A 50,965-nucleotide genomic window follows, 5' to 3' on the forward strand; every position below is an offset into this window, starting at 1 on the left:
CGCGCGACCGGCTCACGGGCCGGTCGCACGGCCGATCGTCCGGAAGGAGGGACGTCGATGAGCACGAAGGACTTCGTCGAGAAGGACTATTACAAGGTCCTCGGCGTCCCCAAGGACGCCACCGACGCCGAGATCAAGAAGGCGTACCGGAAGCTCGCCCGCGAGTTCCACCCGGACGCCAACAAGGGCGACGACAAGGCGGAGGAACGCTTCAAGGAGATCTCCGAGGCGAACGACATCCTCGGTGACGCCAAGAAGCGCAAGGAGTACGACGAGGCGCGCGCCCTCTTCGGCAACGGCGGGTTCCGGCCCGGGCCGGGAGGCGCCGGGGGCAACTTCAACTTCGACCTGAGCGACCTCTTCGGAGGGGCCCAGGGCGGTGGCCCGGGCGGCGGGACCGGCGGGGCCGGCGGCTTCGGCGGCGGCGGTGGTGGTCTGGGCGACGTCTTCGGCGGTCTGTTCAACCGGGGCGGCGCGGGTACGCGGACGCAGCCGCGGCGCGGCCAGGACATCGAGTCCGAGGTGACGCTCAGCTTCACCGAGGCGGTCGAGGGGGCCACGGTCCCGCTGCGGATGTCCAGCCAGGCGCCCTGCAAGGCGTGCTCCGGCACCGGTGACAAGAACGGCACCCCCAGGGTCTGCCCGACCTGTCTCGGCACCGGCCAGGTGTCGCGCGGCTCCGGCGGCGGCTTCTCGCTCACCGACCCCTGCGTCGACTGCAAGGGCCGGGGCCTCATCGCGCAGGACCCCTGCGACGTCTGCAAGGGCAGCGGCCGGGCGAAGTCGGCCCGGACCATGCAGGTCCGGATCCCGGCGGGCGTCTCGGACGGCCAGCGGATCCGGTTGCGCGGCAAGGGCGGTCCCGGTGAGCGCGGCGGACCGGCCGGCGACCTGTACGTCGTGGTCCACGCCGACGCGCACCCGGTCTTCGGCCGCAAGGGCGACAACCTCACGGTCACCGTGCCCGTCGACTTCACGGAGGCGGCGCTCGGCGGCGAGGTGAAGGTGCCCACGCTGGGCGGCCCGCCGGTCACCCTGAAACTTCCGGCCGGCACCCCCAACGGGCGCACGATGCGCGCCCGCGGCAAGGGCGCGGTCCGCAAGGACGGTACCCGGGGCGACCTGCTGGTCACCGTCGAGGTGACGGTGCCCAAGAATCTCGGCACCGAGGCCAGGGAAGCACTGGAGGCATACCGGAAGGCGACCGCGGGCAGCGATCCGCGGGCGGACCTCTTCCAGGCGGCGAAGGGAGCTTGAGGTGGACGGCCGACGACGTAATCCGTACGAACTGACCGATGAGACACCGGTGTACGTGATCTCGATCGCGGCCCAGCTCTCGGGCCTCCATCCGCAGACACTGCGCCAGTACGACCGCCTGGGGCTGGTCTCGCCCGACCGCACGGCCGGGCGCGGCAGGCGCTATTCGGCCCGCGACATCGAGCTGCTGCGCACGGTTCAGCAGCTGTCGCAGGACGACGGCATCAACCTCGCCGGCATCAAGCGCATCATCGAGCTGGAGAACCAGGTCGCCGCGCTCCAGCAGCGTGTCGCCGAGCTCACGGCGGCGGTGGACGGCGCGGCGGCGGCGATGCAGCAGCGCGAGGCCCAGGTGCACGCCTCGTACCGGCGCGATCTGGTGCCGTACCAGGACGTGCAGCAGACCAGCGCGTTGGTGGTCTGGCGGCCCAAGCGGCCCAAGGACTGAGCCGCGCGCCCAAGGACTGAGCCGCGCGTGCCCAAGGACTGAACGGAGCCGGAGTTTTCCGGGGGATGCCCCGGAAATCCGGCCAGAGCGCCGGGGAGACGACCGACGGGTCGGCTCCCCGGCGCTCTGCCGTGTGCGCCGCGCCGTGTGCGCCGCGCCGTGTGCGCCGCGTGTCCGGTGCCTTGTGAGGTGACCGGACTCCGACGTCCGGACGGCGGACGAAACCCTCCTCCGCCCGATCGCGTCCTGTCGTATGGGGCCACGGACGGGCAAGGTCGGCACCGTCCCGCGCGGTCTCGTCGCACCACACCGCACCACACGTCACGAGCCGGGGGCCGAGCCGCCCGGCGGCACAGTCGGGAGTCAGCACGCATGTCCATGGTCGGTCTCTTCTGGATCACCGCAGCGTCGGCGCACATAGGCGCCCCGCCCAATGAGACCGGTCCCGGTGTGCTGCTCACCGAGGAGGGCCTGACCGGGCTCGGGGAGGACCAGCGCGGCACCTGGGCGTGGCGTGACATCCGGCGCGCGACGGTGGTAGGCGCGCCCGTACGGTCCTCGCCGGGCCGGGTGGCCGGGATCCTGCTGGAATCCGTGACGACCGTCGCCTTCGGCGGGTTCGACGACGGCCCGGCGATGTTCATACGCCTCGACACCCCCGACGGGGAAGTGGAATGGGCCATGTACGCGCCCGCCGCCTCCTACGGCACAGCCGAGTTCCGGCTGTCGCAGGACCTGCTGGACGCGTATGCGGACGGCCGTGCCACCCCCGCCGCCCTGCTCGCCTGGGGCCGTGAGTGGCAGGGCGGAACCCCCGCACGGGCGAAGCGGGAGAAGCTCCTGGCGGAGTGGGGCGGGGCGCGGCGCACGGCGTGAGCCCATCGCGGTGGCTGGTGGCTCGTGGCCGCGTCGGACGCACCGGAGGGGCCGGGCCCGGCGGTCCGGGCGGCGGTGCCGGTGGTGGGGGCGGGCCCGGCAACCGGGTCGGAGCCGCTTCCCGGGACGAACGGCCGCTCCGCGATGGCCTGTTGCGGGCGCGTGCGCGAGAGGATCTGGCGGGCCGGGAGCCGGTCGTACCGGGCACGGGGACGACCCGCGGGGCGGTGCTCCGGTGTTTCGCGATTGCGACCGTGTCAGTCCGGCACCTGTTCCAGAATCCCTGAACGTGCGATCAGGTAGCCGAGTTGGGCGCGGCTGTTGCTGCCGAGGACGGCGGACAACTTGGCGACGTGCGCACGGCAGGTGCGGACGTTCATGCCGAGACGGCGGGCGATGGAGTCGTCGACATGTCCCTCCACGAGGAGTTGGGCGATGGACAGCTGAACTCCGCTGATCCCCTCGGGAGTCGGGTCGTACTTGACCTCTTCGAGGAGCGGCGCCGCCCGGGTCCACAGCTGCTCGAACACCTTGACGAGATACTTGACGAGCCCGGGATGGCGCAGTTCCAGGGCGACTTGGCGGTCGTCCTGGGCGGGGATGAACGCCACGGTGCGGTCGAAGACGATGAGCCGCTCGATGAGTTCTTCGAGCGTGCGGATCTCCACGTTGTCGTCGGCCATCCGCTCGGCGTAGGCCAGGGTGCCTGGGCTGTGCCGTACGGTGTGCTGGTAGAGGGTGCGGATGCTGACACCGCGATCCACTACGGAAAGGCCACGTTCCAAGGCTTCGCTGAGGCGATCCTCGCTGCGTCCGCCGCCCGGCTGGACGGTGAGGACTTCCGATCGGCACTCCGCCGTGGCGAGGTCCAGCGCCGCGTTGATCCGGTTGACCCCTTCCAGCACGGTGATGGCGTGAGTGGTCGGCGGATCCTGGGCGCTGATGTCCATGAACGGCTCGAAGGACTCGGTGAGCAGGACCGAATGCCGTCGGCGCTCCTGGATCTCGCGCTCGATGGGATGCAGGTGTTTCGCCAGGGCGGCGGACGGCGGCACGGGGCGCAGCCAGTCGGCGTCATCGGGGTCGGGGTGCAGCAGGGCGAAGTCCATGAGGCAGGGAGCCGGTTCCACTTCGCTCCTTGCGATACGTCCCGACCGCAAAGCGCTGGCGTACAGCCGTGCTCCTGGCTCGCAGAGTTCGGTGATCCCATGAGGATGTGTCGGCTTTGTATTGCTTGTGACCATATTCTCCACCCCCCAGGTTCCTGAACATGCAGGAACATGATGCATCGACCCGGTGGTGTTCGTGTGCCCAGGTGAGACATCGTCTTAGGTGCGGGGGAGAAGAATCCACAAGTGAGGACGAAGCCGACTATGTATAAGCGAATGCTTCGCTCGGCGCTTGCCGTCTCGTTCGCCGCGGCCCTGGGACTCGGGGCGGTGAGCGGCAGCGACATCGCATGGAGCAGCGAGGCGGCATCCTCGCCGGGTGACATTGCGTGGTCCACCCAGGCGTCGGGTGACATCGCCTGGTCCGTCCGGGCCGCGGCCCCCGGTGACATCGCATGGGTCACCCCGGCTACCGCCCAGGACGACATCGCATGGGGTGTCCAGGCGGCGCCCGCGCCCGGTGACATCGCCTGGTCCACGCCGAACCACCTGGGCGCATGACCATCCCGCCGGACGACCGGACCTTCCGGCGGGAAATGGCCACGGCCTACCGATCAGGCTGGCATTTCATCGATCTCGTCACAGCCGTCCCCCGCCGTGGCGACTCGCTGATGGTCACTCTGTTCGGCGACCCCATCGTTGTCGCGCGCGAAGAAGACGACGAAGTGCGTGCGTACCGCTGCCTGCGCAAGCCGCGCGGAGCACCGCAGCCCGTCCGCTGCGCGATCCGGTACGACATGATCTTCGTGAATCTGGACCGGCGGGACCACCAGCTGTTCCAACCAGAGACCATTTCTGCCACCCCCCGCAGTGCCTGAGCGATCCCCCGTCGTTACACGTCGCTCAGTCACTCCCCCACACAACGGCGCCATCGTGACCTGAACACGATGGCGCCGTTGTGCTTTCCCGTCCTGTGTCGCGCCCTGCCGTGCCGTGCTCCGGCGGGGCGCGTGTCCTGCCGTGGCGCGCCGCGTCCTGCCGGGGCTTTTGCCCCGCGGGGGGTCATGCCCTGCCGGGGGTCATGCCTTGCCGAGCGCCCGGTCCAGGGTGATCTCGATGACGACACGGTTCGGGTTGGGTGCCGGCGTGCGCCCGTAGCGCTCCTCGTAGCGGCGTACGGCGTCGGCGACCGCCTCCTCGTCGGTACGCACCCGCGCGCGCCCCTCCAGCGTCGCCCAGCGGCGCCGGTCGACCTGGCAGACCGCCACGCGGGCGCCGTCCGGGCCCGCCGCCAGGACGTTGGTCACCTTCCGGGTGCTCTTGTCACTGATGACGCGGGCGAGCCCGGCCCCCGGGTCGTACGTCACGCCCACCGGCACCACGTGCGGCGAGCCGTCGGGGCGAGGGGTGGTCAGGGTGCACAGGTGGTGCTCGCGCCAGAACGCGAGGTACTCGGGGCTCGGATTCGTCGGGTCGACTGCCATGCGCACAGCGTAGGCAGGGGCCTCCTGGCCTGCGGCGGCGGTGGTCCCGTCCGGCCGGTTCAATCGGAACGGGGCGCGGTGAGAACGGCACGCGGCACGGCGCTGCCCGGCGCGGTCCGGCCCGCCGCGGCATGAGCCGGCGCGACGCGGACAGGTCGGCGGTGCACGGCGCGGACGGCGCGGCGGTGAGTGTGTGCGGAAAATCGGGTTGAGTGGAATAGACTCAAGTTAGTAGACGTTGACTTAGTCAGTGTTGTGGAGAGAGCAGCCACCGCAAGGAGGAGACGACGCACGTGGACGCCGAGCTGACCAACAAGAGCCGGGACGCCCTCAACGCGGCCACCAGCAGGGCCGTGAAGGACGGTCACCCCGACCTGACCCCCGGGCACCTGCTGCTCGCGCTGCTCGCGGGCGAGGACAACGAGAACATCATCGATCTGCTGGCAGCCGTCGAGGCCGACCAGATCGTGGTGCGTTCCGAGACGGAACGGCTCCTGGGCGCGCAGCCCAGCGTCACCGGCTCGACCGTCGCCCCGCCGCAGCCCAACCGCGAGCTGCTGGCCGTCATCGCCGACGCCGCACAGCGCGCGAAGGACCTCGGTGACGACTACATCTCCACCGAGCACCTGCTGATCGGCATCGCCGCGAAGGGCGGCCGGGCCGGTGAGATCCTCTCCGGGCAGGGCGCCAGTGCGAAGAGACTGCTGGACGCGTTCGAGAAGAGCAGGGGAGGGCGCCGGGTGACCACACCCGACCCGGAGGGTCAGTACAAGGCTCTGGAGAAGTTCGGCACGGACTTCACGGCCGCCGCGCGCGAGGGCAAGCTCGACCCGGTGATCGGGCGCGACCAGGAGATCCGGCGCGTCGTCCAGGTCCTGTCCCGCCGCACCAAGAACAACCCGGTGCTCATCGGCGAGCCCGGCGTCGGCAAGACGGCCGTCGTGGAGGGGCTCGCGCAGCGCATCGTCAAGGGCGACGTCCCCGAGTCCCTGCGCAACAAGCGGCTCGTCTCGCTGGACCTCGGTGCGATGGTCGCGGGTGCGAAGTACCGCGGCGAGTTCGAGGAGCGGCTGAAGACCGTCCTCTCCGAGATCAAGGAGAGCGACGGGCAGATCATCACGTTCATCGACGAGCTGCACACCGTCGTCGGCGCGGGCGCGGGCGGCGACTCCGCCATGGACGCGGGCAACATGCTGAAGCCGATGCTGGCGCGCGGTGAGCTGCGCATGGTCGGCGCCACGACGCTCGACGAGTACCGCGAGCGGATCGAGAAGGACCCGGCCCTGGAGCGGCGCTTCCAGCAGGTGCTGGTGGCGGAGCCCAGCGTCGAGGACACCATCGCGATCCTGCGCGGCCTCAAGAGCCGGTACGAGGCCCATCACAAGGTCTCCATCGCGGACTCCGCGCTGGTGGCCGCCGCGACCCTGTCCGACCGCTACATCACCTCCCGCTTCCTCCCCGACAAGGCCATCGACCTGGTCGACGAGGCGGCGTCCCGGCTCCGCATGGAGATCGACTCCTCGCCGGTCGAGATCGACGAGCTCCAGCGCGCCGTCGACCGCCTGCACATGGAGGAGCTGGCGCTCAGGAACGAGTCCGACGCCGCCTCCAAGGAGCGTCTGGAGAAGCTCCGCCGCGACCTCGCGGACAAGGAGGAGGAGCTGCGCGGCCTCAACGCCCGCTGGGAGAAGGAGAAGCAGGGCCTCAACCGCGTCGGTGAGCTGAAGGAGCGCCTGGACGAACTGCACGGCCAGGCCGAACGCGCCCAGCGCGACGGTGACTTCGACACCGCTTCCAAGCTGCTGTACGGGGAGATCCCGGGCCTGGAAAGGGAGCTGGCGGAGGCGACCGAGGCCGAGCAGGAGGCCGCCAAGGACACGATGGTGAAGGAGGAGGTCGGCCCGGACGACATCGCGGACGTCGTCGGTTCCTGGACCGGCATCCCCGCCGGACGCCTGCTGGAGGGGGAGACGCAGAAGCTGCTGCGCATGGAGGACGAAATCGGCAAGCGCCTCATCGGCCAGACCGAGGCCGTGCGGGCGGTGTCGGACGCGGTACGGCGTACCCGTGCCGGGATCGCGGACCCCGACCGGCCCACCGGATCGTTCCTCTTCCTCGGCCCGACCGGGGTCGGCAAGACGGAGCTGGCGAAGGCGCTCGCCGACTTCCTGTTCGACGACGAGCGGGCGATGGTCCGCATCGACATGAGCGAATACAGCGAGAAGCACAGCGTCGCGAGGCTCGTCGGCGCCCCGCCCGGATACGTCGGCTACGAGGAGGGCGGCCAGCTCACGGAGGCGGTCCGCCGCCGCCCGTACAGCGTCATCCTGCTGGACGAGGTGGAGAAGGCACACCCCGAGGTCTTCGACATCCTGCTCCAGGTCCTCGACGACGGCCGGCTCACCGACGGACAGGGCCGGACGGTGGACTTCCGCAACACCATCCTGATCCTGACCTCGAACCTCGGCAGCCAGTTCCTGGTCGACCCGCTGACCAAGCCCGAGGTGAAGAAGGAGCAGGTCCTGGAGGTCGTACGGGCCTCGTTCAAGCCGGAGTTCCTGAACCGGCTGGACGACCTGGTGGTGTTCTCCGCGCTGACCGGCGACGAGCTCTCGCACATCGCGAAGCTCCAGATCGACCGGCTCGCCAGGCGCCTGGCCGACCGCCGGCTCACCCTCGACGTCACGCCGGAGGCCCTGGCCTGGCTGGCCGAGGAGGGCAACGACCCGGCGTACGGCGCCCGGCCGCTGCGCCGCCTCATCCAGACGGCGATCGGGGACCGGCTCGCCAAGGAGATCCTCGCGGGCGAGGTCAGGGACGGGGAAACGGTCCGGGTGGACCGGGCCGGGGACGGTCTGCACGTCGGTGCCGCCTCGTAGCTCTCCGGGGGCGTGCAACCCGCCCGGCGCCGGGACGTCGTCGCCCCGGCGCCGGGCAGCCATCACCTGGGGGGGAGCATTCTGCTCCCTCTGCTCCTTCCGCGGGCCCCGGCTCCTTACGCGGGGCCCGGCGGGACCGGCCCGCACGGGCCGCGTGTCAGCTCGTGGCGGATCGGCCCCGCCGGGGCTTGCCATCCCCCGCCCGCCATGGGAGAGGATGTCGGCAACCGCACGAAGGGAAAAACACGGTGAGCATCGATCCGTCCTCGATTCCTAATTTCGGGGGCCAGCCCGAACCGCAGGCCGCAGGACCGGAGGGCCCCGTCGTCCCTGACCAGGACCTCGTCAAGCAACTCCTGGACCAGATGGAACTGAAGTACGTCGTGGACGACGAGGGCGACCTCGCCGCGCCGTGGGAAGAGTTCCGTACCTACTTCATGTTCCGCGGCGAGGCCGAGCAGCAGGTCTTCTCGGTCCGTACGTTCTACGACCGCCCGCACGCCGCGGACCAGCGCCCGGTCCTCCTCGACGCGATCGACGACTGGAACCGCCGCACCCTGTGGCCGAAGGTCTACACGCACACCCACGAGGCCGAGGAGGGTTCCGACGACACCGGTACCTCGATCCGGCTGATCGGTGAGGCGCAGATGCTCATCGGTACGGGCGTCAGCCTGGAGCACTTCGTCTCGTCGACGGTCAGCTGGGTGCGCGCCTCGATCGAGTTCGACAAGTGGCTCCAGGAGCGTCTCGGCCTGGTCCCGTCCGAGGAGAAGCCGGAAGGCGCCGACGGCACGGAGCAGGCCGCACCGGACGCCTGACCGGTACGAGCGGGCAAGCGGGCGGGGACGGGCCGGAAAGGCCCGCCCCCGCCCGCGCCGCGTCCGTCCGGCTCGCCGGCAGGACGGCCGGCCGTTCCCGAGACGCCGGCCGCTCTCAGGACGGCCGCCCTCGGGTCGGCCGCTCGTTTTTCAGGACGCCTCAGGACACCAGTCGCTTGAGGCGGTCCACCGCCTCGTGCAGGACCTCCGTCCGCTTGCAGAAGGCGAACCTCACGAACGGCGCGCCTTGCTCGCGGTGGTCGTAGAAGACCGCGTTCGGGATGGCGACGATGCCACACCGCTCGGGCAGCGCCCGGCAGAAGGCGAAGCCGTCGCTCTCGCCGAGGGGGCGGATGTCGGTGGTGACGAAGTACGTGCCGGCCGGTCGGTAGACCTCGAAACCGGCCTCGGCGAGCCCGCCGCTCAGCAGGTCCCGTTTGGCCCGCAGGCCGGCGCGCAGCTCGTCGTGGTAGCTGTCGGGCAGGCGCAGCGCCTCGGCGACCGCGTACTGGAGCGGGCCCGCGGACACATAGGTCAGGAACTGCTTCGACGAGCGGACGGCGGCCACCAGCTCGGGGCTCGCGGTGACCCAGCCGACCTTCCAGCCGGTGAACGAGTACGTCTTGCCGGCCGATCCGATGGTGACGGTGCGCTCGCGCATCCCGGGGAAGGTGGCGAGCGGGAGGTGCTCGCCCTCGAAGACCAGGTGCTCGTAGACCTCGTCGGTGACGACGAGGAGGTCCCGTTCGCAGGCCAGCGCGGCGATCGCGCCGAGCTCCTCGCGGGTGAGGACGGTGCCGGTGGGGTTGTGCGGGGTGTTGAGCAGGATCAGCCGGGTGCGGGGGGTGACGGCGGCGCGCAGCTCGTCGAGGTCGAGGCGGTAGGTGCCGGTGGCCGCGTCGGGGTGGAGGGTGACGGGGACGCGGACACCGCCCGCCATGGCGATGCACGCGGCGTAGGAGTCGTAGTACGGCTCCAGGGCGATGACCTCGTCGCCGGGCTCCAGCAGCGCCAGCAGGGACGCGGCGATGGCCTCGGTGGCGCCCGCGGTGACGAGGACCTCGGTGTCCGGGTCGAGATCGAGCCCGTAGCGCCGCCGCTGGTGGTCGGCGATCGCGGCGCGCAGTTCGGGGACGCCGGGGCCCGGCGGGTACTGGTTGCCGTGCCCGGCGCGCAGGGCACGTACTGCGGCCTCCCTGATCTCTTCCGGGCCGTCGGTGTCGGGGAAGCCCTGGCCGAGATTGATGGAGCCGGTCCGTACGGCAAGCGCCGTCATCTCCGCGAAGATCGTCGTGCCGAACTCGGCGAGGCGGCGGTTGAGCAGCGGTCGTCCCTGAGTCATGGCCGCCATCCTGCGGGCAAGCTCTGGAGTTGCTCAAGTCTGATTTCGGCTTACGGGGGCGGGGCATCCCCCGTACGAGAACGGCGCCATGATGTGAGCCGAACGGCACGACGACGTGTCGGACGGACGACGGCGCGTGAAGAAGCGGGGGACCTCGCTTCGGGGGAACGGAAGGACGTGAGGTCGATGGAGATATTCGTCGCAGTGGTGATAGCGGTCGCTGTGATCGGGCTGGTCGTCTCGCTCGTGGTGAAGGCCGGTAACCGGAAGAAGACGCGGGGGAGGGGCGGGCGTCGGGGCGGTGACGGCGGTGACAGCGGTGGCGGCAGCTGGTGGGCGGGCGACAGCAGTGGTGCGTCCTGCGGAGGCGCCGGCGACTCGGGCGGTCACTCGGGCGGCCACTCCGGGGGGCATTCGTGCGGGGGCGGCCACTCCTCGTGCGGCGGGGGCGGCTGCGGTGGAGGCGGCGGCGACTGATACGGCGCGGACGGCATGCGGCAGTCGATGCAGCGCGAAGTCGCCGTAGCGCAATCGCCCGTGGTGAGTCGTCACGAAGCGCCCGAAAGCAGAAGAGTTGGTGCGAGCGCTTCGTAACAGCGCGGAGATTGTGGGTAGTTGATGTAGGGGCCGACGCGGGCGTGGCCGATCCGCGTCCGTCGCGGAGCCTCGTGCCATGGCGCCCGGCCGGTGTGCGAGGTCGGTGTACGGAAGGTGCCCGGTGGGTGAACTCCCGCCGGGCACCGTTTTGTTGGGACTTTCGCGAGTTATCCGGTGAACAGATGAACCGAGGGCCCCCCGGGCGGATGGAAACCACGGCAAGTTGGGCAAAAAAGCTGTGGATGCGGCTTACTTCGTGATTCCCTCGGTGGAGAGAACATTCAGCCCTCGGACCCGAGTTGGACCTGATCGGGCGCTTCCAAACCTCCCACGTGCATCGCGTCGGAGGCGTCCCCTGTCCATGTGTCCACGCTTTCTTGCGGAGCCGACCCATGCTCACGACCCTCCAGACTGCCTATTCCGACACCCGCGCTGCCGACCTGGCCTGGGCGTTGGGGCGCGAACCGCTCCCCGCCCTGGCCGTGCTCGACCTCGATCTCGCCGGAGCCCGACTGCAACTGCGCCTGCTCGGCGCCTCCCACCAGGTGCTCCTGGAGGAGGAACGCGGCAGCTGTTCCGAAACCGTCGCGTGTATTCCCGGCAGCAGCACGCCGTTGCCGCTCGGCGTCGCCAAGCGGCTCGGTGAGTGGGAGTACGAGTTCGCGGCGCGCGTGGAGACGCTCTCGGCGGGATTGTTCGCGGGGCGGGCGCAGGAACTCCTCGCGCTGGTGGCCGATCATCCGCACGGTCTCGCCGGGACGTTCCCCGGCAGTCCGCACGCCTTCACGGCGATGCTCGCCCAGCGGACCGGGGAACAGGTGCAGTGGCGGACCTGGCACGCGTACCCGCAGGAGGGCCGGTTGGTGGTGACGCGTACGCGCGTGGGGGTGCGGATGTCCGCGGCGGCGGCGCTCTGAGCCGGGTCGAACTCCTTCGGAGGTGGCTCCCTCGGCGCCAACCCCTTTGTGAATACGCCGCTTACACCCTTGTGGGTGACCCAAAGCCACCTTCCCGTAACGTAGCGTTCGCCACATGATCGACCAGCAGGTCTCGCTGCGAGGGGGCGCGGCACATCTTCCCGTACGGCCGAGGACCGGCCGCTGGTTCGTGCTGTCCGCCGTCTTCGTCTGTGCCGCCTGTGGCCTGGTGTACGAGCTCGAACTGGTGGCGCTCGCCTCGTACTTGATCGGTGACTCCGTCACCCAGGCGTCCGTCGTGCTGTCCGTGATGGTGTTCGCGATGGGCGTCGGCTCGCTTCTCGCGAAACGTTTACGCAGTCGGGCGGCGGTCGGTTTCGGGCTGATCGAGGCGCTGCTCGCGCTCGTCGGGGGTTCGTCGGCGGTGGTGCTGTACGCGACGTTCGCCTGGTTCGGGGAGTCGCGGTACGCCCTGGTGGGTTTCTCGCTCGCGATCGGGATCCTGATCGGTGCGGAGATCCCGTTGCTGATGACGCTGATCCAACGCGTCGACCGGCAGGACGCCGGGGGCGCCGTCGCGGACCTCTTCGCCGCCGACTACGTGGGCGCGCTGGTCGGCGGGCTCGCGTTCCCCTTCCTGCTGCTGCCGATGCTCGGGCAGCTCACCGGGGCGCTGTTCACCGGAGCGGTCAACGCGGCGGCGGGCGGGGCGCTGGTGCTGTGGGTGTTCCGGCGGGACCTCGCCCCGCGTTCCCGGTGGCTGCTGCTCGTCGTCAACGTGGCGGTGATCGCCCTCCTCGCCGTCGCCACGGTGCTGGTCGACGACTTCGAGCGGGCGGCGCGGCGCGCGGTGTACGGGGACGGGGTGCGGGTCGCCGTGCAGACCGGGCTGCAGGAGGTCGTGCTGACGGGGACGGGGCGCGGTTCGCTGGACCTGTACCTGGACGGGCGGCTGAAGGTCAGCGCTCGCGACGAGTACCGCTACCACGAGGCACTGGTGCACCCGGCGATGGACGGGCCGCGTGCCCGCGTGCTGATCCTGGGCGGGGGCGACGGGCTCGCCGCCCGGGAGGTGCTGCGCTACTCCGACGTACGCGGCGTCACCGTCGTCGAGCTCGATCCCGGTCTCACCCGGCTGGCCCGTACCGACCGCGCCCTTTCGGCGCTGAACCGGCACGCCTATCGCGACGCCCGGCTGACGGCCGTCGACGCGGACGCCTTCACCTGGCTGCGGACCGCGCGCGACCGCTACGACGTGGTGATCTCCGACCTGCCCGATCCGGGGATCTCGGCCAGTACGAAGCTCTACTCGGCGGAGTTCTACGGGCTGGTCGCCGAGGTGCTGGCGCCGGGTGGCCGGGTGGTGGTGCACGGCGGTCCCTCGGTGTCCCGGCCGCGTACGTACTGGACGGTGGAGGCGTCGATGAGGGCGGCGGGCCTGCGCACCCGCCCGTACCGGATCAGCGGCCGGGGCACCGATTTCGCGGCCGGGCCCGACCGGGCCACACACCGGGCGCAGGCCGAGCACGGCTGGGGCTTCGTCCTCGGCGGCGCGGAACGCGCTCCGGCGCTCCGGCTCGCGCCGTCGGCGCCGAGGCTGCGGTCGTTGACAGAACGCTCGCTGGAGCGCGCGGGACGAGAAGCGGAAGACGCCCGGCCGCGCGGTCTGCCGCCGTCGACGCTGGTCCACCCGCGGTACTGGGAGGACCGGTGAGCCGGGGTAGGGAATCGGTCGTGGGCGGGGAGGGAGCTGGTGGGATTACGGCGGGCAGTCGTGGCGGGCGATGGCGGGAAGTCGTGGTGCGCGTCGGCGGGCAATGGCGGGCAGGCGCGGTGGGCGCCGACGGGCAATGGCGGGGAGTCGGTGGGGGGCGTCGGCGGGGCGTGTGCCGGGAGCTCGCGACGCGGAACCGCTGACGTGACGGCCGGGGCTGAGTAGGCTCGGTTTTCATGGAGCATGAGGTGTTCGTTCCGGTTTCGGTCCCGTCCCTGCGGCGGACGCTGAGTGATCCCGTCCGTGTCGCACGCTGCGTGCCGGGGCTGCAACAGGGCGCCGAGGCGTCGGCCGACCCGCTGTCGGGCCGGTTGCGGATCCGGGTCGACGGCCGCACGATCACGTACCGGGGTGCGCTGCGGCTCACCGTCGTGGCGCAGGACGGTGCCGATGGCAGGGCGGCTTCGGAGAGCCGGGAAGGCCCGGAGAGCGCGGAGGACCGGAGCCGGGGAGGATCGCGGCGGGGCGATGTCCTGGTGACGGGCGAGGGCGTCGAGGCCCGGGGCGGTGGCTCGGCGAAACTGACACTGACGATCGGGCTGACCGAGCGGGACGGCGGTACGGCGATCCTGTTCGCGGGCACGGCGACGGGCGACGGCCGCATTCTGGACCTGGATCCGGCGGCGGCGCTCGCGACCGCAGTCCGCCTGCTGGACCGCTTCACGCAGCAGCTCGTGACGGAGGCGCTGACGGACGGCGAGTCGGCCGAGAGCCCGGAGGACAGCGGCCCGCAGGGCGGTGGCGCGCAGGACGACGGACCGCGGGACAGCGGCGCGGGCGGCCCGGCGGACGAGGCCGCGACCGCGGACGGTCCGGCGGGTGAGGTCACGGACGGCCCGGCGGACGGATCCGTGTCCGGCCACCCGGAGCACGAGGCCCTTCACGGTATCGACGACACCGACCTCGACGACGCCGAGCGGACCGTGGGAGAAGCGGTGGAGCAGGCCATCGAGGAGGGGGCCGAGGAGGCCGACACGACCGGCGCGGCCACCGCCCGGCCCGCCGCCGCTCCCGGGAGCACCGGTGATGACGACACCGACGGCGTGGACGACGGCGTCGACGACGACACGCCGCCCACGCACGAGGCCGCCCCCGACGAGGCGCCCTCCGCCGAGAAGCCGCCGGGCGCGGGTTCCGACTTCGACGCCCCCGTGCCCCCGCCGTCACTCGACCCGGAGGAGGAGATCGAGTTCACCGTCCCCGACGGCCCCCCGGCCGAGGCCGCGCACGCCCGGCGCACCATGATCGGCCGCAGTGCCGAGGAGGTCGACCACGCGCCGCCGCGCGGCAGGTACGCGCCCGTGCCGTCACCCGATTCGACCTCCGCGGGGGTCACACTCCGCTGGGTCGCCCCCGCCGCCGCGCTCGCGCTCGCGTCGGCCGTCGTGGTGGGCCGGGCGTTGCGGCGACGGAGGTAGTCGCGCCAGTAATGTCGGTCGCGTGAGTAGCAGTGAGAAGGACGTCCGGCTGTCAGTCGGCGACGCAGAGCTGACCGTGAACCCCGCCAACGGCTGCCGCATCGACAGCCTCCGGATCGGTGGCACCGAACTGCTGCGGCAGGGGGAGCGGTACGGCTCCTTTCCGATGGTGCCGTGGTGCGGACGCACCGGGTACGGGCTCTTTCACAACGGCGACGTCCCGCACCGATTGCCGCTGAACGCCCCGCCGCACGCCATCCACGGGACCGGCAGGGACACCGCCTGGCGCAGCGCCCGGGTGGGCGAGCGGGACGCCTCGTTCTACTACGACCTCGTCGACCCCTGGCCGTATCCGGGCCGGGTGACCCAGACCTTCGAGCTGTCCGAGGACTCGCTGGTGCTCGCGCTCGGCATCGAGACGTACGGGAACTCGTTCCCGGCACAGGCCGGCTGGCATCCCTGGTTTCTGCGCAACCTCGGCGGCGGGGGGAAGGACGTGCAGGTGGCCTTCGACGCGGCCTGGCAGGAGGAACGGGGCGAGGACCATCTGCCGACCGGCCGCCGCCTCCCGCCGCTGCCCGGCCCCTGGGACGACTGCTTCGGGATGCCGGACGGTGTCGACGTGACCCTCACCTGGCCGGAGCAGCTGGAGCTGACCGTGAAGAGCCGGGCCGAGTGGGTCGTGATCTACGACGAACAGGCGGAGGCGGTCTGCGTGGAACCGCAGTCCGGCCCGCCGAACGGGCTGAACACCGACCCCCGGTACGTCACCCCGATTGACCCGCTGGAGATCCGGACGACCTGGAACTGGCGCAGGCTCTGACCCATCCCGGGATGGGCCGGTACCGGCCCATCCCGGCATGGGTGCGGGTGCGTGATCGGGAAGGGGCGGGTCCGGGACCGGACCGGCCGGGCAGGGACACGCGTCTGACGGGAGCGCCGCGGCCGGGTCGGACTCGGCCCGGCATTGGCCCGGACATATGCGCGCGACCTCTTAAGCTCGTAACCATGACTGACGTACGTGCTGAGCTGCTCCAGCAGATCAAGGACAAGGCCGTGGTACACGGCAAGGTGACCCTCTCCTCGGGTCTTGAGGCCGACTGGTACATCGACCTGCGCCGCATCACGCTGGATGGCAAGGCCGCCCCGATGGTCGGGCAGGTCATGCTCGATGCCACCGCAGAGCTGGACTACGACTGCGTGGGCGGGCTGACTCTGGGGGCCGACCCGGTCGCCACATCGATGCTGCACGCCGCCGCCGCGCGCGGGCAGGAGCTCGACGCGTTCGTCGTTCGCAAGACGCAGAAGGCGCACGGGATGCAGCGCCGCATCGAGGGCACGGATGTGAAGGGCCGCCGCTGCTTGGTCGTCGAGGACACGTCGACGACGGGTGGTTCGCCGCTGACGGCCGTCGAGGCGGTGCGCGAGGCCGGTGGCGAGGTCGTCGCCGTCGCCGTGATCGTGGAGCGGGGTGCGGCTGCGGCGATCACCGAGGCCGGTCTGCCGTACATCCACGTCTACTCGGTGGCCGACCTCGGTCTGGCCTGATACGCGGTCTGACCTGCGATTTTCTTCAGGGGTGGGCGGTTTCACGTGAAACCGCCCACCCCTGGCGCATGCCTTGGACCGCCCGGCAGGGGTTCGTGTGCGTAGGCCGGGTGGAGCCGTGACGGGAGTCTGGGAAGATGGGGACGACGATGATGTCGCCCCCAGGTCAGGGAACCAGCACCTACACCCGCAAATCCCAAGGAGCGGACACATGCCCATCGCAACCCCCGAGGTCTACGCCGAGATGCTCGACCGGGCGAAGGCAGGCAAGTTCGCCTACCCGGCCATCAACGTGACATCGACCCAGACCCTGCACGCTGCACTGCGTGGCTTCGCCGAGGCGGAGAGCGACGGCATCGTCCAGATCTCCACCGGCGGCGCGGAGTTCCTGGGCGGTCAGTACAACAAGGACATGGTCAGCGGCGCAGTCGCCCTGGCCGAGTTCGCGCACATCGTCGCCGCCAAGTACGGCATCCAGGTCGCGCTGCACACCGACCACTGCCCCAAGGACAAGCTGGACGGCTACGTACGTCCGCTGCTCGACATCTCCGCCGAGCGCGTCGCCAAGGGCCAGAACCCGCTGTTCCAGTCCCACATGTGGGACGGCTCCGCCGAGACCCTCGCCGACAACCTGGCCATCGGTCAGGAACTGCTGGCCAAGGCCGCCGCCGCCAAGATCATCCTTGAGGTCGAGATCACCCCGACCGGTGGCGAGGAGGACGGCGTCTCGCACGAAATCAACGACGAGCTGTACACGACCGTCGACGACGCGCTGCGCACGGCCGAGGCGCTCGGCCTGGGCGAGAAGGGCCGCTATCTGCTGGCCGCCTCCTTCGGCAACGTGCACGGCGTCTACAAGCCCGGCAACGTCGTGCTCCGCCCCGAGCTGCTGAAGGACCTCCAGGAGGGCGTCGCCGCCAAGTACGGCAAGGTGTCCCCGTTCGACTTCGTCTTCCACGGCGGGTCCGGTTCCACCGAGCAGGAGATCACCACCGCCCTGGACAACGGCGTCGTGAAGATGAACCTCGACACCGACACCCAGTACGCCTTCACCCGCCCGATCGTGGACCACGTGTTCCGCAACTACGACGGTGTGCTGAAGGTCGACGGCGAGGTCGGCAACAAGAAGGTCTACGACCCGCGCAGCTGGGGCAAGTCCGCCGAGGCGGGCATGGCCGAGCGTGTGACGAAGGCGTGCGCCGACCTGCGATCCACCGGCACCAAGCTGAAGTAGCGCAGGCAACGGACGTACGGAAGCTACGGACGTACGGAAGCTACGGACGTACGGAAGCTACGGACGTACGGAAGCAACAGGCGTACGGATGCAGCGGACGCGCAGAAGCAGCCGAGACGCGCAGAAGCAGCGCGGACGTACGGACGACAGGCGCGCCGCACGAGGCGGCACGTGACGAGGCTGTGGGCCCGGCACCCCCTGGAAAGCACTCGGGGCGCCGGGCCCACGGCGTGACGGGCAGGGGAGAATCGTTGTGAGTGCCGGCGCACGTTATGACTTCGACACCGTCGTCGACCGTCGTGGCACCTGGTCCGTGCAGTGGGACGGGGTCGCGGACCGGTTCGGGGTGGACGGGCTGCTGCCGTTCACCATCTCCGACATGGATTTCGAGACCGCCCCCCAGGTGCTGTGCGCGCTGCGGACCCGGCTCGACCACGGCGTCTTCGGCTACACGACCTGGCAGCAGGACGATTTCCGCTCGGCGATAGCGCACTGGTACGCGACCCGGCACGGGGTCCGGATCGACACCGGACAGCTGGTGTACGGGCCGTCCGTGCTCAGCCAGCTCTCGCAGCTGCTCCAGATGTGGACGGCCGAGGGCGAGGGTGCTGTCGTCCACACCCCGGTGTACGACGGTTTCCGCAAGGCGATCACCGGGCTCGGGCGCGAGCTGCGGGGTGTTCCGGTGGGGGACACCGCCGCGCTGGAACGTGAGCTCGCCCGCACCGACAGCAAGGTCCTGGTCCTGTGCTCGCCGCACAACCCGACCGGACGGGTGTGGACGCGCGACGAACTCGGCGCCATGGCGTCGCTCGCCGCGCGCCACGGTGTCGCGGTGATCAGCGACGAGATACACGCCGATCTCGCGCACCCGGGGCATGCGCATGTGCCTTGGACGTGCGTCGCCGACGAGGGGGAGGGGGAGGGGGAAAGGCGCTGGGCGTTGCTCTCGTCCGCGTCGAAGGCATTCAACTTCCCCGCGCTGACCGGTTCGTACGGTCTGATCGGTGACCCGACCGACCGGGCGGAATTCCTGCGCCGGATGGAGACGGCGGAGGGACTCGCCTCCCCGGCCGTGCTGTCGCTCACCGCGCACATCGCCGCGTATCGGGAGGCCGCGGACTGGCTGGACCAGGTCCGTGCCTATGTCGGCGGGAACTTGGAGCTGGTGGCGGAGCGGCTGAACGAGGCGTTCCCCGGCCTGGGATGGGAGCCGCCGCAGGCCGGTTACCTGGCGTGGATCGACCTGCGGCCGGTGGGCATCGAGGGCGCCGACGGCGACGAGGCGTTGCAGCGGGTGCTGGTCGAGCGCGAGAGGGTCGCGGTGATGCCGGGGGCGGTGTACGGGGCGGAAGGCTTCGTACGGCTGAACGTCGGGTGCCCGAGGTCCAAGGCGGAGGCGGGCGTCCAGGCGCTGATCCGGGGCGTGAGGGCCGTGGCTGGAGGCGTGTCGTAGGTCGGGTCCTGTCGTAGCGCGGGGTTTCGGAGGTTCCGGGGGCCATGGGTCCGGCTCCTCGTGGCTTCTGGAGTCTTCCGGGGCGGTTCCGTCCGTCTGTGTGAAGGAGCACGGGCGGATTCGCTTGAATGCGTACAGGTGCGTTCGCTCCGATGGCTGCTGCGGCCCCGAGCGGGGATGCTGCTCATATGCCTGACGCAGAGACGGGAGCCATTCGCGTCGCCTCCCCTGCGGGGCGGTGGGTCGTCCTCACCACCGTGCTCGGCTCCAGCATGGCCCTGCTGGACTCCACCGTCATCAACGTCGCCCTGCCCCGCATCGGCAAGGACCTCGGCACCGACCTGGCCGCCCTGCAATGGACCGTCAACGCCTACATGCTGACCCTCGCCGGGTTGATCCTCCTCGGCGGTGCCCTCGGCGACCGGTTCGGGAGGCGGAGGGTCTTCGTCGTCGGAATCGTCTGGTTCGCCGCCGCCTCCGTGATGTGCGGGGTCGCGCCGAACGCCGTCGTCCTGATCACCGCTCGCGCGTTCCAGGGCATCGGCGGGGCACTCCTCACCCCCGGTTCGCTGGCGCTGATCCAGGCGAGCTTTCACCCCGACGACCGGGCCCGTGCGGTCGGGCTGTGGTCGGGGTTCGGCGGGATCGGGGCCGCCATCGGGCCGTTCGTCGGCGGCTGGCTCGTCGACGGGCCGGGATGGCGATGGGTGTTCCTCCTCAACGTGCCGCTCGCCGCGATCTGCGTTCCGGTGGCGCTGCGCCACGTACCGGAATCGCGCGACCCGCACGCCCACGGGCGCTTCGACGTCCTGGGCGCTGTGCTCGCCGCGCTCGCCCTGGCCCTGGTGACCTACGCGCTGATCGAGGCCCCCGGCCGGGGCGTGTCCGGCGTGGTGATCGGGACGGCCCTCGCCGGGGTCGCCCTCGGGGCCGTTTTCGTACGAGTGGAACGCCGACGGCGGAACCCGATGCTGCCGCCCTCCGTGTTCGCTTCCCGGCAGTTCACCGTCGTCAACGTCATCACTCTCTGCGTGTACGCGGCGCTGGGCGGTTTCTTCTTCCTCTCCGCGATCCAGCTCCAGGTCGTGGCCGGGTACTCGGCCCTCGGCGCGGGCACGGCCCTGCTGCCCATGACCCTGCTGATGCTGGTCTTCTCCGCCTCCTCGGGCGAGCTGGGGCAGCGCATCGGCCCCCGTATCCCGCTCGGCGTGGGCCCCCTGGTCGCCGCCACCGGGATGCTGCTGATGCTGCGGGTCCGGCCCGGGGCGCACTCCGTCTCCTCCTACCTCACGGACGTTCTCCCGGCCGTCGCCGTGCTCGGCGCCGGCATGGTCACCCTCGTGGCACCGCTCACCGCGACCGTCCTGGCCTCCGTGGACACCGCACGGGCCGGTCTCGCCAGCGGGATCAACAACGCTGCCGCCCGCGCCGCCGGGCTGATCGCGGTTGCCGCGCTGCCGCTGCTCGCCGGGATGGGGCCGGAGGCGTACCGGAACGCCGAGGAGTTCGCGGTGACGTTCCGGCGGGCCATGCCGATGTGCGCCGGGCTGCTTGTGCTGGGCTCGCTGATCGCCTGGGCGGCCGTACGGAACCCGCCGGTGCCGGCAGCGGAGAGGGAGGCGGAGGGGAAGGGCGAACCGGAGGGGCGGAGGGTGGGTCGGTGGAAGGACTGGACAGGGTGGCGGAAGGGCCGGGGGAGGGTGCGGCCGGAGGGGCGGGTGCGGCCCGAGTGCGCGGTGCACTGCGGCGTCGTCGCCCCGCCCCTGGAACCCGCGCGCGAGGAGTCCGCACATGACGAGTCCGCACATGACGAGTCCGCGCGCGAGGAGCCTGTGCGGCCTGTGCACGGGGAACCCGCGCGTGACGAGTCCGCGTGTGAGCAGCCGACGCGTGACGAGTCCGCTCGTGGCGAAGGAGCGGGAGGGCCGGGGGACGCGGGAGGCGCGGGAGGCGTCGGACGACACCCGACGTGAACCCCCGCAACGGGGAGTGCCCGCACGCACCGGCGTGAACCGCCTCATCGCCGTGCGCCCGGGTACCCCCGGCGCGCATGTGCCAGGCACACTTGAACGCATGTCGATCCACGAGAACCTGCTCGGGGGACCGCCCCCGACCCATCTGCCGGACGATCCCGAGCCGCGCGAACTGCTCGCGAGCGGCGCGGCCCCCGCAGATGTCGCCGCGAAGTACCCGACCTCCTCCCTGGCCTGGGCGCAGCTCGCCGACGAGGCGTTCGAGGGCGGTCGCGTCATCGAGTCGTACGCCTACGCCCGCACCGGCTACCACCGAGGCCTCGACGCATTGCGCCGGGCCGGATGGAAGGGCCACGGCCCGGTGCCGTTCGAGCACGAGCCGAACCGCGGCTTCCTGCGCGCCCTGCACGCGCTGGCACGCGCCGCCGGGGCGATCGGCGAGCAGGAGGAGTACGAGCGCTGCACGACGTTCCTGCGGGACTCCTCGCCGACCGCCGCCGAGACCCTCGGCTGAGGCACCCGGGACCGCCCGGCGGAGGGCACCAGCACGGCGCACCCGACCGGCGTACCCGCGCGGGCGATGTGTGCCGCGTACGTGCGTGAGCGTGTGCGGGTACGCGTGCGTACGCATGCCTGACGCGCCCATGCGTACCCGCACGCACGCGGCATTCCGGGCCCCGCGGACAGTGGCACCCACGTCCGCGGGGTCTGCGTGCTCTCCCGGCCTCCGTTTACGACCTGGGGAGCAACAGGGAGCGGGCTCCCGACGCCCTGCGACTCCGCCTCCCGCGTTGTCGTCGGTCACCGACGCCCCGCGTCGCCTCCCGCCTCCGCCTTGGATTCGAAGCCGCATGACGCCGCTCGCTGATCCACTCCCTATTGTTCCCCAGGTCGTTAGGATGCCGACAGGGGACCGGAGCTCCACCACCTCACGGAAGGGGCGGACCGCTACCCGGAAGCTTGTGTCGAGGAGACAGCAATGTCGACGATTCACCCCGACCCCGAAGCCACCGGTGCGGAGACCCCGCATCTCGACTTCGCGGGAACGACTCCGTACGAGGACTATGTCCAGGCGGATGTCCTGACCCACCTCCAGCACCCTCTCTCCGACGACCCGGGCGAGATGGTCTTCCTGGTCACCACCCAGGTCATGGAGTTGTGGTTCACCGTCATCGTGCACGAGTGGGAGACCGCCGCGCACGCCCTGCGCGAGGACCGGCTGACCGTCGCGCGCGATGCGCTGAAGCGGTCCGTGCGCGAACTGGAGGCGCTCAACGCCTCCTGGACGCCGCTCGCCCAGCTCACCCCCGCCCAGTTCAACTCCTACCGGGGCGCCCTCGGCGAGGGTTCCGGTTTCCAGTCGGCGATGTACCGGCGGATGGAGTTCCTGCTCGGCGACAAGTCCGCGTCCATGCTGGTGCCGCACCGGGGCGCGCCCCGCGTCCACGCCGAGCTGGAGAAGGCGCTGGCCGAACCGAGTCTGTACGACGAGACGCTCGCCCTGCTCGCCCGGCGCGGCCACGCCGTACCGCCGTCCGTGCTCGGACGTGACCTGACGCAGAAGTACGAGCCGTCGCCCGAGGTCGAGGCCGTCTGGGCGGAGATCTACGCCAACCCCGACCAGAACGACGAACTGGTCCGGCTCGGTGAGGCGCTCACCGATGTCGGCGAACTGGTGTGGCGCTGGCGCAACGACCACCTCGTCGCCACCCGGCGCGCGATGGGCTCGAAGACCGGTACCGGTGGTTCCGCCGGGGTCGCCTGGCTGGAGAAGCGGGCCACGAAGAATGTCTTCCCCGAGTTGTGGAGTGCGCGCAGCCATGTCTGAGACCTTCACCGGGCACGCTCCCGCATCCGGCGTCCGTGCCTCGGCGTCCGAGGAGCTCGGCGCGCGGGCCGCCGGGCTCGACGCCGCCGACCGGCTGGCCGGCCGACGCGAACTGTTCGCGCTCGACGACACCGTCTACCTGGACGGCAACTCGCTCGGTGCGCTGCCCGCCCACGTGCCAGGCCGGCTCCAGGAGGTGCTCACCCGTGAGTGGGGGGAGCTGCGCATCCGGTCCTGGGACGAGAGCGGCTGGTGGACCGCGCCCGAGCGGATCGGCGACCGCATCGCCCCGCTCGTCGGCGCCGCCGCCGGACAGATCGTCGTCGGCGACTCCACCAGCGTGAACGTCTTCAAGGCCCTCGTCGCCGCGACCCGGCTGGCGCCCGAGGGGCGTGACGAGATCCTCGTCGACGCGACGACGTTCCCCACGGACGGGTACATCGCGGCGTCCGCGGCCCGGATGACCGGCCACCGGCTCGTCCCGACCGCCCCCGCCGAGGTGCCGGACGCCCTCGGTCCCCGTACCGCGGCCGTCCTGCTCAACCACGTCGACTACCGCACCGGCAGGCTCCACGACCTGGCCGGGCTCACCGACGCCGTGCACGCCGCGGGGGCCGTCGCCGTCTGGGACCTGTGCCACAGCGCGGGCGCCCTGCCGGTGGGGCTCGACGCGCACGGCGTGGACCTGGCGGTCGGCTGCACGTACAAGTACCTGAACGGCGGGCCCGGTTCGCCCGCCTATCTGTACGTCGCCGAGCGCCATCAGGCGGACTTCGACTCGCCCCTGCCCGGGTGGACGTCGCACGCCGACCCGTTCGGCATGACGCCCGGGTACGTTCCGGCGGACGGCGCCGTACGGGGCCGGGTCGGCACCCCCGACATCCTCTCCATGCTCGCGCTGGAGGCGTCGCTGGACGTGTGGGACGGGGTGTCGATCGAGGCGGTACGGGCCAAGTCCCTGGCGCTGACGGACTTCTTCCTGGAGTGCGTCGCCGCGTACGCCCCCGAGGGCCGGATCACCTCCCTCACCCCGGTCGCGCACGCGGAGCGCGGCAGCCAGGTCGCGCTGCGGTGCGAGGACGCGGAGGCGGTCATGGGCGCCCTCATCGAGCGGGGCGTCGTCGGTGACCTGCGGCGTCCCGACGTGCTGCGGTTCGGATTCACCCCGCTGTACGTGGGGTTCTCGGATGTCGAGCGGGCGGCGCGGGTGCTGGGCGAAGTGCTCGACGGGCGGCAGCTCGACGGCAGGGCCTAGGGCGTGTTGCGAAAGTCCCGTCCGGCCCGCGACGCCTGGCACGGCGCCTCGCCACGTTGTCGGGACCGTCCACGTACGCCCAGTACGAGGACGACCCTCCGCCTTGCGGGCGCACGCACCGGACGACGCTCCTTCCGGGCAAACCTTGCCGGTCACGCCACTGGTGCCCGGGCCGGCCGGGCGTTGTCCTGATCCGTCGGCGGGGACGGGAACCATCGGTACTGGTACCGTCCCCGCAGGTCAGGCCAGTTGGACTGGCAGACCGTCGAGTACACGCCATCGACTCCCGGGCAGTCGGGCCCAACGGAGGAGACGGACAGGACGGGTTGGAGCATCATGTCGGATTCTGCCGCGCGTGATCGGGACGCAGCCGAGACCGAATCGGCCTTCTCTCATCCACCGGTCGCCCCCGACGCGTCCGCCGCCTACGGGAACCACCCCGACCAGCTGATCGACTTCTATGCCCCGCGGGACGGCCGGACGGGGGCGCCGGTGGTGGTCGTCCTGCACGGTGGCGCCTGGCGGGCGCCGTACGACCGCCGGCACATGTCGCCGTTCGCGGACTTCCTCGCCCGGCGCGGGTTCGCCGTGGCCAGTGTCGAGTACCGGCGCGGTGGCGAGATCCCCCAGCCGCGGGGGGACGGGCCGGTCGCGGGCCGCTGGCCCGAGACGTTCGACGACGTCGCCGCGGCGATGGACGTGCTGCCGGCCCTGCTGGCCCGGGAACTCCCGGAAGCCGACGTACGGCGGATCGTCCTCACCGGGCATTCGGCGGGCGGGCACCTCGCCCTGTGGGCCGCCGCCCGGCACGTGCTGCCCGAGGAGTCGCCATGGCGGCTGCCCGCGCCGCCCCCGTTGCGGGGCGTCGTCGCCCTCGCGCCGATCGCGGACTTCACCAGGGCCGTCGAGCTCGACGTGTGCTCGGGGGCGGTCGGTCAGTTCCTCGGCCGCGAGGAGGAGTTCGAGGAACGGTCCCGTCACGCCGACCCGGCGGTGCTGCTGCCCACCGGCATCGCGACGGTCGTGGTGCAGGGCACCACCGATCGCGATGTGCCGCAACCCGTCGCGGAGGCGTTCGTCGACGCGGCGGCGCGGGCCGGGGAGACAGTGGGGCTGACTCTGCTGCCCGAGGTCGGCCACTTCCCGCTGATCGACCCGGCGAGCGACGCGTGCGCGGTGGTGGCGGAGGAACTCGCGCAACTGGCCTGGTGATCCGCGACGGAGACGTTCCCGCGACGGAATCGTTCCCGCTAGTGCCGCGGCAGGCTACGTTTGCCCGTCAAGGAGCGGCGTGGGGTGCGTGCTCTCGGTGTGCCGGCCGGAAGTCCTTGTACTGGACGTACTTGGGCTTTCGGCTGGTGCAGCGAGAGTGCGTGCCCGACGTCGCGACGGGGCAAACGTTGCCTGATGCGGCACTAGGCACCACGCTCCGCCACGCACCACCGGCCGGTGCCGTGCTGTCGGCCGGTCCCGCATCCGTTCGCGCGCATCGCCCGGGAACGGGTTCCGTAGTCGATTTTCTCGGCGATGAACGGGCTCCGTGACGCCGCTCCGTAGTACTTGCGATGGACGGCGCAGGATCCGCATCACTGCTGACGTCCCGGGCCGTACCGGCGCCTACCGTGGAAACGTGACCGAGACCAAAACCAGAAGCCCCGAGTTCAGGCTGGCCGCCAGGGTGTTGGGCGGACTGCGGCAGGATCTCTTCAGCGACGCCTTCGCCTACCGTCCGCTGGAACGGATGCGGACGGACGGGCCGCTGACCGGCAGGCTGCCGGGCCGGATGCGTGCGCGGGCCGCCTGGACACCTCACGCCCTGGTCGGCGTGGCCGCGTTCTTCGTGGCAGTCATGGGCCTGGCCTCGGGGGATTCCTCAGGTCTGCGTTTCATGGTCGGGTGCGTCATGACCGCGCTGCTTCCCATGGCCACGGTGCTGATGACACTGGTCCGGCCGGTCGGCGCGTTCTGGGCGTCGCTGGCACTCGCCCCGTTCGCGGCGATCTTCGGCAGCGGCGGCTGGCCGTGGACGCCGAGCATGCTCCTCTCGCACCTGGTGGTGCTGGTGGTGGTTGCGGCCCGGACTCGGCCCCGTACCGCCGCCTGGATGTGGGGGATCACCGGGTTGTACGGCGCCCTGCTGCAAGGCCTCGGAGGACGGACCTCCGACGAGACCAACGGCCCCCTCGCCTTCGCCTCCGCGCTCGCACTGCTGCTGGTCGCCGTGGTGCAGATCCGTCGCGACGCGGAGCGCGAGGTCACGGTGCAGCGCACGGTGACCGCCGTCGAACGCGACCGGCGCACCCTGCTGGAGGAACGCACCACCATCGCCCGGGAACTGCACGACGTGGTCGCCCACCACATGTCGGTCGTCGCGATCCAGGCCGAGGCCGCCCCGTACCGGGTGGAGAACCCGCCGCCCGAGCTGGAGCAGGCGTTCGTCACGATCCGCGAGAACGCGGTCTCCGCCCTCACCGAACTGCGTCGGGTCCTCGGCGTCGTACGGGCCGACGACCAGCAGGTGCCGGACGCTCCCCAGCCCACCCTCGCCCAGCTCGACGGGCTCCTCGCCAATGTGCGTGAGGCGGGGCTGGAGACGGAAAAGACGGTCACCGGCGCGATACGTGAACTCCCGCAGGGCGTCGAGCTCTCGGCGTACCGGATCATTCAGGAGGCACTCAGCAACACGCTGCGGCACGCACCGGGCGCGGCCGCCAAGGTGGAGATCGGTTACGTGCTCGGCGGGCTGGGGCTGCGTGTCGTGAACGGACCGGCGACCGCTCCGGTGAAGCCCTCGCCGGGCGCCGGCCACGGGATCACGGGGATGCGGGAGCGGGTCACGATGCTGAATGGCACGATGACGGCCGGGGAAACCGAGGAGGGCGGCTACGAGATTGCCGCGTTCATCCCCGTGGCACTCGACCCCGAACCGAGCACGGCGCGCGACATGAACGAGACGACCTTGGTGATGCCGGCGACGCAGGGGGCGGCGGCTACCGAGGCGACCCGGGAGACGCGGGCGAAGCGAACGACGGAGGAGAACGAGGTACACCGGGTGAAAGGTGTGAACAACGTGGACGCGGCACATCGGGATGAACAGGGCGAGCAGGGCGAGCAGGGCGAGCAGGGTGAGCGGGCGGAACCGGCGGGTCGGGTGGGTCGGGTGGAACGGGCGGAACAGGTATGACCTCGGCCTTCGCTTCCGCGTCTGCTTCCGGCTCCGGCTCGCTCCCCGGTGACCCGCCCATCAGGGTGCTGATCGTGGACGATCAGATGATGGTCCGGGAGGGATTCTCGGTCCTGCTCAACGCCATGCCGGGAATCGAGGTCGTCGGCGAGGCGGTCGACGGTCGGCAGGCCGTCGCGAAGGTCGCGGCGCTGCGCCCCGACGTGGTGCTGATGGACATCCGGATGCCGGAACTCAACGGCATCGAGGCGACCCGCGAGATCGTCGCCGCCGACGCGGACGCCAAGGTGTTGGTGCTGACCACGTTCGACCTGGACGAGTACGTCTACCAGGCACTGCGCGCCGGGGCCTCCGGCTTCCTCCTCAAGGACGCCTCCGCCCGACAACTGGCCGATGCCGTACGGGTGGTGGCCGCCGGTGAGGCCCTGCTCGCCCCGACCGTCACCAAGCGGCTGATCAACGAGTTCGCCAAGCTCGCCGAGACGCCGCGTCCGCCCGCGCTCGCCCGAGTCGGGGACCTCACGGAACGCGAGACGGAGGTGCTCGTCCTTATCGCCCAGGGCCGGTCGAACGCGGAGATCGCCTCGCACCTGGTCGTCGCCGAGTCCACCATCAAGACCCATGTCAGCCGCATCCTGGTGAAACTGGGGCTGCGCGACCGCACACAGGCCGCCGTCTTCGCGTACGAGGCCAGACTGATCACCCCGTCCTGAGCCGCACCCGGCCACGGCCGAGGGCGGAGAGGCCCGGCCGGGTGCGGGGCTGGTCGGCGGCGACCTGGCCGGTTAGCGTCCCTGTATGAGCCCGTCTTCCCGTTCCGCGGCCGATGTTCCCTTCCGGTCGTCCGAGTCCTCCGGCTCCCACGCCTCCTTCGACCCGTGGTCACCGGCGTTCGTCGCCGATCCGTACCCGGCCTGTACCGCGCTGCGGGCGGCAGGCCGGGTGCACTACTTCGAGCCAAGTGACCAGTGGCTCGTCCCGCACCACGCCGATGTGTCCGCGCTGCTGCGCGATCGCCGCCTGGGCCGTACGTACCTGTACCGCTTCACCCACGAGGAGTTCGGCCGCACCCCGCCGCCCGCCGAGCACGAGCCCTTCCACACCCTCAACGGGCAGGGCCTTCTCGACCTGGAGGCGCCCGACCACACCCGGATCCGGCGCCTGGTCTCCAAGGCGTTCACCCCACGCACGGTCGAGCGGCTCGTCCCGACGGTACGGCGGCTCGCCGCCGAGCTGGTCGACTCGTTCGTCGAGGCGGGCGGCGGCGATCTGCTCACGGCGGTCGCCGAACCGCTGCCCGTGGCGGTCATAGCCGAGATGCTCGGCATCCCGGAGTCCGACCGCGCCCCGCTGCGCCCCTGGTCGGCGGCGATCTGCGGAATGTTCGAGCTGAACCCGTCCGAGGAGACCGCCCGTGCCGCCGTGCGCGCCTCGCTCGACTTCTCCGCGTACCTGCGCGAGCTGATCGCGGAGCGGCGCAAGAACCCGGGTACGGACCTGATCTCCGCGCTCATCGCCGCCCACGACGAGGGGGAGCGGCTGAGCGAACAGGAGATGATCTCCACCTGCGTACTGCTTCTCAACGCCGGGCACGAGGCGACCGTCAACACCACGGTGAACGGCTGGTGGACGCTGCTGCGCCACCCCGAACAGCTCGCAGCCGTGCGTGCCGACCACGGACTGCTACCGACGGCGATCGAGGAGCTGATGCGGTACGACACTCCGCTCCAGATGTTCGAGCGCTGGGTCCTCGACGACATCGAGATCGACGGCACGGTCATCCCGCGCGGGTCCGAAGTGGCCCTGCTCTTCGGCTCCGCCAACCGTGATCCCGCCCGCTTCGAGGCTCCGGACGCCCTGGACCTGAGCCGCCGCGAGAATCCGCACATCACCTTCGGCGCGGGCATCCACTTCTGTCTGGGCGCCCCGCTCGCCCGGGTCGAACTCGCCGCCTCCTTCGGTGAGCTGCTGCGCCGCGCCCCGGGCCTCCGGCTGGTGGCCGAGCCGGAATGGAACCCGGGCTACGTGATCAGGGGACTGAAGGAACTCCGCGTCGAGCTGTGACCCGAGCGAAGGGCGACAGGGCACACGCGCCGGCCCCGGGAACCCGTCCCGGCTTTTCGGATCCTGCGCCCCGGCCGGTTTCCCGGGGCCTGTGCCCCGGCCCGGATATGCGGCCTGGATTCCTCGGCCCGGATACGCGGGCCTGGATTCCTCGGCCCGGATACTCCGGTCCGGTTTCCCGGCCTCGACACCGCTCGACACCGGCCTCGATACCTGGGATCGGTCCCCGGGATCGGCCGACCGGGCTCCGTGCCCCGGCTCGGACGGTCCCCGGCTCAGCACCGCTTGGCCCGGTGGCCCGGGGCTCAGTGGCCCTGAGGCCCGGTGGCCTGGGCTCAGCGGCCCTGGGCTCAGCGGCCCTGAGACCAGCGGCCCTGAGACCAACGGCCCTGAGGCCAACGGCCCTGAGACCAACGGCCTTGAGGCCGGCTGTCCGGGTTGGTGGAGATCGGACACGGCGGCTCCGGCTCCGTCAGCTCTTGCTCAGCATCCTGGACCGCAGAGCGGTGGGCCGGCCAGCACGTCGAAGGCCGGCCCGAAGGCCGCGAGTCCCGCGAGGAGAGCCGCCGCCCCGAGGGGGGAGGGGGGGCCGACCGCCACCTTCCCTGCACGAGGGCGAAGAGGGCGATCCCGGCCGTGATGCCGCCGAGCACCAGGACGGGGAGCCCGAGCCAGAGCACGTTCCACTCCGACTCCCCTTCGAAGCCGCCGAAGACGCCGTGTCGGCCGTACGGGGCCAGGCGAGCAGCCCGACCACTCCACCGACGGCGGCGGCGAGGCAGCCGACGATTTCGCGAACGGTTTCGCCCCGGTTCTCCATGGCCGGAGTGACGCGGGCGGGCCGCGGGACGGTTGCACCCGGGCCCCGCCCACATCACCGTGTCACTGCGTCACCGTTTCTCACTTTGCCCCCTCGTCTCTTTACCCCCTCATCCCACTGCCCGTTCGTCTCTTTGCCGCGCCATCAGGTCAGGACATCGCGTCGTCGCAGCGCCGCCACCCCGGTGCCCACTAGCGCCACCGCTATCGCCGTCAGCGCGAGCACGGGGCTCCACTCCATCCCGGTGCCTCCTGGCAGCTTCGGCAGGTGGGTGAACGGCGACAGGTCCATCATCGGCTGAGGCAGATCCAGCGCGGGCCCGATCCACCCGAGCGCCAGGCATGCCCCCGCCACGCCCCAGGAGGCCACCGCGGCCTTCGGGAGCGCCCCGTACAGCAGGACCGTGACGCCGCCCAGCAGCCAGATCGCGGGCAACTGGACCAGCGACGCCCCCAGCACGGCCGGGAGGTCGTGGCCGTACCCGGCGGCCAGGCCGACTCCGCCCACCACCGTGATCAGGGCCGCCCCGCCGAACGCGACCACCAGATGCCCCGCCGCCCACCGCAGTCGGCCCACCCCGCACGCCAGCACCGGTTCGGCGCGCCCGGCCGTCTCCTCGCCGTGCAGCCGCAACACCGACGCCACGATGTACAGCGCGGCGACCATGCCGAGCATGGAGACCATCGCCGCGAGGAAGGCATCGGTCAGACCGGACTGACCGCCCATCCGCTCGAAGATCTCCCGCGTCTTCGGGTTGTCGCCGACCAGGTCCGCCGCCCCGTCGGTCAGCCCGCCGAATACGACCCCGACCGCTGCGAACGACAGCGTCCAGCCGATCAGCGCTCCCCGCTGGAGCCGCAGCGCGAGCCCGGAGGCGGACGATATCCGCCCCCGCGCCGGCCCGGGCCGGGTCGCCAGGAAGCTCATGCCGACATCGCGCCGCCCAGCCAGGGCGTAGGCCAGGACGGCCTGGACCGCGATCGCGGCCGCCATGACGAGCAGCACCCACCAGCGTGTCCCCGCGTATGCCCGCACGTTCTCCGCCCAGCCGAGGGGAGAGAGCCAGGTCAGGACCGACGAACCGTCGTCCGTCGTCGCATCGCCCGCCGCCTTCAGGACGAACGCGGCACCGATCACCGCCGCCGTGAGCCCCTTCGCGAGCCGCGCGCTCTCGGTGAACTGAGCTGCCATCGCCGCCGTGCAGGCGAACAGCGCACCCGTCCCGGCGACCGCCGCGGCGAGCGCCACCGCGCCGGACCCGCCCGCGCCGGAGCCGGCCATGCCGACCGCGACGACCAGCGCCAGCGCGGCGTTGGCGATCAACGCGGTGAGCAGCGCGGCCGTCAGCGGGGCGCGGCGCCCCACCATCGCGGAGGACAGCATTTCCTGACGCCCGGTCTCCTCTTCCTCACGGGTGTGCCGCACGACGACGATCAGGTTCATCACGGCTGCCAGCGCCCCGCCGAAGCAGACCATCCGCCAGCTGACGAGACCGCCGACGGAGTCGGCGAAGACCGGTCCGTACAGAGCCCTGAGGGAACTGTTGCCGTTCATCGACGCGGCCAGCTCAGCCCGACCGGCGGCGGTGTCGTACAGCGAGGCGAAGGAGTTGGCGACGGGGGAGAAGGAGCCCCCGAGCACGAGCACCCAGATCGGCAGCATGATCCGGTCGCGCCGCAGCGCGAGCCGCAGGAGCGTCCCGGTGCCCGCGAACTGCCGGGCCACCGAGCCGGTCCGGGGCCCCGCACCGGTCGGCGCGGTCGTGGTCACGGCAGTCACCGCACCGTCACCCCCACGCCCTCGCCGCCGTCCGCGCCGTCCGGCCTACCCGCGCCGTCCGGTCCGTCCGCGCCGTCCGGCCTGCCCGGCCCATCCGCGCCGTTCTTCGCCGGGCTCTTCGCCCGGCTCTCGGCCCCGCCGTCCGTTCCGCCCGCCGTATCCGTCGTGTCCGCTGTTTCCGTCGCATCTGCTGTGTCCATCATGTCGGCCGGGCCCACCGAGTCCGTCGTGTAGTGGCGGAGGAAGAGCTCCTCCAGTGTGGGCGGCGTGCTCGTCAGGGTTCGGACGCCCGATGCGGAGAGCGTTCTGAGCACCGCGTCCAGCTTGTCCGTATCGACCTGGAGCGTCACGCGAAGGCCCTGCACCCGGAGGTCATGGACGCCAGGAAGACGCGCGAGCCCGTCGGGTGGGCCGGCCAGCTCGGCGGTGATGTTCGTACGGGTGAGATGACGCATGCCGGCCAGCGAACCGGTCTCGACCGTCCGGCCCTGACGGATGATGCTGACCCGGTCGCAGAGCGTCTCCACTTCGCTGAGGATGTGGCTGGACAGCAGGACCGTGCGCCCGCGCGCGCGTTCCTGGGCGACACAGTCCTGGAAGACCTCCTCCATCAGCGGATCGAGGCCGCTGGTCGGCTCGTCGAGGATCAGCAGATCCACGTCGGAGGCGAAGGCGGCGACGAGGGCGACCTTCTGCCGGTTGCCCTTGGAATACGTGCGCCCCTTCTTCGTCGGGTCGAGTTCGAAGCGCTCGACCAGCTCGGCGCGTCTGGTCCGGTCGAGGCCGCCGCGCAGCCGCCCGTAGAGATCGATCACCTCGCCGCCCGACAGATTGCGCCACAGCGTGACGTCACCCGGGACGTACGCCACTCTCCGGTGGAGCTCGACCGCGTCGCCCCATGGATCGCGGCCGAGCAGCCGGGTTGTGCCGGAGTCGGCTCGCAACAGTCCGAGCAGTACCCGGATGGTGGTGGACTTCCCGGAGCCGTTGGGCCCGAGGAAGCCGTGAACCTCACCGGGCTCGACCGCGAGGTCGAGACCGTCCAGTGCGCGCGTTCGGCCGAACGACTTGCACAGCCCGGCCACCCTGATTGCCTGCGTCATGTTCTGAAAGTACGCTACTTTCACAAATTTGTGAAGTTAAGGAAGCGTATAAAGTTGGAGGCGCGGCGAGGCCGGAGAAGCGGTGGGGGCCGAGGACACAGGGGAGACGATCGGGCGATGACCAGCGAAACCGAACAGGGCGCGCGTACCGAGCGGGAGGCGGAGGCCGTCTCACGGTTCGTGGAGCGGTTCGCGTCCGACATGACGGAGGCGGGGATGCAGCGGATGGCGTCCCGCGTCTTCGCCGCGCTCCTCGCGGACGACGACGGGTCGATGACGTCCGCCGAGCTCGCCCTGGCACTGCAGATCAGCCCCGCCGCGGTGTCCGGCGCGATCAACTACCTCACGCAGGTCAGCATGGTCGGCCGCGAGCGCGAGCCGGGCTCGCGGCGGGACCGCTACCGCCTCCACGACGAGCTCTGGTACACCACCTTCGCCAACCGTGACCGGCTGCTCACCCGGTGGGAGAACACCCTGAAGGAAGGCGCCCGCACCTTGGGGGAGCACACCCCTGCCGGGGCCAGGCTCGCCGAGACAGCGGCGTTCTTCGAGTTCGTGCAGGCGGAGCTGGGCGGGATGATGGACCGCTGGCGCGAGCACCGCAAGAAGCTCGACCTGCCGACCGCCGACGAGAGCCAGGGCTCCTGACCACCGGGGCGCCCGCTGACCACGGGGCGCCTGACGACCGGGAACTTCGGCCCTCGCTCCCGGCGTCCGGGCGCCCCGGCGCTGCCTCCCCGGGGTCATTCCCCGGCCGACGTCCCGGCCTCGGCCGGCAGCATAAGTCCCCAGGCCCCCGCCCGCACCGTCCACGTGCGCGTCCGGACCGGGCCGCCGACCTGCGTGTCCGCGCGGTAGCGGAAGTCCGCGCCCGAGACCGTGACTGCCTTCGCCTCCGCCGTGACCGGATCCGCCTCCGGAGGACGTATCACCACCTCCGCGAGGCCGTCGTCGCCACCGCGCGAGGTCACCGTCACGGACTCGACCGGGCGGTCCAGGTCGTTCAGCAGGACGCCGTCCGCCTCGACCCGCAGCCGGTGCGTGCGGGGCGGGTCCGGGGGCTTCGACGGGGTCGGGCGCACGAGGGCGCGGACCAGCGAGCGGCAGGTGTCCCACATGGCCGTGGCCCCGGTGGGGGCGGTCGCCGCGTCCGGCGGCGCCCCGCGGCCCGTGGCCTGGTCCGGAGCCCGGTCCGGGGCGCGGTCCAGCAGGTGGGCCTGATGGGCAGGGTGGGTCGGGTGGGCCGGGATGTGCAGAGCACCCAGCACCAGGCCGTCGCTGTCGTCGACCAGCAGGTCGAGCCTGCGCACGGACCCGTCCAGGGCGGTGCGCGCCGCCGCCACCGCTCCCCGCGGCACGCCGAGCGAATGTGCGAGTTCCAGCGCGTCGGCGGAGCCGACCGGGATCAGCGCGAGCGACTTGTCGGCCGGTTCCCGCTCCCGGTGCAACAGGGCCACCGCCCGCCGCAGCGCGAGGTCGTCGCCGACCACCACCGGGCGTCGAACACCCCTGCGGGACAAGGCCCGTGCGAATTCCTCGGGCCCTTCGGGCAGACAGATCTTGGCATGCGAACCGGCGCTGAGCACGTCCTTCGCGATGCGAACGGACTCGCCGTCGGTCCGGCGGGCCACCGGATCGATGACCACCAGCAGCTGGTGCGCACCGTCGCCGGGGGGCTGGGCAGCCGACACCTCGGTCCTTCCTCGGGTAGCATCTTGGTGCAAGAGCCCCTTTCGCTATTGCGCCAGGGGCTTCGTCTATTCCGGGGCACCCGGTTCGACGGTTCAGGCCGTGCCGTACATCGTCGTACGGCGTGTACGACGTTCATGTACGCCCCCTGACCTTGGACATGCCCCGCCCGGAAGGGGTGTACGCCTGTGCCCGCACTTGTGCTGCTCGGTGCTCAGTGGGGTGACGAGGGCAAGGGAAAGGCCACCGACCTGCTCGGTGGGTCCGTTGACTACGTGGTGCGTTACCAGGGCGGCAACAACGCCGGCCACACGGTGGTCGTCGGTGACCAGAAATACGCACTCCATCTCCTCCCCTCCGGAATCCTGTCGCCGGGGTGCACCCCGGTCATCGGGAACGGTGTCGTCGTCGATCCGGCGGTCCTCCTTTCCGAGCTGAGTGGGCTGAACGAGCGCGGCGTGGACACGTCCAAGCTCCTGATCAGCGGCAATGCCCATTTGATCACCCCGTACAACGTCACGATCGACAAGGTGACGGAACGGTTCCTCGGCAAGCGCAGGATCGGCACGACCGGGCGCGGTATCGGCCCGACGTACGCCGACAAGATCAACCGGGTGGGCATCCGCGTCCAGGACCTCTACGACGAGTCGATCCTGGAGCAGAAGGTCGAGGCGGCCCTGGAGCAGAAGAATCAGCTCCTCGCCAAGGTCTTCAACCGGCGCGCCATCGAGTCCGGCAAGATCGTCGAGGAGATGCTCCAGTACGCGGAGCAGATCAAGCCGTACATCGCGGACACGACGCTGGTCCTGAACAACGCCATCGACGAGGGCAAGGTCGTCCTGTTCGAGGGCGGTCAGGGCACGCTGCTCGATGTCGACCACGGCACGTACCCCTTCGTCACCTCGTCGAACCCGACGGCGGGCGGTGCCTGCACCGGTGCGGGCGTGGGCCCGACGAAGATCAGCCGGGTCATCGGCATCCTCAAGGCGTACACCACACGCGTCGGCGCGGGCCCGTTCCCGACGGAGCTGTTCGACGAGGACGGCGAGGCGCTGCGCCGGATCGGCGGTGAGCGTGGCGTCACCACCGGCCGCGACCGTCGCTGCGGCTGGTTCGACGCCGTGATCGCGCGGTACGCGACCCGGGTCAACGGCCTCACCGACTTCTTCCTCACCAAGCTGGACGTGCTGACCGGCTGGGAGCAGATCCCGGTCTGTGTCGCGTACGAGATCGACGGCAAGCGCGTCGAGGAGCTTCCGTACAGCCAGACCGACTTCCACCACGCGAAGCCGGTCTACGAGATGCTGCCGGGCTGGTCGGAGGACATCACGAAGGCCAAGACCTTCTCCGACCTGCCGAAGAACGCGCAGGCGTACGTGAAGGCGCTGGAGGACATGTCCGGCGCCCCGATCTCCGCGATCGGTGTCGGCCCCGGCCGCACCGAGACGATCGAGATCAACTCGTTCCTGTAGGTCTCCCGGCACGGGAAGCCCTGACGCAGGGATTTCCGAGGGAAGCCACGGGCGCGGCGAGGGCCGGGCGGTGCGTTCCGGCCCTCGCGTGCGTCTCCGGGCCCGTTCCGGGGCCCCGGGTCGTTCCGGGCCGGCCGAGACCGGGGCCGGGGCCGTTCCGGAACGTCCGGGGCCTGTCTTCGGGCCCGGCCGGCCTGGCGTGTCGGTGCCGTCACTCGACCTCCCGGAATGGGTACGTGCCGGTGCCTGTCGTGTCGACGGACGGGACGGTGAAGTCGATGTCGAGCGGGTGCGCCCCCGACGGCTGCGTTCCGGCCCGCAGTTCGCTGTAGCCCTCTCTGCCAGCCTTTGATGAGACGCCCCGTCGAGCCGGCCGACGGCGGACAGCACTTGTTCGGTCGAGTCGAGTTCACAGCGACGCACTCGGCATCGACCTGCTCCACAACCCCTGGCTGGTCGAGCAGGATCCGGCCGTCGCCCGGCTGGCCGCTCTGTGGTACTGGAACACCCAGAACGGCCCGGGCGCCATGACCTCGCACGACGCCATGGCCGGCGGCGCGGGCTTCTGCGAGACGATCCGTTCCATTACGGCCATGGGCTCGGATCAAGTCCCCTTGTTCTTTCCCCTGTTGAGGGTGGGTGCGGCCGTGGCGGTGGCCCGTGAACCAGGTCCGAAGGCGGGCATTCGGAAGTATTTCCGAGGCTGGTCCCGACCTTGACAGGTCTGGACCAGCGGCGCTTGAGTGGCCGTCACACCCCCATGGCGGCGCACCGTCCAGCTTCGGTGCGCCGCACCGAAGGAGTGATCACGTGATCAGACGCGTCATGGGCCTGCTCGCCGCGCTGGGCGCGGTCGCCGCCATGGTCGTGGCCCTCCCGGCCACCACCGCCGCCGCGGCGGCGGACTGCGCGGCACCCTGGAACTCCTCGTCCGTCTACACCGGTGGCGGAACGGTCTCCTACAACGGGCACAACTGGACCGCCAAGTGGTGGACCCAGAACGAAACTCCCGGCAGCTCCGACGTCTGGGCCGACAAAGGCAGTTGCGGCGGCGGAGGCGGCGGGACCGACCCGGGCAATCCGTCGGGATTCGTGGTGAGCGAGGCGCAGTTCAACCAGATGTTCCCGAACCGGAACCCCTTCTACACGTACAACGGGCTCACCGCCGCGCTGAGCGCCTACCCGGCCTTCGCGAACACAGGCAGCGACACCGTCAAGCGTCAGGAAGCGGCGGCGTTCCTCGCCAACGTCAGCCATGAGACGGGCGGCCTGGTGCACGTGGTCGAGCAGAACACGTCGAACTACCCGCACTACTGCGACAGCAGCCAGCCCTATGGCTGCCCGGCCGGTCAGGCCGCTTACTACGGGCGGGGCCCGATCCAGCTCAGCTGGAACTTCAACTACAAGGCGGCCGGTGACGCCCTCGGCATCGACCTGCTGCACAACCCGTACCTGGTCGAGCAGGACGCCTCGGTCGCGTGGAAGACCGGCCTCTGGTATTGGAACACCCAGAACGGTCCCGGAACCATGACCGCCCATCAGGCCATGGTGAACGGGGCCGGATTCGGCGAGACCATCCGCTCCATCAACGGAGCCCTGGAGTGCAACGGGGGCAACCCCCCGCAGGTCCAGAGCCGTATCGACCGTTACAAGGCGTTCACGCAGATCCTCGGCACCACCCCGGGCGACAAACTGAGCTGCTGACCCGCGGCCTGCTGACCTGCTGAGCTGTCGGGCCTGCTGACCTGCGGACCGGCGACATCGGCATCGCGTCGGGGGCATGTCCGGTTCCGACCGGGTACGCCCCCGACGTGTGTCCGGGAACGGCTCGCGCGCTCAGAAGGGCTCGCCGGGTTCTTCCGCGATCTCCAGGGCGCGGAAGGCCAGCCACAAGTCGTAACGGGCGCTCGGCGCCTGGAGCAACGAGCGCTGAAGCACTGATTCGAGGCGCGTGAGGCGCTTGCGCGCACCTGGCACCGATATGCCCAAGGCGGCGGCAGTGCCCGCGAGTTGGGCCTCGCAGTCGAGCCAGGCGCGGAGGGTGGTGCGCGGGTCGGAGGTGCTGCTCCGGGAGGCGCCCGCCCCGGCTATCGGACGCAACTGGTGCACCGCCCATTCCCGGACGGCCGGTCCGCGCAGGACGTCGTCCAGGGCGTCCAGTCGGCGCGCGAGGGGTGGTTGAGGTGTCTGAGGGACCTGGGGTGTCTGGGGTGTCTGAGGTGTCTGGAGTGTGGTGGGCGTTCGGGGCCAGGCGGGTGTGCGGGGTGCCGTAGGTGTGGCGCGGATGCGCAGGGCGAGGTCGAGGGCGGCCTGGTCGGCGAGCCGGTTCAGGTCGAGGTCGAGCAGTTCGCCGATCAGCCGCAGTCGCGCCGCGAGGGTGTTGCGGTGGATCTTCAGATGCTGGGTGGCGTGTGAGGAGAAGGCGAGCCAGGAGGAGAGCGTCGCCGTCAGTTCCTGGCTGCCCGGGTCGTGGCTGCGCCTCGGCACATGGGTGAGCAACGGGTTCAGGAGCGCGTCCGCCCACCGCGCACCGGCCGCGCCGACGACCAGGGCCGCCTCCGGCGCCGAACCGAACCGGGTGTGCCGGGTGAGCAGTCCGCGGGCCACGGCCAGGGCGTGGAACGCCTGGCGGTATCCGGTCGCCGTGTCGGACAGCGGCACGTCCTCGCTCGCCCCGACGACGCACTCGTCCACCACGTCGGCGACGCGGCGTCCGACCGGCGGGTCGGCCGCGTCCGGACCGGCCGGCACGACCAGGATCAGATGACGCGCGTACACCGGGCACCGCACAATCCAGGACCTGCCGCCGGAGATCTCCGCGCAGACCCGGGCCACTTCGTCGCGACGGCCCACAGGGCATTCCACGACGCAGACCCGTACCGGGTCGGGCAGTTCGGGCTTCAATGCCCCCGCGACCTGATGCGCGATGGACAGCTGGCCGGTCATGAGCAGGTGCAGTACCGCTTCCCGGTTGCGCGACTCCGCCAGATCGACGCGGCGGCGCGTGTGCTCCACGGTCTCCGCCGCCCAGCACATGGCGAGTGGTACGGCGATGTCGGAGACCAGCGTGGCCAGCCCTTCCGGCAGCGGGCGCGGGGCGACGACGGCCAGGAGCGGGGCGGCGGTGTCGGGCGGGCCGTCCAGGGGGAACAGCAGCACCGTGTGCGGCCCCTGGTCGAAGGAGAAGGAGCGCGCGCCGAGCGACGCCAGCTCCTTGGCGCCGTCGGCAGCCAGGGCGGCGGCCTCGACGGCCCACGCATCGCTCCCGGTGGCCGGGGTTCCGGTGGCCCCGCCGGCCCGTACGGCGGCGCCGGTGTCCGCGGCGCCGGTGTCCGATGCCGTCCGTGCTCCTGGCGCCGTCCGTGCCCCTGTCCCCGTGCCTGTTCCCGTTTCGCTCCGGGCTCCTGCACCGGTCCCGGTTCCCGTTCCGTTTCGGGCGGATGTCACCGCGTCGGTGCCGTCGGTGCCGTCCGTGGCCCTGGTCGCGCCGTGCAGGATGCCGCCGTCCGCGTCGAGCAGCCCGGCCCAGCCCTTGGCCCGGCCGGACACCCAGCGCAGGAGTTCGCGCGAGCCACCGGTCCGGGCCAGCCGGTACATCCTCATTACGTCGTCGGCCCGTTGCCGCCCGTGCACCTGTCCTCCGCTCATCGCGCCGCCGCGCTCCCGTGCTTCTGCGCCTCCGCGTCCACGCGCCCTTGCGCTTCGCGCTTCTGTGTCTCCGCGCGTCTGCGCCCGCCAAAATCGGAGCGCAGCGTACCGGTTTCACTGTGCGAACTGATACCTCGGGCGGCCCACGCAGTGCGAACTGAATCTTTCCGTCGTTTACCCGACGCCATAGAGTCCGAACACGGTTGCGGCGCCCTTCGGGGGAAGGGCACGGGGCCGACGGCAGCGGCTCACGGGGGTGGCCGCTGTCGTCGGCCGCGACTGTTCCTCCGTTTCCGGGCGGTTCCGGCCGCTTTCAGCCCCTTGCGGCATTTTCCGGCCCGCTGTCCGTAGCGGGTTCTTCGGCAGCCGCCTCTTCGGCAGTCGCTGCATCGGTCCGTTGTCAGTGGTGGTCTCCAAGGGCTGTCCCGTAATCCGTCGCGCACCCGCCAGGGAATACGGGACAGCCCTTGGAGTGCGCGCGGATAGGTGGGTCGGCGTCGCGGGGCGATGGGCGGCGCCCGGCGGCGTTGTCGTCGGTCGACGACTCCCCCATGGCCCGAAAGGCATGGGAGGGGGCCCCTTCGCGTCACCTCCCTCCTCCGCCTTGCCGGGCTTGCCCCTCGCCCCGCTCCTTCCTCCGCCCCACCTATGCGCGCGACCTCCAAGTCCGCGCTGCCGGTAGCGTTCCTGGTATGAGACTCGGAGTCCTCGACGTGGGTTCGAACACAGTGCACCTTCTGGTGGTGGACGCGCACCCCGGCGCCCGCCCGTTGCCGGCGCACTCGCACAAGGCGGAGCTGCGCCTGGCCGAACTCCTCGACGACGACGGAGCGATCGGCCCCGGCGGCGTGGACCGGCTGGTGGCCACGATCACCGACGCCCTCCAGGCCGCCGAGGACAAGGGGTGCGAGGACGTCCTGCCGTTCGCCACGTCCGCGGTGCGGGAGGCGAGCAACGCGGACCGGGTGCTGGCCCGGGTGCGGGAGGAGACGGGCGTCGACCTCGCCGTGCTCAGCGGCTCGGAGGAGGCGCGGCTCACCTTCCTCGCCGTGCGCCGCTGGTTCGGCTGGTCGGCGGGACGGCTGCTGGTCCTGGACATCGGGGGCGGCTCGCTGGAGGTCGCGTACGGCATCGACGAGGAACCGGACGCGGCGGCGTCGCTGCCGCTCGGGGCGGGCCGGCTGACCGCCGGATGGCTGCCGGGCGATCCGCCGGACCCGGCGGCCGTGAAGGCCCTGCGCCGCCACGTACGGGCCGGCATCGCCCGGAGCGTGGGGGAGTTCAACCGCCTCGGGCGTCCGGACCACGTCGTGGCCACGTCCAAGACGTTCAAGCAGCTCGCCAGGATCGCGGGCGCCGCGCGCTCCACCGACGGCCTGTACGTCCAGCGGGGGCTCACCCGCAAGGCGCTGGAGGAGTGGGTGCCGAGGCTCGCGGAGATGACCGTCGAACAGCGCGTCACGCTGCCCGGGGTCTCCGAGGGCCGGGCTCGGCAGCTGCTTGCCGGGGCGCTGGTCGCGGAGGGGGCCATGGACCTGTTCGGGGTCGACGAGCTGGAGATCTGCCCGTGGGCGCTGCGCGAGGGTGTCATCCTGCGCCGACTGGACCATCTGCCGGCGGAACGGGCCGCGCTGGGCCGGACCGGGGGCGAGCCGCGCCGGGGGACGAACCCGGCGGGGAGCGGTGAGCCCGGGCTCCGGCTGATCCCGTCCGAGGGCGATCCGGGCTCGGAGGCCGGGTAGGCGGCCCGCCCCGGACCGGGAGCCGGTCCGGCCCGGAGGCCGGAGGCCAGTGGCCGGTACCGTGTCCGGCACAGGGTCCGGCACAGGCGAGCGGCCCAGGTGTCCTTCGCCTGCCCCGCCTGCCCCGCCTGCCCCGCCTGCCCCGTCGGCCGGAGAGCCCGGAGGCCGCGTGGGCCGCACCGCTTCCCATGGACCTCGTCACTTTCCGCCGAGAGCTCTCGGCGGCACGTACCCGTGCCCGTACGCTGTCCCAGTGGCAGAACCAGTGGTGCGCGTCCCCGATGCGAAGGTCGCCCTGTCCACCGCCTCCGTCTACCCGGAGTCGACGGCGACGGCCTTCGAGATCGCCGGACGTCTCGGTTACGACGGTGTCGAGGTCATGGTGTGGACCGACCCCGTCAGCCAGGACATCGAGGCTTTGCGGCGGCTCTCGGACCACCACGGGGTACCGGTCCTCGCGGTCCACGCGCCCTGTCTGCTGATCACGCAGCGCGTCTGGTCCACCGATCCGTGGGTGAAGCTCCAGCGCGCCCGCGCCGCGGCGGAGAGGCTGGGGGCGACGACCGTCGTCGTCCACCCCCCGTTCCGCTGGCAGCGCGGATACGCGCGTGACTTCGTCACCGGGATCTGGCGCATGGCGGACGAGACCGATGTCCGGTTCGCCGTCGAGAACATGTACCCGTGGCGGTACCGGGACCGCGAGATGCTCGCGTACGCCCCCGACTGGGACGTCACCAACGACGACTACCGCCACTTCACCGTGGACCTCTCGCACACCGCGACGGCCCGCACGGACGGCATGGCCATGGTCGAACGGATGGGCGACCGGCTCGCCCACGTCCATCTCGCCGACGGCAAGGGCTCCAACAAGGACGAGCACCTGGTGCCCGGACGCGGCGACCAACCCTGCGCCGAACTCCTGGAGCATCTGGCCCGCAAGGGCTTCGGCGGCCACGTCGTCATCGAGGTCAACACCCGCCGCGCGATGTCCTCCGCCGAACGCGAGGCCGACCTGGCGGAGGCGCTCGCCTTCACCCGGCTCCACCTGGCGTCCTCCTCGACCGAGGTACCGCGCCACCGCCCGTGAACCAGTCCGGGCACTGAGCATCCCGTCCCGTATACCGGACAGAGTGTCCAGATCTTGGAGCCGTGGGCGTACGCTCGGAAACAGTCTTTTCATGTCGAAGGAGCGAGAGACGATGCCCCAGCTGAGGTCCCGCACTGTCACCCATGGCCGCAACATGGCGGGCGCCCGCGCCCTTATGCGGGCCTCGGGCGTAGCGAGCGAGGACATCGGCAAGCCGATCATCGCGGTCGCCAACTCCTTCACCGAGTTCGTCCCCGGCCACACCCACCTGGCCCCGGTCGGCCGGATCGTCTCCGAGGCCATCCGCGCCGCGGGCGCCGTGCCGCGCGAGTTCAACACGATCGCGGTCGACGACGGCATCGCGATGGGACACGGCGGAATGCTGTACAGCCTCCCCTCCCGCGACCTGATCGCCGACTCCGTCGAGTACATGGTCGAGGCGCACTGCGCGGACGCGCTGATCTGCATCTCCAACTGCGACAAGATCACCCCCGGCATGCTGATGGCCGCGATGCGCCTCAACATCCCGACGGTCTTCGTGTCCGGCGGCCCGATGGAGGCCGGCAGGGCCACCCTCGTCGACGGCACGGTCCGCAAGCTCGACCTGATCAACGCGATCAGCGACGCCGTGAACGAGAACGTCTCGGACGAGGACATCCTCCGCATCGAGGAGAACGCCTGCCCCACCTGCGGCAGCTGTTCCGGCATGTTCACCGCCAACTCGATGAACTGCCTGACCGAGGCCCTCGGCCTCTCCCTTCCCGGCAACGGCTCCGTCCTCGCCACGCACACCGCCCGCAGGGCGCTGTACGAGGGGGCCGGCCGCACGGTCGTCGAGATCACCAAGCGCCACTACGAGCAGGACGACGCGTCGGTCCTGCCCCGCTCCATCGGCACCCGTGCCGCGTTCGAGAACGCCATGGCGCTCGACATCGCCATGGGCGGCTCCACCAACACGATCCTGCACCTGCTCGCCGCCGCGCAGGAGGCCGAGCTGGACTACGACCTGACCGACATCGACGCGGTCTCGCGCCGCGTCCCGTGCCTCTCGAAGGTCGCGCCCAACATCGCCCCCGGCGGCACCTACTACATGGAGGACGTGCACCGGGCGGGCGGCATCCCCGCCATCCTCGGCGAACTGCACCGCGGCGGCCTGCTCAACGAGGACGTGCACGCGGTCCACTCCGACTCCCTCGCCCAGTGGCTGAAGGACTGGGACGTCCGCGGCGGCTCCCCGTCCCCCGAGGCCGTCGAGCTGTGGCACGCGGCCCCCGGATGCGTCCGTTCCGCGACCGCCTTCTCGCAGTCCGAGCGCTGGGAGTCCCTCGACCTGGACGCGGCAGGCGGCTGCATCCGCGACCTGGCGCACGCGTACTCCGAGGACGGCGGCCTCGCGGTCCTCAAGGGAAACCTCGCCGTGGACGGCTGCGTGGTGAAGACGGCGGGCGTCGACGAGTCGATCTGGACCTTCGAGGGCCCGGCCGTCGTCTGCGATTCGCAGGAGGAGGCCGTCGACAAGATCCTCCGCAAGGAGATCAAGGAGGGCGACGTCGTCGTCATCCGCTACGAGGGCCCGCGCGGCGGCCCCGGCATGCAGGAGATGCTCTACCCGACGTCCTTCCTCAAGGGCCGCGGCCTCGGCAAGAGCTGCGCCCTGGTGACCGACGGCCGCTTCTCCGGCGGTACGTCGGGCCTGTCCATCGGGCACGCTTCGCCGGAGGCCGCGTCCGGCGGCACGATCGCGTTCGTCGAGGACGGCGACCGGATCCGGATCGACATCCCGAACCGGTCGATCGAACTCCTCGTCCCCGAGGCCGAGCTGGCCGCCCGCCGCGAGGCACTGAACGGCGTGTACGCGCCGAAGAACCGGGACCGCAAGGTCAGCGCCGCGCTGCGCGCCTACGCGGCGATGGCGACCAGTGCGGACCGGGGCGCGGTGCGGGACGTGTCCAGGCTCGGCTGATCCGGCACCGCACGCGTAGCCGCGCCCGCGTGTACGCACACACGCGCAGGGCTCCCGAGGACCCCGCTCTCACCAGTGAGCGGGGTCCTCGCCGTCGACGGCGAACACGGACCCGTCCGGCGCGGTACCGAACACCGCGCGGCCCACGGCGACGGGCGCGGGCAGCTCCGACGCGTACGTGAGCGTGCCGTTTTGCAGCCGGGGACCCGTCTGCCCCAGCAGCTTCCCGTGCTCGGTGTCCACGGCGAGCAGTCGCCCGTCGGCCGCCGAGAAGTACAGCCGGTCCGGCCGGCCGCTCCCCTCCCCGGCGGCGAGGACGGGCGCCGATGTCCGCCCCGCCGCGGTCTCCAGCTGCCAGCGAACCGTTCCGCCACCGTCCGGGCGCAGACCGACGGCGACCAGGGTTCCGCCCCGGGCCAGCAGATAGGCGGTGTCCCCGCCCACCACGGCCTCCGGTTCGTTCATCCGGAACGGCAGTTCCACCCGCGTGACGCGCCGCCGCTCCGGGTCGTAGCGGACGAGCCCGACCGTCTGGGCGTCCTCGTTCATCGACGTCAGGACGAGCGCGCCGTCCGCGGTTCCCACCGGAGTGAGCATGCCGTCCAGCCGGCGCTGCCACTCCGCGCGGCCCGATGCCGCGTCGACGGCGGTGACGAGCGTGGTCGCCCCGTCGGCCGAGTGCTCGAAGGCGTAGGCCAGCCCCGGCCCGCCGTCGTAGAGCGCGTAGTCGGGCCGCTGGTGGCCCGGGACGGCGCGCCGCCAGCGGGAGACGCCGGTCGCGGAGTCGAGTGCCTCGGTCGTGCCGTCCTCGGCGGTCAGCAGCAGGGTGTCGCCCGCGGCGAAGGGGACGCCGAGGTACGGGGAGAGATCCGCCTCCCAGACCCGCTCGCCCTTCGCGGGGTCGTACGCGCGTACCTTCCGGCCCGGCACCGCCGTGTGCACCAGACCGCCGGAGACCGACACCACGGAGGCCACCGGGCCGGTCCCGGCGGAGCGACGGGACCACAGCACCCGGCCGTCCTCCGGGTCCAGCCGGGCGACCGCGACGCCGGCCGCGGCGCAGTACAGCGCGGCGGCCGGCCCGGACGTCCCCTCGGCGGCGTTCCCGTCTCCTGCGTCTCCTGTGTCCCCGGCGTCGCCGGTGTCCCCCGTGTCTCCCGTGCCCTGTGCCGCGTACGCGTGGCAGACCGGTGTGGAACCTCCCGTGGCCGGGGGCGTGGCCGGGAGCGGGGTCCGCCACGGCGCGGACACGGACACCGCCGGGGCCTTCGCCCGGTCCGCCCCGCCCGAGCCGCCCGTCGCGGCGAACGCCCACACCCCGCCGGCGCCGAGGGCGATCAGCGCGGCGGCGACCACCGGCCACCGCCACCGCCTGCCGCCGCCGACGGCCGCGTCGGAGTCCCGCCCGGCCGTACGCGCACTCACATGCGTGTCGGCCTCCGTGCCCGCCCCGGCGTCGCCGGCCCCGGCCCACGTGCCCACGCCCGCGGCCCCGGCGCCCTCCCGCGCCACCGCCGCCTCCTTCGGGGGCCGTTCCGTACGACGCCGCTGTGTCGGCACGAACGCGGCGGCCTCGTACGAGGGAGGACGCAGCTCCGTCATGACCTCGTCCGGGGTGGGCCGCTGCGCGGGCTCCTTCGCCAGGCACCGGGCGATCAACGGGGCCAGGTCCCCGGGCACCCCCGCCAGATCGGCCTCGTCGTGCACCACCTGGTAGGCCACGATGTACGGGCTGTCGGAATCGAAGGGCCCCCGGCCGGTCGCCGCGTGGACGAGCACGGACCCCAGCGCGAACACGTCTGCGGCGGGCCCGACCTCGCGCGGCCGCTGGAACTGCTCGGGCGCCATGTACGGCGGCGAGCCGATCAGCTTGCCCGTCTCGGTGCGCAGATCACTGTCGTACGGGCGGGAGATCCCGAAGTCGATGACCTTGGGCCCGGAGTCGGAGAGCAGGACATTGCTCGGCTTGAGGTCGCGGTGGATCACCCCGGCCCGATGGATGTCGCGCAGCGCCTCGGCCAGTCCCGCTGTCAGCCTGCGCAACTCGGCAGGGGCCATCGGACCGTTCCGCTTCACCTGGTCCGAGAGCGTGGGGCCGGGCACGTACAACGTGGCCATCCAGGGCCGTGCGGCATCCGGATCGGCATCGACGACCGGTGCGGTGAACGCCCCGCTGACCCGCCGTGCCGCCCCGACCTCCTGCCGGAAGCGCGCCCTGAACTCGGGATCCGCGGAGTAGTGCTCGTGCACCACCTTGACTGCGAGCTGAAGTCCCGAAGCGGAACGCGCCAGGTGCACCACGCCCATGCCGCCCGCGCCGAGACGTGCTTCAAGGCGGTACTGGCCGGCGTACTCCGGATGTTCCGCTTCCGGATCGGTACCGGCATCTCGCAGCGGCGGCATCGCCCACCCCCGTGTGTTCGTCCGCGAGCGCGACGCACGGAGCCTAGTCGATGGTGCGTGCGATGAGGGTGGGGGCTTGTAGCCTGCGCGTCGTACACCTCGTACACATCGATTCTCGACGGGGGAGGGCCGCACGGCCATGGAAGAGCACACGGAAGAACACACCGGGACGACCACGGACGCCGTGGCGGAGGGCGCGGCCGAGGAGGCGGCGACGCTCGCGGGCGACGACGTCCCCCGCTACCCGATCGCACCCGGGTACCGCGTCAACGTCCGCAGGGGGCCGGGTACCCAGTACGGCATCGTCCGGACGCTCCCGTACGGAATGAAGGTCCCGGTCTACTGCCAGAAGGCGGGAGAGCGCGTCACCGGCCCGTACGGCACCTCGAACATCTGGGACAACATCGCCAACGGCCAGTTCGTGGCGGACGTCTATGTCCGCACGGGAAGCGATGGCTACATCGCCCCGCGCTGCGACTGACCACCGACCACCGACCGCAGGCAGCGAGCACGGACACGACCGCGGCAACGGCCTGGCCGGGACGGGAACGTCCCGGGACGGACGGGGCGGGTACGGCCCGGGGATAATCGATTCCGTGAGCGACAACAGCGAAGCCCCCGGCGCCGGCGCCGCCGCCAGGTCCGGCGGCGCCGAGCAGCCCCGTTCCACCGCGCCCGGCCCGCAGCCCGAGCCCCTGCCCTTCTTCGGTACGACCTGGGTCGACCACGACGGGGGCTACGGGCTGCGCCGCGTCGGGGCGGCGGTCGGCTCGCTCGTCGCCACGGTCGCCGCGTGCTTCGTGCTCCGCTTCGCCCACCAGGGGCTGGAGATCGCCGACGTCGGCAACGTCGTCGGCGTCCTGGTGGTCGTGATGTTCGCGATCTGCAGCGCCATCGCCTTCCGCAAGACCTGGGAGGGATTCGGCCGACGGCCCGCCGACCCGGCGCGCGAGGCGAGCTTGCGCGGACTGAAGACGATCGGCTTCATCGGCTCGCTGCTCGCCTACTTCCTCCGTACGTTCATGGAGGCGCCGGGCGAGCGGCTGCGCCGCACCGAGTACGAGGAGGCCCTGGCCGGCTACGCGAAGCGCCGCTCGGCCCGTACCGGAAACCCGGCCGCCCGCAAGGGCGCCAAGGGCAGGCGCCCGAAGCGGAAGTAGCCCCGCTCACGGACCCGGTCCCGGTACAGGAACGGGCCGCCCCGGCACGGAATCGGACCGGCCCCGGCGAAAAGCCCGGCGGGCGACGCCAGGATGGACCAGGATTCCCCCATGCCGCCTTCCGACACCGCACGCACCCCCGCAGTCAGGTCCGCAGCTGCCGCCGGGGGCACTCCGGCAGGCATCGCCGAGGACGCCGCCCCGCCCCGCGCGCTCTCCTTCGACCGCGCCGCCGCCCGGTACGCCGCGGCCCGCCCCGGATATCCGCCCGCCCTCTTCGACGCCGTCGAGGAACTGGCCGGGCGTCCCCTGCGCGGTGCTCGCACCGTCGACGTGGGCGCGGGCACCGGCATCGCCACCCGGCTGCTCCTCGACCGGGGCGCCCAGGTCCTCGCCGTCGAACCGGGCCCCGGCATGGCGGGCCAACTGCACCGGACGCTCCCGCACGTCCCGGTCGTGCGCGGCGACGGCGACCGGCTGCCCCTCGCCACGGCCTGCGCCGACCTGATCACGTACGCCCAGTCCTGGCACTGGACGGACCCGCGCCTGTCCGCCCCCGAGGCCCTGCGCGTCCTGCGCCCCGGCGGCGCGCTCGCCCTCTGGTGGAACGTCTCCGACCACTCCACCCCATGGATCGCCGAGCAGGACGTCCGCCTGCGCCGCTTCTTCGGCGTCGACAGGAGCGCCCACGGTTCGCCGGACCACTCCCCGCGTCTGCCTCCCGAGTTCGGCCAGGTGCACCGCTCGGTGTCCTGGGCCCGGACGGTCTCCCTCGACACCCACCTCGCCAACCTCGGTACCCACTCCGCCTTCCTCGTCCTCGGCGACGAGGCCGCGCGACGGTTCCTCCACGAGGAGCGCGAGCGGCTGTCGGAGCTCTTCCCGGACGGCACGGTCGAGGAGAGCTACGTGGTCGAGCTGGTCGTGGCGATCCGCCCGTAGCGACTCCTCTCCACGGTGCGAGGATGACGCCAGCACCACCACGACCACCGACCACCGCGCACCGACGAACGAACGCGACGAGCGTCGCGAGCACAGCCCGGAGGGTGAACCACATGACCCAGACAGTCGCCGTCCTCGGCACCGGCAAGATCGGGGAGGCCCTCCTCAGCGGCATGATCCGGGCGGGCTGGCGTCCGGCGGACCTGCTGGTCACCACCCGTCGCTCCGAACGCGCCCGGGAACTGCACGACCGCTACGGCGTCGACTCCGTCGGCAACGCCGAGGCGGCCAAGCGCGCCGACATCCTCATCCTCGCGGTGAAGCCCCAGGACATGGGCCGGCTGCTCGACGAACTGGCCGCGCACGTCACCGCCGACCACCTGGTCATCAGCGCCGCAGCGGGCATCACCACCGCGTTCATCGAGGACCGCCTCGCCGCGAACACCCCCGTCGTACGCGTCATGCCGAACACCCCCGTCCTCGTCGACGAGGGCATGTCCGTCATCTCCGCGGGCAGCCACGCCACCACCGAACATCTCGCCGCCGCCGAGGCGATCTTCGGCGGTGTCGGCAAGACCCTGCGCGTGCCGGAGTCCCAGCAGGACGCGGCCACCGCCCTCTCCGGCTCGGGCCCCGCATACTTCTACTTCCTCGTCGAGGCGATGACCGACGCCGGAATCCTGCTCGGCCTGCCCCGCGCCCAGGCCCATGAACTGATCGTCCAGGCCGCCATCGGCGCCGCCGTGATGCTCCGCGACAGCGGCGAGCACCCGGTCAAGCTCCGCGAGGCCGTCACCAGCCCGGCCGGCACCACCATCAGCGCCATCCGCGAGCTGGAGAACCACGGCGTCCGCGCCGCGCTCATCGCCGCCCTCGAAGCCGCCCGCGACCGCAGCCGCGAACTCGCCTCGGGCAACGGCTGAACCCGGGCCGGCCGACGGGCGCCCGGCCGCCTCGATCAGCTCCGCGCTCCGCACCACCTCCGCGAAGCCACCGCCGCGCAAGGACACGGCGGTGGCCCGCGCCGGTTCGTCCGCGCCGGCCGCCGCCCCACGGCCCGACCAGGTCGAAGGTGCACGTCGCGTCCAGCCCGAACGAAACCTCGTACCCGAGGCTCCTGCCCATCCGCGCCGTCGTCTCCGCGCACATGCCGGTCCGGATTCCGGCCGCTGCGATCTGCCGCACCCCGCCCCGGTCCAGCCACTCCCCGAGAGCGGGTGTCCCGTGGAAGACGGGTCGCCCGCCGCTCCGGCTTCGGCAGTGAGATCACTGCGCGCCAGCACTTCGCGACCCACCTCTCCATCAGCCCCCGTGACTACCGCCGGGCCTTGCTCCGCACCCTTGACCAGCCGGAGGTTGACACTGCCTGCCCACATCCGTAAGGTTCTCCGAGTTGTCCGACGCGAGCGCCGACCCGGTCGGTCCCCGGACAGCCATTCCGCAGTAACCACATTCGGTCGACGACACCTGTCGTCATGCCGCTTGTGTGTATGTGTGAAATGAGGAATCCGCGTTCCGAGGAACGCGACCCCGATTAGCGTCGAGGCCTGTGATTCCGCTAAAGTCTCGCTCGCCGGAAGGGCCCGACAGCCCCGAACGCAAATCCCGCTGACTGGGAATCAGGCCCGAAAGGATCTGATAGAGTCGGAACCGCCGAAAGGGAAAAGCGCGAAAGCGTGGGACCTGGAAGGCGAAC

General features: G+C 71.5%; 42 protein-coding genes and 1 pseudogene. 34 read left to right on the forward strand and 9 right to left on the reverse strand.

Annotation, left to right across the window (positions count from 1 at the left end; translation table 11 throughout):
- The first annotated feature begins 57 nt into the window (after positions 1-57).
- The 3 genes from dnaJ (at position 58) to ACFYXM_RS31825 (ending at position 2,581) form a co-directional block, all read left to right on the forward strand.
- Entirely contained in the window at positions 58-1,257 is a 1,200-nt protein-coding gene (gene dnaJ, locus ACFYXM_RS31815) for a molecular chaperone DnaJ (RefSeq protein ID WP_389294589.1), read from the forward strand.
- A 1-nt stretch (position 1,258) separates the two neighbouring features.
- Positions 1,259-1,705, forward strand: a complete 447-nt coding sequence (locus ACFYXM_RS31820; protein WP_389294591.1) for a heat shock protein transcriptional repressor HspR — start codon at positions 1,259-1,261, stop codon at positions 1,703-1,705.
- 372 nt (positions 1,706-2,077) lie between these two features.
- Entirely contained in the window at positions 2,078-2,581 is a 504-nt protein-coding gene (locus tag ACFYXM_RS31825; RefSeq protein ID WP_389294593.1) for a hypothetical protein, read from the forward strand.
- Positions 2,582-2,838: 257 nt separating this feature from the next.
- Here the strand turns inward: ACFYXM_RS31825 and ACFYXM_RS31830 are convergent, their stop codons facing one another.
- Positions 2,839-3,825: a helix-turn-helix transcriptional regulator gene (locus ACFYXM_RS31830; RefSeq protein WP_389294595.1), complete on the reverse strand. Its 987-nt coding sequence runs from the start codon at positions 3,823-3,825 to the stop codon at positions 2,839-2,841.
- Between the two features lie 141 nt (positions 3,826-3,966).
- On the opposite strand from ACFYXM_RS31830, the gene ACFYXM_RS31835 reads away from it, so the two are divergent.
- Both ACFYXM_RS31835 and ACFYXM_RS31840 read left to right on the forward strand, forming a co-directional pair.
- Entirely contained in the window at positions 3,967-4,251 is a 285-nt protein-coding gene (locus ACFYXM_RS31835; protein WP_389294597.1) for a hypothetical protein, read from the forward strand.
- The gene (locus ACFYXM_RS31840; protein ID WP_389294599.1) at positions 4,248-4,568 is read left to right on the forward strand and encodes a (2Fe-2S)-binding protein; all 321 of its coding nucleotides are present in this window, start codon (positions 4,248-4,250) and stop codon (positions 4,566-4,568) included. Before ACFYXM_RS31835 ends, ACFYXM_RS31840 begins: the two co-directional genes overlap by 4 nt.
- 201 nt (positions 4,569-4,769) lie before the next feature.
- Here the strand turns inward: ACFYXM_RS31840 and ACFYXM_RS31845 are convergent, their stop codons facing one another.
- Complete coding sequence (locus tag ACFYXM_RS31845; RefSeq protein ID WP_073789010.1) at positions 4,770-5,174, reverse strand: pyridoxamine 5'-phosphate oxidase family protein; 405 nt, start codon at positions 5,172-5,174, stop codon at positions 4,770-4,772.
- 293 nt (positions 5,175-5,467) lie between these two features.
- On the opposite strand from ACFYXM_RS31845, the gene clpB reads away from it, so the two are divergent.
- Together clpB and ACFYXM_RS31855 are read left to right on the forward strand one after the other, a co-directional pair.
- Positions 5,468-8,053 (forward strand): ATP-dependent chaperone ClpB, encoded by a 2,586-nt coding sequence (clpB, locus tag ACFYXM_RS31850; RefSeq protein ID WP_389294601.1) that lies wholly within the window; start codon positions 5,468-5,470, stop codon positions 8,051-8,053.
- A gap of 248 nt (positions 8,054-8,301) precedes the next feature.
- The gene (locus tag ACFYXM_RS31855) at positions 8,302-8,871 is read left to right on the forward strand and encodes a YbjN domain-containing protein (RefSeq protein ID WP_073789007.1); all 570 of its coding nucleotides are present in this window, start codon (positions 8,302-8,304) and stop codon (positions 8,869-8,871) included.
- A 160-nt stretch (positions 8,872-9,031) separates the two neighbouring features.
- On the opposite strand, the gene ACFYXM_RS31860 is transcribed toward ACFYXM_RS31855, so the two are convergent.
- Complete coding sequence (locus ACFYXM_RS31860; protein WP_389294602.1) at positions 9,032-10,213, reverse strand: pyridoxal phosphate-dependent aminotransferase; 1,182 nt, start codon at positions 10,211-10,213, stop codon at positions 9,032-9,034.
- Positions 10,214-10,399: 186 nt separating this feature from the next.
- Here ACFYXM_RS31860 and ACFYXM_RS31865 point away from each other — a divergent pair, with 186 nt between their 5' ends.
- The 16 genes from ACFYXM_RS31865 to ACFYXM_RS31940 all read left to right on the forward strand — a co-directional run bounded on the left by ACFYXM_RS31865 (position 10,400) and on the right by ACFYXM_RS31940 (position 29,461).
- Positions 10,400-10,690: a hypothetical protein gene (locus ACFYXM_RS31865; protein WP_389294603.1), complete on the forward strand. Its 291-nt coding sequence runs from the start codon at positions 10,400-10,402 to the stop codon at positions 10,688-10,690.
- 512 nt (positions 10,691-11,202) lie between these two features.
- A complete protein-coding gene (locus ACFYXM_RS31870) occupies positions 11,203-11,727 on the forward strand; it encodes a DUF2617 family protein (protein WP_389294605.1) in 525 nt (174 codons plus the stop codon).
- 115 nt (positions 11,728-11,842) lie between these two features.
- Positions 11,843-13,441: a polyamine aminopropyltransferase gene (locus ACFYXM_RS31875; protein ID WP_389294607.1), complete on the forward strand. Its 1,599-nt coding sequence runs from the start codon at positions 11,843-11,845 to the stop codon at positions 13,439-13,441.
- 248 nt (positions 13,442-13,689) lie between these two features.
- On the forward strand, positions 13,690-14,919 hold the full coding sequence (locus ACFYXM_RS31880; protein ID WP_389294658.1) for a hypothetical protein: 1,230 nt from the start codon (positions 13,690-13,692) through the stop codon (positions 14,917-14,919).
- 22 nt (positions 14,920-14,941) lie between these two features.
- Positions 14,942-15,742, forward strand: coding sequence for an aldose 1-epimerase (locus ACFYXM_RS31885; protein WP_389294609.1), 801 nt, complete (start codon positions 14,942-14,944; stop codon positions 15,740-15,742).
- Positions 15,743-15,927: 185 nt separating this feature from the next.
- Entirely contained in the window at positions 15,928-16,467 is a 540-nt protein-coding gene (pyrE, locus tag ACFYXM_RS31890; RefSeq protein WP_389294611.1) for an orotate phosphoribosyltransferase, read from the forward strand.
- A gap of 211 nt (positions 16,468-16,678) precedes the next feature.
- Positions 16,679-17,701 (forward strand): class II fructose-bisphosphate aldolase, encoded by a 1,023-nt coding sequence (fbaA, locus tag ACFYXM_RS31895; RefSeq protein WP_389294613.1) that lies wholly within the window; start codon positions 16,679-16,681, stop codon positions 17,699-17,701.
- Between the two features lie 253 nt (positions 17,702-17,954).
- A complete protein-coding gene (locus ACFYXM_RS31900) occupies positions 17,955-19,157 on the forward strand; it encodes a MalY/PatB family protein (protein WP_389294615.1) in 1,203 nt (400 codons plus the stop codon).
- Between the two features lie 188 nt (positions 19,158-19,345).
- Positions 19,346-21,130, forward strand: coding sequence for an MFS transporter (locus tag ACFYXM_RS31905; RefSeq protein WP_389294617.1), 1,785 nt, complete (start codon positions 19,346-19,348; stop codon positions 21,128-21,130).
- Positions 21,131-21,230: 100 nt separating this feature from the next.
- On the forward strand, positions 21,231-21,644 hold the full coding sequence (locus ACFYXM_RS31910) for a DUF3151 domain-containing protein (RefSeq protein ID WP_362625636.1): 414 nt from the start codon (positions 21,231-21,233) through the stop codon (positions 21,642-21,644).
- Between the two features lie 465 nt (positions 21,645-22,109).
- Complete coding sequence (locus ACFYXM_RS31915; RefSeq protein WP_389294619.1) at positions 22,110-22,958, forward strand: tryptophan 2,3-dioxygenase family protein; 849 nt, start codon at positions 22,110-22,112, stop codon at positions 22,956-22,958.
- The gene (kynU, locus tag ACFYXM_RS31920; protein ID WP_389294621.1) at positions 22,951-24,213 is read left to right on the forward strand and encodes a kynureninase; all 1,263 of its coding nucleotides are present in this window, start codon (positions 22,951-22,953) and stop codon (positions 24,211-24,213) included. The genes ACFYXM_RS31915 and kynU overlap by 8 nt, the downstream gene beginning before the upstream one ends.
- A gap of 336 nt (positions 24,214-24,549) precedes the next feature.
- The gene (locus ACFYXM_RS31925; RefSeq protein WP_389294623.1) at positions 24,550-25,425 is read left to right on the forward strand and encodes an alpha/beta hydrolase; all 876 of its coding nucleotides are present in this window, start codon (positions 24,550-24,552) and stop codon (positions 25,423-25,425) included.
- A gap of 418 nt (positions 25,426-25,843) precedes the next feature.
- Positions 25,844-27,397, forward strand: coding sequence for a sensor histidine kinase (locus ACFYXM_RS31930; RefSeq protein WP_389294625.1), 1,554 nt, complete (start codon positions 25,844-25,846; stop codon positions 27,395-27,397).
- Positions 27,394-28,110 (forward strand): response regulator, encoded by a 717-nt coding sequence (locus tag ACFYXM_RS31935; protein ID WP_389294627.1) that lies wholly within the window; start codon positions 27,394-27,396, stop codon positions 28,108-28,110. The genes ACFYXM_RS31930 and ACFYXM_RS31935 overlap by 4 nt, the downstream gene beginning before the upstream one ends.
- Positions 28,111-28,195: 85 nt before the next feature.
- On the forward strand, positions 28,196-29,461 hold the full coding sequence (locus tag ACFYXM_RS31940) for a cytochrome P450 (protein ID WP_389294629.1): 1,266 nt from the start codon (positions 28,196-28,198) through the stop codon (positions 29,459-29,461).
- Positions 29,462-30,425: 964 nt separating this feature from the next.
- Here ACFYXM_RS31940 and ACFYXM_RS31945 read toward each other — a convergent pair.
- Together ACFYXM_RS31945 and ACFYXM_RS31950 are read right to left on the reverse strand one after the other, a co-directional pair.
- Positions 30,426-32,051: an ABC transporter permease gene (locus ACFYXM_RS31945; RefSeq protein WP_389294631.1), complete on the reverse strand. Its 1,626-nt coding sequence runs from the start codon at positions 32,049-32,051 to the stop codon at positions 30,426-30,428.
- Positions 32,052-32,056: 5 nt separating this feature from the next.
- A complete protein-coding gene (locus ACFYXM_RS31950) occupies positions 32,057-33,163 on the reverse strand; it encodes an ATP-binding cassette domain-containing protein (RefSeq protein WP_389294633.1) in 1,107 nt (368 codons plus the stop codon).
- A gap of 117 nt (positions 33,164-33,280) precedes the next feature.
- On the opposite strand from ACFYXM_RS31950, the gene ACFYXM_RS31955 reads away from it, so the two are divergent.
- Complete coding sequence (locus tag ACFYXM_RS31955) at positions 33,281-33,811, forward strand: GbsR/MarR family transcriptional regulator (protein WP_389294635.1); 531 nt, start codon at positions 33,281-33,283, stop codon at positions 33,809-33,811.
- A 95-nt stretch (positions 33,812-33,906) separates the two neighbouring features.
- Here the strand turns inward: ACFYXM_RS31955 and ACFYXM_RS31960 are convergent, their stop codons facing one another.
- Positions 33,907-34,854 carry a diacylglycerol kinase family protein gene (locus ACFYXM_RS31960; RefSeq protein ID WP_389294637.1) on the reverse strand — a complete coding sequence of 316 codons (948 nt, stop codon included), beginning with the start codon at positions 34,852-34,854 and terminating at the stop codon, positions 33,907-33,909.
- 186 nt (positions 34,855-35,040) lie between these two features.
- Here ACFYXM_RS31960 and ACFYXM_RS31965 point away from each other — a divergent pair, with 186 nt between their 5' ends.
- The 3 genes and pseudogenes from ACFYXM_RS31965 to ACFYXM_RS31975 all read left to right on the forward strand — a co-directional run bounded on the left by ACFYXM_RS31965 (position 35,041) and on the right by ACFYXM_RS31975 (position 38,028).
- Positions 35,041-36,324, forward strand: a complete 1,284-nt coding sequence (locus ACFYXM_RS31965) for an adenylosuccinate synthase (RefSeq protein WP_360113863.1) — start codon at positions 35,041-35,043, stop codon at positions 36,322-36,324.
- A gap of 416 nt (positions 36,325-36,740) precedes the next feature.
- A pseudogene (locus ACFYXM_RS31970) lies at positions 36,741-36,911 on the forward strand (glycoside hydrolase family 19 protein); the annotation flags it as partial.
- 223 nt (positions 36,912-37,134) lie between these two features.
- On the forward strand, positions 37,135-38,028 hold the full coding sequence (locus tag ACFYXM_RS31975) for a glycoside hydrolase family 19 protein (protein ID WP_389294639.1): 894 nt from the start codon (positions 37,135-37,137) through the stop codon (positions 38,026-38,028).
- Between the two features lie 132 nt (positions 38,029-38,160).
- Here the strand turns inward: ACFYXM_RS31975 and ACFYXM_RS31980 are convergent, their stop codons facing one another.
- The gene (locus tag ACFYXM_RS31980; protein WP_389294641.1) at positions 38,161-39,972 is read right to left on the reverse strand and encodes a helix-turn-helix domain-containing protein; all 1,812 of its coding nucleotides are present in this window, start codon (positions 39,970-39,972) and stop codon (positions 38,161-38,163) included.
- Positions 39,973-40,664: 692 nt separating this feature from the next.
- Between ACFYXM_RS31980 and ACFYXM_RS31985 the strand changes: the two genes are divergently transcribed.
- From ACFYXM_RS31985 to ilvD, 3 genes are all read left to right on the forward strand, one after another.
- Positions 40,665-41,714 carry a Ppx/GppA family phosphatase gene (locus ACFYXM_RS31985; RefSeq protein WP_389294643.1) on the forward strand — a complete coding sequence of 350 codons (1,050 nt, stop codon included), beginning with the start codon at positions 40,665-40,667 and terminating at the stop codon, positions 41,712-41,714.
- 253 nt (positions 41,715-41,967) lie between these two features.
- Entirely contained in the window at positions 41,968-42,801 is an 834-nt protein-coding gene (locus ACFYXM_RS31990; protein WP_389294645.1) for a sugar phosphate isomerase/epimerase family protein, read from the forward strand.
- Positions 42,802-42,913: 112 nt separating this feature from the next.
- Positions 42,914-44,764, forward strand: a complete 1,851-nt coding sequence (gene ilvD, locus ACFYXM_RS31995; RefSeq protein WP_389294660.1) for a dihydroxy-acid dehydratase — start codon at positions 42,914-42,916, stop codon at positions 44,762-44,764.
- Positions 44,765-44,833: 69 nt separating this feature from the next.
- On the opposite strand, the gene ACFYXM_RS32000 is transcribed toward ilvD, so the two are convergent.
- Entirely contained in the window at positions 44,834-47,167 is a 2,334-nt protein-coding gene (locus ACFYXM_RS32000) for a PQQ-binding-like beta-propeller repeat protein (RefSeq protein ID WP_389294647.1), read from the reverse strand.
- A gap of 139 nt (positions 47,168-47,306) precedes the next feature.
- Between ACFYXM_RS32000 and ACFYXM_RS32005 the strand changes: the two genes are divergently transcribed.
- The 4 genes from ACFYXM_RS32005 (at position 47,307) to proC (ending at position 50,192) form a co-directional block, all read left to right on the forward strand.
- Complete coding sequence (locus ACFYXM_RS32005) at positions 47,307-47,648, forward strand: SH3 domain-containing protein (protein ID WP_389294649.1); 342 nt, start codon at positions 47,307-47,309, stop codon at positions 47,646-47,648.
- 115 nt (positions 47,649-47,763) lie between these two features.
- Positions 47,764-48,327, forward strand: coding sequence for a hypothetical protein (locus tag ACFYXM_RS32010; protein WP_389294651.1), 564 nt, complete (start codon positions 47,764-47,766; stop codon positions 48,325-48,327).
- Between the two features lie 111 nt (positions 48,328-48,438).
- Positions 48,439-49,269 (forward strand): class I SAM-dependent methyltransferase, encoded by an 831-nt coding sequence (locus ACFYXM_RS32015; RefSeq protein WP_389294653.1) that lies wholly within the window; start codon positions 48,439-48,441, stop codon positions 49,267-49,269.
- Positions 49,270-49,382: 113 nt separating this feature from the next.
- The gene (proC, locus tag ACFYXM_RS32020; protein ID WP_389294654.1) at positions 49,383-50,192 is read left to right on the forward strand and encodes a pyrroline-5-carboxylate reductase; all 810 of its coding nucleotides are present in this window, start codon (positions 49,383-49,385) and stop codon (positions 50,190-50,192) included.
- On the opposite strand, the gene ACFYXM_RS32025 is transcribed toward proC, so the two are convergent.
- Positions 50,131-50,454: a hypothetical protein gene (locus ACFYXM_RS32025; protein WP_389294656.1), complete on the reverse strand. Its 324-nt coding sequence runs from the start codon at positions 50,452-50,454 to the stop codon at positions 50,131-50,133. The genes proC and ACFYXM_RS32025 overlap by 62 nt on opposite strands.
- Positions 50,455-50,965 lie beyond the last annotated feature (511 nt).

The sequence above is a fragment of the Streptomyces sp. NPDC002476 genome, from assembly GCF_042889785.1.
In the GTDB taxonomy this organism is placed as follows: Bacteria; Actinomycetota; Actinomycetes; order Streptomycetales; family Streptomycetaceae; genus Streptomyces.

Bases quoted from the DNA above. Each gene is read 5' to 3' on its own strand.
- fbaA (WP_389294613.1), top strand. From the start codon at position 16,679: ATGCCCATCGCAACCCCCGAGGTCTACGCCGAGATGCTCGACCGGGCG.
- ACFYXM_RS31915 (WP_389294619.1), top strand. From the start codon at position 22,110: ATGTCGACGATTCACCCCGACCCCGAAGCCACCGGTGCGGAGACCCCG.
- ACFYXM_RS31925 (WP_389294623.1), top strand. From the start codon at position 24,550: ATGTCGGATTCTGCCGCGCGTGATCGGGACGCAGCCGAGACCGAATCG.
- ACFYXM_RS31950 (WP_389294633.1), bottom strand. From the start codon at position 33,163: ATGACGCAGGCAATCAGGGTGGCCGGGCTGTGCAAGTCGTTCGGCCGA.
- ACFYXM_RS31825 (WP_389294593.1), top strand. From the start codon at position 2,078: ATGTCCATGGTCGGTCTCTTCTGGATCACCGCAGCGTCGGCGCACATA.
- ACFYXM_RS32000 (WP_389294647.1), bottom strand. From the start codon at position 47,167: ATGCCGCCGCTGCGAGATGCCGGTACCGATCCGGAAGCGGAACATCCG.
- ACFYXM_RS31845 (WP_073789010.1), bottom strand. From the start codon at position 5,174: ATGGCAGTCGACCCGACGAATCCGAGCCCCGAGTACCTCGCGTTCTGG.
- kynU (WP_389294621.1), top strand. From the start codon at position 22,951: ATGTCTGAGACCTTCACCGGGCACGCTCCCGCATCCGGCGTCCGTGCC.
- ACFYXM_RS32015 (WP_389294653.1), top strand. From the start codon at position 48,439: ATGCCGCCTTCCGACACCGCACGCACCCCCGCAGTCAGGTCCGCAGCT.
- ACFYXM_RS31835 (WP_389294597.1), top strand. From the start codon at position 3,967: ATGCTTCGCTCGGCGCTTGCCGTCTCGTTCGCCGCGGCCCTGGGACTC.
- ACFYXM_RS31860 (WP_389294602.1), bottom strand. From the start codon at position 10,213: ATGACTCAGGGACGACCGCTGCTCAACCGCCGCCTCGCCGAGTTCGGC.
- ACFYXM_RS31840 (WP_389294599.1), top strand. From the start codon at position 4,248: ATGACCATCCCGCCGGACGACCGGACCTTCCGGCGGGAAATGGCCACG.
- ACFYXM_RS31985 (WP_389294643.1), top strand. From the start codon at position 40,665: ATGAGACTCGGAGTCCTCGACGTGGGTTCGAACACAGTGCACCTTCTG.
- ACFYXM_RS31875 (WP_389294607.1), top strand. From the start codon at position 11,843: ATGATCGACCAGCAGGTCTCGCTGCGAGGGGGCGCGGCACATCTTCCC.
- ACFYXM_RS31865 (WP_389294603.1), top strand. From the start codon at position 10,400: ATGGAGATATTCGTCGCAGTGGTGATAGCGGTCGCTGTGATCGGGCTG.
- ACFYXM_RS31980 (WP_389294641.1), bottom strand. From the start codon at position 39,972: ATGAGCGGAGGACAGGTGCACGGGCGGCAACGGGCCGACGACGTAATG.
- ACFYXM_RS31830 (WP_389294595.1), bottom strand. From the start codon at position 3,825: ATGGTCACAAGCAATACAAAGCCGACACATCCTCATGGGATCACCGAA.
- dnaJ (WP_389294589.1), top strand. From the start codon at position 58: ATGAGCACGAAGGACTTCGTCGAGAAGGACTATTACAAGGTCCTCGGC.
- ACFYXM_RS31905 (WP_389294617.1), top strand. From the start codon at position 19,346: ATGCCTGACGCAGAGACGGGAGCCATTCGCGTCGCCTCCCCTGCGGGG.
- ACFYXM_RS31955 (WP_389294635.1), top strand. From the start codon at position 33,281: ATGACCAGCGAAACCGAACAGGGCGCGCGTACCGAGCGGGAGGCGGAG.
- pyrE (WP_389294611.1), top strand. From the start codon at position 15,928: ATGACTGACGTACGTGCTGAGCTGCTCCAGCAGATCAAGGACAAGGCC.
- ACFYXM_RS32005 (WP_389294649.1), top strand. From the start codon at position 47,307: ATGGAAGAGCACACGGAAGAACACACCGGGACGACCACGGACGCCGTG.
- ACFYXM_RS31910 (WP_362625636.1), top strand. From the start codon at position 21,231: ATGTCGATCCACGAGAACCTGCTCGGGGGACCGCCCCCGACCCATCTG.
- ACFYXM_RS31940 (WP_389294629.1), top strand. From the start codon at position 28,196: ATGAGCCCGTCTTCCCGTTCCGCGGCCGATGTTCCCTTCCGGTCGTCC.
- proC (WP_389294654.1), top strand. From the start codon at position 49,383: ATGACCCAGACAGTCGCCGTCCTCGGCACCGGCAAGATCGGGGAGGCC.
- ACFYXM_RS31870 (WP_389294605.1), top strand. From the start codon at position 11,203: ATGCTCACGACCCTCCAGACTGCCTATTCCGACACCCGCGCTGCCGAC.
- ACFYXM_RS31935 (WP_389294627.1), top strand. From the start codon at position 27,394: ATGACCTCGGCCTTCGCTTCCGCGTCTGCTTCCGGCTCCGGCTCGCTC.
- ilvD (WP_389294660.1), top strand. From the start codon at position 42,914: ATGCCCCAGCTGAGGTCCCGCACTGTCACCCATGGCCGCAACATGGCG.